This is a genomic window from Paenibacillus dokdonensis (assembly GCF_004916975.1).
GTDB classification, from domain to species: Bacteria; Bacillota; Bacilli; order Paenibacillales; family Paenibacillaceae; genus Paenibacillus_AQ; species Paenibacillus_AQ dokdonensis.
This window is the reverse complement of sequence record NZ_STGQ01000002.1, coordinates 288,356-346,026: the sequence shown is the minus strand read 5'-3', so window position 1 is coordinate 346,026 and position 57,671 is coordinate 288,356. Positions and strand designations below refer to the sequence as shown.

The window sequence follows — 57,671 nt, the reverse complement described above, 5'->3', positions numbered from 1 at the left end:
GACCCTCCTTTTTTTGATTCAGGGCTTTATTGTCGAAGTTGTCAAAATACACGCTGCGGATCAGGTACTTGCCGTCCTTTTTGGCATGCGGGTCAAGCGTCATCACATGCTGCAGGTTATGTCTCAGCAAATGGCAGTCCATCTGTGTAATCACATGCTTCAATTCGCGTCTTCCTTTAACGGCAGGTTGTCCCGTTGCCATGTTGGGTAGGTTCAATGGGGCGTTTCCTCCTGTTCGGTCATAGATTTGTTAAATCTGTTCGTTGTTTATATTATGGCTGTGTAAACTTAACGAAACCTTAAGCTTGTTTTAAGCTTGAGAAGAACAGCAAAAAAGCCGTCTTCTCACGCCCGTTTGGTTAAGAAAGACGGCCTAAGCTGCCGGGGGGTTCAATTATTTGGGAAGCCGGATACGGAAAATCATGCCCTTCGGCTGGTTATGCAGCGCCTGGATGCTGCCGTGATGGCTGTCTACGATCCATTGTGCGATGGACAAGCCAAGCCCTGAGCCGCCGCTTTCGCGCGATCGTGCCCGGTCTTCGCGATAAAACCGGTCAAAGATGCGGGACAGTCCTTCCTCGCTGATGCCGATACCGGTATCGCTGACCTCGATATAGACTTTATTTTCTTTTATGGAAGTGCTGATGCCGATGCTGTCATGCTCCCGGGTATATTTCAGGGCGTTGTCCAGAAGGATAACCAGCAGCTGATGCAGGCGTGCAGGATCGGCCTCCAGCCGTGTTTGGCTGTGCAGCTTCAGCCACATATGCTTCTCCGACAGCTCTGCAATCTCCGCATACGGACTGCATACCTTGTGAACGAATTCGTCCAGGTCGATCATCTGTTTCTCCAGCTGCGTCTCGGTGGAGTCGGCCCGTGCCAGCGTCAGGAGATCCGTAGTCAGCCGCGACAGCCGCCGCGTTTCGGAAAGGGAGAGGGCAATATTTTCGAACGTATCGATGATCCTCTTCTCCGGCGTCGTCTGCATCAGCTCCAGCTTGTTCTGGATAATGGTCAGCGGCGTCCGCAGCTCATGCGAAGCATTTTCCACGAACTCCACCTGCTTGTCCCAGGAGCGGATGATCGGCTTCATCATTTTCCGGGATAGAATAAAGCTGGCCGTGATGGACAGCAGGATGAATATAATCGAGCATATAATAATAATCCGTTTGAAATTTCCAATCAGATTTTGCTCGGAGTCCACATTGACCATCAGCTGGATATAGGAGCCTGTCTCCGAGGGGAGCGGGACGGAAATCGTCCGGAAATGATAGGTGCTGTTAATGCTCATATTTGAAATAACACCTACGGTAGCAGGGTCAAACTTCAAGCTGCTGAAATAATTTTCATAGTTGATAAAGCCGATTTGCTGGATGTTGGCGATTTTCCCTTCTTTATTCCACTGAATGGGAATGACGCGCGGGTTAAATCCTAGCCGGCCGCCTATGTCGGGAGGGGGAGGGAAGCCGTTTTTGTCAGAGAAAGAGTTCTTGTCCGGATTCGCGCCATTTGCGGTTCCTCGGCCGCCGGTTTCAATCATCATTTTATAGCCATTCAGATCCGTATCCGTTTTGGCATACAGCGTGGTCTTAATCTGGCTGAAAATGATCGTACCGAAGATGCCGAAGAGGATGGTGAATGCGATCAGGGTATAGACCATGAACCGCAGCTGCTGGCTGCGGATGACCTTGTTCTTATTCATGGTCATCCTCATTCTCGGACAGCATGTAGCCCATGCCCCGGATCGTCTTGATGTATTTGTCATAACCGAAGGCTTTGAATTTTTTGCGCAGATTGCTGATGTATACCTCGATAACCGTATTGGTCGTGCTGGAGTCCATGCCCCAGACGCGGTCAAAGATCTGTTCTTTGGTCAAAATCATGTTTTTGTTGTTGATCAGATATTCCAGCAGGTCAATTTGCTTACCGTTCAGAAGCACCGTTTCCTCGCCAATATGAACGCCCCGGCTTTTCAGGTTGAGCTTAAGATCCTTGAATAACAGCGTATTTTCCTTGAATCCGCCAACTGACCGCCGCAGAATCGCCTCGAGCCGGAGCAGCAGCTCTTCACGGTGGAAGGGCTTGACGAGGTAATCATCGGCCCCTTTTTTGAAGCCGCGAATTTTATCATCGATTCCGTCCTTGGCCGTCAGAATGAGCACTGGCGTGGAGATGCCCTTTTGCCGGAGCTGTCCAAGCACCTCGTAGCCGTCCATGTAAGGCATCATAATATCTAGAATAATGACATCGTAGATGTTCTGTTCTGCCATATATAAGCCTTCTTCTCCGTCAAAAGCCTGCTCGGCCTCAAATAGATCCCGCGTCGTTTCGCATACCGTATCGGACAGATGTTTATCATCCTCAATGACAAGGAGCCGCATACCGTTTCACCTCGGTTGATATTTGTTTCGGATGTAAATACATCCTTGATATCTAAAAATAAACGTTTCACGGGGAATGTCAAATCCTGCCCATGAAAAAGCCCGGCATCAGCCGGGCATTTCTGCGTTCATTTCCGTCTTCGTTTCGTATTGATGCTTGCGGCTCAGCGAAGGAAGCACGAGCAGGTAATATACGCTGACGATGAAGATGCTTACCGCGAGGATCCAGTACAGCGCCGTCACGGATACCAGGGTCGGGAAGGCAATAGCGACAAATCCAAGCGCGATGGCCTGACCGGCGGTAGAGAGCGGCTCAATCCAGGCGCTGACCCGGCCCATGCTCTGCGGTTCTACCAGCTCCGGCATCCATCCGCCCAGCACAACGTTAATCGGTCCAAGAATGATGCCGAGCAGTACCATCATACCCAGATACAGCTGGATGTTTCCGAAGCTGCCTAGAAAGATTGTGCACACACCGATCAGGAAGAGGCCGGTAATCAGTACGCTCACCTTGCCGGTTTTTTTTATCAGTGGGGTGCTGATCACGCTGCCCACCAGGTATCCAATGCCGAGAAACACCATGACAAGCGGGGTGTAGATTTGATATTGATCAGGACTGAGCTTGTATTTCATCGTAAAGAGAGGGAGGATCGAGAACACGCCGTTCACGATGCCAAAGAAGAAAAAACCGAGAACAATGGCAAGCAGCAGCCGGTTTCGGACGATGTACTTGAAGCCCATGCCGAAGTCGGCGGCGATGCTTTTCAAGTTCAAGTCCTTCAGCTTCATTTTGCCATTCGGCTGCCGCACATGAAGCGGGAAGTGGCAAAACGCGAGCAGAATACCTGAAATGATGAAGCTGGCCGTATCAATAATAATGGCTCCTTCGATGCCCAAGTAATAATAAGCTGCCGACCCCATGCTCATGCCGAACAGCATGAAAACGCCCATGATCGACATGTTCAGACTGGAAGCCTGAACATACTGTTCCGGTTTCATGATGCCCTGCAGCAGGCTCATTTCGGCAGGCGCAAAAAATTTCGAAATGCCACTCCGCAGGAAAAGAAGGGCAAATGCAGCGATGATCCAGTCTTCGTGTATGGCTAGAAGCAGCACGAGGGATAAGCCAGCCCGGATCCAGTCGCTATACACGGCAATACGTTTGCGGTCCAATCTGTCGGCAAGCACGCCGATGAACAGGAATACCACGAGAGTCGGCAGAGAGTACATCATCTCAGCGACGGTAGCATAAACGGGTTGATTGCTGAAGCGGTCGATCAAATAAAAGGCGAAAGCCATCGTGCCGACCATGGTGCCGAGCTGCGAAGCAAAGGTGGCCAAAAACATTCTGACGAATATGGAGTTGCGGAAGAGTTCCATGCGGGGTCTGCCTCATTTCCTTTTTAATTGTTAGGGCTATGAAAATTGATGTGGAGTTCATGATGGGAGGATGCTGCATAAAAGCTTATGCGAGATAACTTTTAATACCCGGTTCAGGTTTCAGCATATGTACAGTTTGATTTTCCCTGATATCAGTTTACAACGATCATTTTTGTTTGGATAACGGCGCGGGTATGATGTTGTACTCGGTCTCGGGACCGAGGGCGCACAAAAAAACCGCAGCATATGACGCAGCGGTTTTTCGATACATATTAAAAATATTTACTGCTCTGTGCCACGTCCGCGGGAGCACCACAGCACCCACCAGATCAGCAGCGGCTGGAAAATCAGCCGGATCCAGAGTGCGGAAGGAGGCGTGTTATTGAAACCTGGCGCGGGGATCTCCTTGATGGCCGCATAGATGTTGGCGGGAAAAACTAGCACCAGATAGATGGCAATCAAAGTTCCGGTCAGCCTCATGGTTCTGGGGATCAGCAGGAGTACGCCCAGAACCAACTCCAAAACACCGGTGGCATAGATCATAGGCAGCCTAAGCGGCACGAAGTCCGGCAGCATTTGCGCGAAGCCGTCGGCCTCCAGAAAGTGGAATACACAAGCTGCGGCAAAAAAAAGCGCAAAAATCATACGTGCTATCCGTTTAATCAGGCGAGTCTTTGAATTGGAGTGTTGCTGTGAGTAGGTAATAGCGTTCACTTTCCTTTCCGTGCAGGCTTCCAGGCATCCATCAAGGGACCGCTGAATCCATACAGCGGGTCGGTGCCGGGTAAGGGTACCTTCTCAATCTCTTGGAGCACGCGGGGGCGCTCGTCTGGTTCACCGGTGCATACGTTATAGTCCATCCCGTCTGGATAGGCACCCACGACGCTGAAGTCCGCGCTAGAGGAGATTTTCTTATGGCCGGTTCCTGCGGGAAGCACCACCACATCTCCCGCGGATACGTCAATCTTCCGGCCTCTCTCGCCGCCAAGCTGCAGAACCGCCAATCCGCTCACGACACCCAGGACCTCATGCGAAATGCTGTGATAATGGTGATAGCTGAATACGCCATTCTTCCAGCTGTTCAGCCAGCCGTTTTGATTGAAAATGCTCTCCGCTTCCAGGGGCTCGTCCCGCAGGACACCTTTGTAAACCATCACGGGTAAATCAGGGTTGTTGGGTATGATTCCATCATCCTTAAAATAGTACGAATTCATGTCCGCTCCGTTCAAAATAATCCCTCCATATAAACCATATTAGGTATAGAATGGTGTTTATTTCGGATGCTTATCTACTCCATTTAAACGGTTTATGCTCCGCTTGAACTCTTTGGGAAAACGGCCTCTTTTTTTTCAGGCAGAACTTGTGATATAATGCATTTGGAATATTAATAACTTGATAACTTGTGGGTAAATGAATGAATATATCCTTGGATAAAAGTCACTTTCATGGCCTAACTTCTCTTCATATGTTAAGGGAATGTTAGGCCTTTTATTGTTTAAGGCCCGACGTTTCCGGCCAAAAAGTCCGGCACACAGGGTGATGGCCCGCCCGCTACTTCGTAATCAGGAGGGAAATAAGGATTCGTTCCAGATACCATGGCAGCCCTTTAGGTTCTGCCTTCAGAAGTGCAATCAGCCCGTGGAACGGGTCAAATTCAATGGATCAATTACATAATCAATCATTTCAGCAAATTATCGCCAGTTATACTGGCAAGCTGCTAAGAGACCACTTTGGAAAAGGACCGGAATCGGTTGTGGTTTCTATAGGCTCCACATTCATAACCATTCATTTGCGTAATTTCTTGACACCGGCTGAGAAAATATTGCTGGACCAGCAACAGGAGGAACTCGTTTTTGAGACGAGGGATAAACTGATGATATCGGTCATTCCGGGAATATTGCAGTATCTGCAGGATGTAAACGGTGTAATAACGGACGAGTGCTATTGCGATTGGGATTTGGCCCAAAAGACGGGGATGATCACGATCATAAGCCGCGGACCAATTCATCATGCACCATTCGTTTCATCGGATTACTGCGGTAGGAGTGATATCGAAGCCGAGCTAAACCGGATTTGTTCGCAAGTGCAGAAAGCGCCTAGCAGCACCCTATCCTACGAGATGAATCCGCGCACGCTGCTGGTTATTAGAAGCGGTGTTCTGCTGCCTATGGAGCGGGAGATCATCCGTTTGGGACAAGGGGATGTATTAAAACGTGTAAAACGCAAGCTGGAGAAGGAATATATTATAGGGAGCGACGTTCTCCAAAGCCTGCTTCAGAACCGGATCAGCGACTGCTTCATCGATTGGAATTATTCATTAGATAAAAGTATTGTTGTCATCACATTGAGCCCGCACCGCTAATCAGCCGTGCGGGTTTTTATGATTCACCGCGGGGCATAACGCTGCCTGAGCTGTTCAGCCATTTCCGTGATTTCATGGGTCCCGGGGAGTACAAGACGGGCTGCCGAAGCGGTTGTCCCCTCCATGGTTTGCCGGCCGCGGATGATGTCCTTGACCGCCTCGGCAAACCGCTCCGATGCATTCGGTCCCAATCCTGTCAGCTCCTCCAAGGAAGCGGTGCTGCTGCTCTCCACTTGCGGATAGTCGGCTGCATCTGCCCCCTTGCCCGCCTGGTCGTAGAAATCTCTTACGAGCTGTGCGCGCTCCTGGCCTGATCCCTCGGCGATGACAAATGCCTGCACGACATAAGCATGTGCCTGCCGGCGCTGTGCAATGCCGCAAAATTTCCGGCCGCCAATGCTGAGGTCAAAATCACCGGGACAATAGGCTCCGGCAATTTCGCCCTTGTCTACGGCAAAGCCGGTATGCGCAAGAGCTTCCCGGATCAGGCTGTACATTCGTTCGAAGTCGGCACGGAAACGCTCGTCGCCGGAACCCTGTTTCGGCAGAATAAGCGACAGGTTCACAACGCCCAGATCGAGTGGTACGGCTGCTCCGCCGGAATTGCGGATCGCGGTGCGGTATCCCATGGACTCGAGCCAGGCTCTAGCCTGGGCTGCTCCCGGAAGACGGCTGTCGCGCAGCCCGATGATAAAGGAGCGGGGATGCCGCCAAATATGGCATAGGGGCGGACCGCCCCGTCCGGTTTCCTTGCACAGCAGCTCATCCAGTGCGAATGGATGCAGGGCATCCTGCTGCATATCATGGTTCATGCGGTCCAATATGAGCATGGAGCTGAATTCAGCGTTGCTTACTTCGGGCATAGAGATCGCTTCCTTTGCTATGTCATCATGACACGTCAGACGCATTCATGCGTTTTTCTCTTCTGATTATGCCATATGTGTTTTACTGGTGGCTAGTTCGGCAGGAACAGCTTCGCATCCGTTACGGAATGCGAATCCAGGCCGATGTGCCTTACAGCCGGATCGTTTCTATAGATACCGCACTGGAATTTCATCCGGATAAGAATGAAAGCAGGCATGCTGCGTTGCCGGTCGTTACGCCCAATGTACGCATTGAACTGGCGGAGCCGATGATGGTGCAGACACTGTTGTTCATGCCGCGGAAGGTAAAAACGATTTATTTAGCTTTGGATGAACCATCTGCATTCGCGCAAATGATGAAGGGAAAGTGCAATTTTTTAGCATAGACTGAAATATACATAAGACAGACCCTCCAATGATGGAGAAGTTACTTTGAACGCGGACATACAACTTAGTTCAGTCTTGATAACATATTTTGGCGTTTCCAGGTCATACTAAGGAAACAGCTGGGACGCTGCGAAAATATAGGATGAGGACGGGATTGCGATGTACTTCGGAAAAAAAGTGGTTGAGGAAATTCCTGAGGCGGACACGACGATCTGGTCTTGTTCCAACGAGAATTGCAACGGCTGGATGAGGGATAACTTTGCTTTTGAGCATGAGCCTTTATGCGCCCACTGCAGCTCTCCTATGAGCAGCAGTACGAAGATGCTGCCCCTGGTCGTTAATGACCATCCTATTAAAATGCTGAAAAAGGGCACCTTGATATAGATGTCCGCCATCATATGAAATAAGAAACAGGGTCTCCGTCAAGGGGACCCTGTTTCCATTTTAAATGGTGACTTTGCTGAAGGCTTTCTCAGCCGGGATATAATCATAACCGAGATCACGCGCAACCGCCTCATGGGTTACAAACCCGCCTAGAACGTTAGCTCCGCTGCGAATGGCAGGATTGGCATTCAGGAGCTGCTGAAGCGGTGTATCCGCAAGCTTGAGCGCAAATGGCATCGTCGCATTGGTGAGTGCCAGTGTCGAAGTCCGTGGTACCGCGCCCGGCATATTCGCTACTGCATAATGGACAACGCCGTGCTTCACGTAGGTCGGATGATCATGGGTGGTAATATGGTCAATGGTTTCGACTACGCCGCCCTGGTCAATGGCAACATCGACGATGACCGAGCCCGGCTTCATGGTCTTCACCATGCTTTCTGTCACCAAGAGAGGTGCTTTCGCTCCCGGAATCAGTACGGCGCAGATGAGAAGATCGGTTTCAGCGACCGCTTTAGCAATATTGGCAGGACTGGATACCAGGGTGCTGATCTGATTTCCAAAAATTTCATCAAGCTGGCGCAGACGTGGTATGCTCAAATCAAGCAGGGTGACGTCGGCACCAAGACCTGCGGCGATTTTGGCTGCATTCATACCCACGATGCCGCCGCCGATAATGGTGACCTTGCCGCGGGACACGCCGGGAACGCCGGAGAGCAGAATACCTTTGCCGCCATGCGGACGTTCCAGAAGCTGCGCCCCGATCTGGGCGGCCATACGTCCAGCTACTTCACTCATCGGTGTGAGAAGCGGCAGCGTACCATTCACATTCACGGTCTCATATGCAATGGCATGTACACCGGATGCAACCAGCGCCTTGGCCAGCTCCGGTTCAGCGGCAAGATGCAGGTAAGTGAAGAGGATCAGCCCTTTACGGAAATATCCGTATTCATTTGGCAGCGGCTCCTTGACCTTCATGATCATATCCGCCTGCTCCCATACCTCTTTGGCTTCCGTCAGGATAACGGCTCCGGCATCTGCATACTCTTCATCCGTGAATCCGCTTCCAAGTCCGGCGCTGCGTTCCACAAGTGCACGGTGTCCATGCTGGATAAATTCCAGAGTGCCTGCCGGGGTCACGGCGACGCGGTTCTCATTATTTTTAATTTCCTTTGGTATTCCGATGTTCATGACAGATCACCTCTTCAATAAAATGTATAACAAAAAGTCGGCTTTAACTTTGAGCGAGGGACCGCTGCGGTAACGGATCATTCTTCCGATCGCTGTTGTCTCCAAATTTCCTGAATTTTGCCCTTTATAGGGTAGAAATTCGGAGACAAAGGCGAACGCTAGCGCTTCTTCAGAATGATTCCGTCCCCTCCGCCACTAGCTATAATGATTATGAGCAAATCGACATTCTGTATTTTTTTTCATCATATATTAAAAGTTTACAATCGATTGTTACGCGTTGCATCGTACGTCTTGTCAAGGAAATAGATCACACGACAGGACATAATGTTTATCCCGGCGGGTCAGTACCTGTATTGTAAATGATCCGCCAACCTTCTATAATGTCTCCATTAAACCTGAGGGATGTGACGGCTATGGGCGGGTTCACGCTTTATATCAGGGACGTGCTGGAACGTCCCGTATTTCAAAGAGCCCGGCTGATCGCAGGCGCAGGCGGCACCGGCCGCAAGGTCGGTTGGGTTCACATACTTGAAATCGCTAATGTGGCCCCATTTGTAACGAAGAATGACCTCATTCTGACGACCGGTCTCTGGCTCCGCCATTACGAACAGGAACGCCTGTCCTACATGCAGCAGCTCATACGCCAGGAAGCGGCAGGTCTGTGCGTCGAGCTTGGGACGAGTATCGAGAACATTCCAAGCGAAATTATCGAGCTCGCGGATGCATCGGATTTTCCTCTGATTGTATTTGAGCAGCCTGTCCGCTTTGTGGAAATTACCCAGGACATTCATGGCCTGCTGATCAATCAGCAGCACCAGATGCTGAAGGATCTGGAGGCATATTCCCGCAGATTGCAGCAGATTACCCTTCAAAGCACGGATGTTTATGCCATTCTCCATGTATTATATGAATACACCGGACAACAAGTTGTGTACCATTCTACCGTGGATACGAATAAATTTATTCCCCGCGGGATATCCCCGGCTCTAGCAGAAGAACTCACCGCCTTGTACAGGCAGCAGGTAGAGGCAAGTGAAGCGGCACAACAGGAAGCGGGCATATTCGCACTGCCGCAGGATCGTTTACTGCTGACCCAGCCGGTCATTTGTCTCGGACAGACATTGGCGCATGTCGGGCTGGTTATCCCGAGTCAGCAGACACAGGACCGGATCACGCTGCTGCTCGATTATACGGCCAAGTCGCTGGCATCTCTCCTGCTTAGGATGCTTTTTCTGGAGGAAAAAATGCTCCGCGACCAGAATCAGCTCATTCAGGACATTTTGAATCATCAGATGGAGGATGAAGAGGAAGCACGGGGCCGTATGGGACTGCGGCCTCAAAAGCAAGGCGATGTATGTTTTGCAGCGGGAATGATCGAAATGGAGTATATCACGGAGGAAGGAGAGCTGGATCGGGACAAGGTGGAATCGGTTCAGCAGGACCTGCTGGTCAGACTGCGCGCGCTCTTAAAAAAGCATGCCCTTCACAATCTGCTGATGCAAAAGGGTCGCCGGATTTATATCCTGTGCGCACGTGAGAAGGCTGCAAGAGATGATACGCCTGCACTCCTGCAGCAGACCATCCGCAAAATCGTGGAGCGCTTGCAGCTTCCGACCCCAGAAACTCCTGTGCTGCGTCTGCATGCGGGCTTTGGACTCCTCCGTAACCGGATGACGGATATGCATAAAAGCTTCAAAGAAGCGGAGCAGGTGCTTGAGGTGTCGCGTTCGTCAGCAGCGTTGCAGGACGGACTTTTTTATGACCGGATTGGAGTCTACCGCCTACTGAAGGCCATTCCGGAAGAGGCGCTTGAATCCTTCATTCAGGATCAGCTTGGGCCGCTGATGAGCTATGACCGTGAGCATCATCTTCACCTGCTCCAAACGCTGGATATATACCTGAAATGCATGGGATCCAAAAACGATACGGCCAAGGCGCTGTTCATTCACCGGCAGACGCTGTACAATCGGCTGGATAAGATTACGGAAATTTTGGGCGAGGACTATTTGGAGCCGGACCGGCGCATATGTCTGGAAATGGCCCTCTTAGCACTGCCGCTTTTGTCTTAAAAATACAGCATTGAAAGCATAGAGGATGAATAACGAATGAAAAAAGTCGGATTGGTCATGAGAAAAATTCAGTTTAGTGAAAATCAGGGGCCGCGCGTATTTGCGGACCGTCTGAAGGCAATCGGCGCAGAGCTGGGTGTGGACATCGTTTTTATCTCCCCGGAGCGCCACGTGAGCGGGTATGACTGGGTGCCCGGATATGAGCATGAGAAGGGCGATTTGGTCAATTACGATATCATCCTGGATCAAATTTATCAGAATGGCATCGAGCATGTTATTTACACCGTATCCGGCTTTACCTATCTGAAGATGTTCCTCGAGAAAAGCGTGCTTTTTCCCCACAGCTTTCCCGACCCCGCACTGACGGGATATGAGATGATGAAGCCTTTTTACCAGATGGTAGACAAGGCAATCGTACAGACGGAGTTTTTGAAAGAGGAATTCTCCCGGAACTTTGGCGTGAATGATGTGGATGTCATCCCGATCGGATTCAGTGAAAATCTGGCGCAGAAGCATTTTGACCCGGCACAAATTGTAGAGAACCGCATCCTCTGGATTGGACGCGATGAGGAAAACCGCCGACCGGATCTGGTGCTGAAGTATGCGCAGCAAAATCCGGACAAGGAAGTGTTCATGGTATTCGGAGGGGAGCGCTACCGAGAAAGCCTGAAGAAGTATCATATTCCGGATAATGTGAGGCTGCAGTTCGCGCTGAGCCAGGATGAGGTATTTGCGCTCATGAATTCAGCGAAGGTCTATTGGAACTGCTCCCGGTTCGATACATTTGCCATGCCGCTGACCGAAGCGCTCGCCATGGGTAAAATCGTCGTGAAACCGGAGCATCCCTGCTACCGTCATATCAATGCGAGGCACTCCTTTTCAGGCAATGAAGAGAATTGGTTCGAGCTTGTGAACATGGCGGCCGCGTCGCCGCAGTCCTATTCGATGGATAACCGGCATTATGCGTTCGACCAGTTTTCAAGCCGGATGATGAAGGAAGGATACAAGAATTTTTTTGATGAGTGGCTTAAAGATTGACGGAATTCATCTGATATCGGAGAATATGTATATACATACATAAAAACTCATAGGTTCTGAATCATAGATCCTAATCTGATGCGCAAAGGTGTGTTCATGCATGTCCTTTCTTCAAAAATATATTCGGAAATACGGCAAGCTGTTTAGCTTATCCGTGCTCTTTTTGACGCTGGAAGCTTTCTGCGACCTGCTGCAGCCGACGATCATGTCCAAGGTCATTGATGACGGTGTCGCAACAGGCAGCATGAACAAGGTATTTTACCTGGGCGGGATGATGCTGCTTATCACCGGAGTTGGCGCTTTGTCGGCATCGATTCGTAATGTGGTTTCTAGCCATGTCTCGCAGCGGTTTGGTGCAGAGCTCAGGTCCGATCTATTCCGCAAAATTCAGTCACTGTCCTTTGAACATATGGATCGTTTCGACCGCGCTTCCCTGGTAACCCGCCTGACGAATGATGTCACGCAGGTCCAGAACTTTATGAACGGATTGATGCGCTTTTTCGTTAAGGCTCCTCTGCTGGGCATCGGAAGTTTGATCATGGCGCTGCGCTTGGATATTCATCTATCTGTCATTCTCGTGGTCGTAGTGCCTATCGTGGCTGTCCTCATCGTAATGAATATGAAGATCGGATTTCCGTTCTTCATCCGTGTACAGCGAGCGCTTGACCGCGTGAACGGGGTCATGAGGGAATATTTGTCCGGCGTGCGCGTCGTGAAGGCCTTCAACCGGTTTGACTATGAAGTGGGCAAGTTCAAGTCGGCAAATGATGAGCTGGCGGAGCGTTCCATGACTTCGATGCGGGTGATGTCTGTTTTTGGTCCGGGAATCTCGCTCGTAGTCAACTTTGGCATCATTGCCGTGCTGTGGCTCGGCGGACTGCGGGTTGACAATAACCAGATGCAGGTCGGCAGCATTATCGCTTTCATCAACTACATGACGCAAATTTTATTCTCGCTGATGATGATTTCGAACGTGTTCAATATGTTTGTGCGCGCCAAGGCTTCAGCAGGACGGATCGGGGAAGTGATGGTCGTAGAGAGCGGCATGCCGGCGGAAGGTGCAGAGGTTTCACCATGCGAGGGCGAGCGCGGACGCATCGATTTCGAACATATCAGTTTTGCATATGCAGGGTCATCGGGTGACCCGGTCATCCGAGACTTTACACTCACCTGTCTGCCTGGACAAACGATTGGTATCATCGGCTCGACGGGCTCGGGTAAAACCTCGCTGGTTCATTTAATTCCAAGGTTCTATGATGCCACCTCCGGTACAGTCAAGGTGAATGGCGAGGATGTCCGGCGGATGGACCCTCAGAAGCTTAGGGAGTCAATCGCGATCGTTCCACAGAAGATGATGTTGTTCACCGGAACGGTGGAGGACAATCTGAGATGGGGCAAAGAGGATGCGGCGGACGAAGAGCTGGTGCAGGCGGCCCGGATAGCGGAGGCGCATGAATTTATTTCGGCTTCACCTGAAGGCTACAACAGCCGGATTGGCCAGGGCGGCGTCAACTTCTCGGGTGGTCAGAAGCAGCGCCTTTCCATCGCCCGGGCGCTTGTCAGACAGCCTGAAATTCTGATTCTGGACGACTGTACCAGTGCGGTGGACGTGGCCACGGAAAGCAGGATCAAGCAGGCGCTGCGGACGTATGCCAAGGGACTGACCTGTATTCTGATCGCCCAGCGGATCACTTCGGTCATGGATGCGGACCGGATTGTTGTCATGGACCGGGGGGAAGTGGCCGGCAGCGGCACACATGAAGAGCTGATGCAGCACTGCCGTGTCTATCAGGAAATCTACAAGTCTCAGATGGGGAAGGAGATGCAGCCGAATGCCGCAGAATAATACCGCGCATGAACAGCAGCAGACTCCTATATCCCAGGGGGCAGGTGCCCCCGGTGGAAGACCTGGCAGTCCCATGAGGGGATTGATGGGCGGGGGCTCCGGTGGTAAGCCCAAAAATTTCGGAGGGACGATCCGGCGTTTATGGGGCTATTTCGGCAGAGAGCGGAAGCTGTTGTCGCTCATCATGCTGTTTATTGTGATCGATGCAGCCGTGACGCTGCTTGGCCCATATCTGATCGGCAGATCGATCGACGCCATGTCCCTGGGGGCTCTGGGAGTGGATTTTGATCTGCTGAAAATTCTGATTATCGTTCTTGCCGCCGCTTATGTAACGGATGCGCTGCTGACGTTTCTGCAGGGCTGGCTGATGGCGGGCATTTCACAGCGGATTGTGGCCTCACTGCGCCGGGCGTTGTTTGGCAAGCTGCAAAAGCTGCCTGTGTCTTACTTCGATGCCCGCTCTCACGGCGAGGTCATGAGCCGTCTTACAAATGATATCGACAATGTGAGCTCGACGATTTCACAATCGACCGTCCAGCTGATGTCTGGCGCGATTACGATCGTCGGCTCCCTCGTGATGATGATTATCCTCAGTCCGATTCTGACGCTGGCAAGTCTGATTACCGTGCCGATTCTGTATTTTCTGACGCGCGCCGTGACAAGGAAAACGAAGGTCCTGTTCAAGGAGCAGCAGGTGCAGCTCGGGAGGATCAACGGTCATATTGAGGAAAGCATTTCGGGCATGGAAGTGGTCAAAGCCTTTAATCATGAGGACAAGGCGATTTCCGAATTTGAAAAGGTGAACCAGAAGCTGTTTGAGGTAGGGCTGAAAGCGCAAATCCGTTCAGGATTTCTCATGCCAATGATGAATGTGATCAACAATATCGGGTTTGCTGCTGTCGCTCTGGTTGGCGGGGTTCTGGCTGTTAAAAGCTTGATTACCATTGGCGTTATTGCCAGCTTTATCAGCTATTCACGTCAATTCGTAAGACCCTTGAATGATCTGGCGAATATTTATAACCTTCTTCAATCCGGGGTCGCCGGAGCGGAGCGTGTCTTCGAAGTGCTGGATGAGAATGAGGAGACGGCAGATTCTGAAAAAGCGGAAGTATTGGATCAGATCGAGGGAGAGGTCGTATTCGATCAGGTTAGTTTTGGATACAGACCCGAGGTTCCTATTCTGAAAAATATAAGCTTTACCGCAAGGCCGGGCAGCAGCACGGCCTTGGTCGGCCCGACAGGAGCCGGCAAGACGACCATCGTGAACTTGCTGACACGCTTTTACGATGTGACGGCAGGATCTGTTTGCATCGACGGAACAGACATCCGTGATTATACGAGGGACAGTCTTCGCAGAAGCTTCGGTTTCGTTCTGCAGGACACTTATCTGTTCTCGGGAACGATCAAGGAGAATATTAAATACGGCAAGCCGGAAGCGACGGATGCGGAAGTTCATGAAGCAGCGGCGATGGCCAATGCAGATGTGTTCATCCGGCGCCTTCCGGACGGGTACGACACCGTTCTGTCGGAGAACGGCGGCAATCTCAGCCAGGGACAACGCCAGCTGCTGGCGATTGCCCGCGTACTGTTAGCTAAGCCGTCTATTCTGATTCTGGACGAGGCGACGAGCAGCATCGATACCCGCACGGAGCTTCATATCCAGGATGCGCTGATGCACATGATGCAGGGCCGGACGACATTTATCATTGCACACCGGTTGAACACGATCCGGGATGCTGATACGATCATGGTCATCGACCATGGGGAGATCATTGAGCAGGGAAATCATGAGCAGCTTATGGAGCAGCAGGGTTTTTATGCTCGCATGTTTGAAAGCCAATTTAAAAATCTGGATGGTACGGAGGAATCGGCTGCAGCTGCTCCGGTTCAGGAATAATGTAAAAGGACGCCTACATGTAGGCGTCCTTTTTTTTGCTTGTTGAGTCCGGCCTTATTTCAAATAAACAATATTCAACCGGTCTTAAGCTGCTTCCCAGGTTGGCCTTTCATCTGACGTTTAACCCTTCCTTAAATAAGAAATAATTACCGGTATAGCTTAGTTATTGGCACTCATTGGTTAGTTTAAAACGTTTTCGTAAAGGGTATTTCTTTGAAGGGAAGCCATTTAGCATGAATAATATTTTAGGGGGGTCCAGCATGAAAAAGGGAAGACTGCTTTTGGCCTGCGTCCTGCTTGTCTCCATGCTTTCGGGCTGCGGCGGCAGCAAAGAGGCGGACGGGAAGGTCAAGCTTGAGTTTTTTCAAAACAAACCGGAAGCGAAAGGCTCCTTCGACAAGCTGATCGCTAAATTCAATCAGGCGCATCCGGGTATCCAGGTCAGCCAGATCAATCCGCCTGATGCGGAAACGGTACTCAAGACACGCGTTGTCAAAAACGATATCCCTGATGTGATTGCCCTCGGCGCGACCGATACGTATTCAATTCTCGCACAGAGTGACATTTTCACCGATCTGACGCAAAGCAAGCTCCTGGAGAATATCGAGCCCAATTATATAAAAATGCTGAAGGATATTACGGGTATGGACAAGGTGACGGCGGTACCCTATGCAACGAATGCCAATGGCATTATGTATAACAAGACCCTATTCAAGGAAATGGGACTCACCGTCCCGAAAACCTGGGACGAGCTGATTGCAACAGCGCAGAAGGTCAAGGATAACGGAAAAATCCCATTCTATTTTACATATAAGGATGATTGGCAGACAAACCTTCCGTTTAATGCGCTGGCCCCGAATTTGGTGGGCATTGATTTCTTCAAGCAGCTGCGGGAAGGGAAAGTCACGTTTAAGGAAAAATTCCGCGAGGTCGCTGAAAAACAGCTGAAGCTGCTGGATTATGGCCATGGAGATAATTTCGGTAAGAACTATGCGGATGGCAACCGTGCCTTCGCCAAAGGTGAGGCCGCGATGTACATCCAGGGCAGCTGGGCCATTCCGGAGATCCGCAAAGCGAATCCGAAAGCCGACATTGGCTTCTTTCCATTTCCGGCGGGCAATGATCCGGAGCAGAACAAGCTGATTTCCGGCGTGGACACGCTGCTTACCATATCTGAGGATACTAAGCACAAGAAGGAAGCCGAAGAGTTCCTTTCCTTTCTCCTCGAACCGGAGAATATCGGGCAGTACATCAAGGAGCAGACGGCCTTTGCCGCTGTCAAAGGCGTGAACCAGGAGGATCCGGCGGTTGCCGAGCTGCTGCCTTACCTGAAAGAAGGCAAGGTACTGGATTTTGCCGACCACTATTTGCCTGCCGCTATGCAGCTGAACTCGATCGTACAGGCCTTTTTGCAAAATAGAAACATCGACGGCTATTTACAAACCCTGGACCGCGAATGGGATAAGGTGCAAAGCCGTAAATAATTGCACCGATCAAAGGAGGAAGGAAGATGACGAAGCGACTCACGGCTTTTTACTGGATGACCGTGCCCGCCGTTATATTATTTTTTATATTCATGACGCTGCCGGCCCTACAGGGCATTTATTACTCATTCACCAACTGGAACGGATTCGGCAAGCATTACGACTTTGTCGGCTTCAAAAATTACATCAATATCTTTACGGATAATAATGTGGGCAACGCCTACTTGTTCACTTTTAAGTTTGCGATCGTCACCACGATCCTGACGAATGTCTTAAGTCTGCTGATCGCGCTTGGGCTGAACGCCAAAATTAAATTCAGAAACTTTTTCCGCGGCATTTACTTCCTGCCGAACATTCTGAGCGTACTGATCGTAGGCTATATCTTCAACTATCTGTTCTCGAACGTCTTTACGATTTGGGGCAAAAATTTAGGGGTTAGCGCCTTTTCGACCAACATTCTAGGTAATGAGCATATGGCCTGGATCGGGATCGTTATCGTGGCGGTATGGCAGGGCATCGCGTTCAATACGATTTTGTATCTAGCCGGCCTGCAGACGATACCGACATCTTTATATGAGGCATCCAATCTGGACGGAGCCAGCCGCTGGCAGGAATTCTGGAAAATCACGTTTCCGCTGATCGCGCCGTTCTTCACCATTAACATGGTGCTTGCGATGAAAAACTCACTGATGGTCTTCGACCAGATCATTGCCTTGACCAATGGCGGCCCGGGCCGGGCGACGCAGTCGATTTCGCATCTGATATACACAGGCGGATTTCAGGGCGGGGAATTTGCCTACCAATCTGCCAACTCAGTCATTTATTTTATCGTGATTGCCCTCATCTCGGTGCTGCAGCTTAAATTCCTTCAGGGAAGGGAGACGGATATGTAATGAGAACGAAAACAAACTGGCTGGTCCTGATCCTGGTTGCGATAGGCACGATTCTGATTCTGTTTCCGCTGTATATGACCTTGACGATCGCATTGAAAAATCCCGAGGAAATGACGCGCTCGGTTTTTGCCATTCCGACGACCTTCCACTGGGAGAATTTCCGGAATGCGGTGAAAATGACGAACTTCTTTCAGGCATTCCGCAACAGTGCGCTGGTAACGCTCTGCACGGTTGTGCTGACGCTGCTCACGAACTCGCTTGTAGCTTATGCGATTGCACGGAATATGAACCGGAAGTTTTTCAAAGGATTGTATTTTTATTTTATCAGCGCGATGTTTATCCCGTTTCCGATTATCATGCTTCCGATCGTCAAGCTGACTTCCGCGATGCATATGACGAACCTGGTTGGGCTGACGATCCTGCATACGGTATACGCGCTGGCATTTAACGTATTCGTCTATGTCGGCTATATCCGTTCGATTCCGATTGCTCTTGAAGAAGCGGCGACGGTAGATGGGGCGGGCACCTGGAGTACATTCTGGCGGATTATTTTCCCGCTGATGGGACCGATCAATGCCACGGTTGGCATTCTAATCTGTCTGTCGACGTACAATGACTTCCTGCTCCCGCTGATTATTATCAGCGACCAGAGCATGTACACGTTGCCGCTTGTGCAGTACATTTTCCAGGGGCAGTTCAACACGGATTTCAACCTGGCCTTCGCTTCGTATCTCATGGCCATGCTGCCAATGATCATCATCTACCTGTTTGCGCAGAAGTGGATCATCAACGGTGTGACACAGGGTGCGGTGAAGTAGAAGTAGACGTAGGGTATCTCAAAGGTCCATGGGCCACTGGGATACCCTTTTTTACGTTGTGAGGCGCCCCGAGTACGAATCATTCCTCCGATCGCTGTTGCTTTTCTTCGGAGTGAATTCCCGACGCTGCTTCATGCGGATTATTCCCGTTCTTCGTTTTGTTTGCTGCCAGAAGATGAGGATCTGCCCCGCAGACGGCTGAAAATTCTCTCCTTGTTTTTCTTCAGGAGCACTACGAGAGTGATTAAAATCGCGAGGATGACCATGGATGCAGCAAAGTAACGGGAAGCCACATGGAGCAGATGCTCGATATCCGGTCCGAATATTTTGCCGATGGATACATACACCAGAACCCATACCAAGCCGCCGATATAGTTCAAAGCGAAAAAGGTGCGCTGCGGCACTTTCAGTACTCCCGAAACGTAGCCCGTAAAGTGACGTAATCCCGGAATAAAATAACTCACCAAAATCAGCTTGTTGCCGTATTTGCCAAACCATTCCGTTACTTTGGCGAGTCTCGCCTGATTTAGAAGAACGTATTTTCCGTACTGCGCAAGAAACGGCGTCCCCAGCCTGTAGCCTATGAAATAGGTGATGGTCGTGCCTATAATGGCACCGATATAGGAGTAGAAGATGATGAAGGGGATATGAAAGTTGCCCAGCGTGGACATATGGCCGGAAATCGCCATCGCGAGTTCTCCCGGGAAGGGAAGGGCCAGAGATTCTGAGAATAGTCCAAGAAATAACACTAAATATCCATATTGTTCAAAGAGATTGTTCATCCATTCCATGGTTTTGCTCCTTTTATGGCGAAAAACCCATTGCCAGCTGCATTTCGCACTCATTCGTATGACCTGCATAATCCCTGTGGGGGGAATCAAATCCTGTCTTTTGTACCATTCTAAAGAAATCATCAAATATCCGAAACTGACTGGGGTCCAGTTGTATCCTAGACCTTGGTCTTAAAGGTTGATATTTAATTAGACGAAAGGGGATCATTTTTCCCTGCAATCGAAAAAAGAAAACGGGAGTATATCTTAAGCGTTGACAAGAGAATCGGGACAAATACCCCTTGGAAAAATGCTGATAGGTATCTCTCACTTGCTGGATATTAGGTCAGACATGCTGCAGTGTCTGTCGTCACCTCGTTGCTTGGGTTTATGGAACGAAAAAAGGACTCTCGTCTGAGAGTCCATGATGTCATTATCCTTTTGCACAATAATTCGGCTAAGCTACTTATTCGTACTATGCTGCTTGTTTGGCAGCTGTTTACTTTGTACATTTTGGCCATGATGTTCCTTGTTCTTACGCTGTTTTTCCTGATTGTCATGAACCTTGTCCACAAATTCACGTGTGCTGTCCGTCATCTTATCGTTCACGCTCCCTTCGACATTGGAAATGGCATTTCCTTGTTACGATGTCCGAAGAGGGCGGATGAAATTCATGGCGGCTTTCACGGGCTGACGAATACATTGGCGGTGCTGCTGACGGCCTTTGCATAAAATGTATACACTTTTTTGTATAGAAACATCAAGTATAAGGGCTGTAACCCCTGAGGTTACGGCCTTTTCACTGTTTTTTCATTTTGTATGGATCCCCAAAAAGCTTGATTTAATCATATTTAAGCGGTTGACAAAACCCAACCAACTGGTAGAATGATAACTAAATCGATCTAAATGAGAATGAGTATCATTCTTAATATATGTAGTTTTATGCATATAAACCGTATAAGGAAGAGTCGAATTTGTTATGAAAATCTGGTACTTGTGGGTAGCGCTCGTTGTTTTTTCAATCATATCCCTGTTCGTGGGAGTTAAGGACATTTCTCCGCTGGATCTTTTTCATCTAACCCCGGAGCAGCAGCAGGTACTATGGGTCAGCCGGCTGCCGAGGCTGGTAAGCATAATCATCGCAGGCGTCAGCATGAGCATCATTGGTCTGATTATGCAGCAGCTGACTCGCAATAAATTTGTTTCGCCAACAACGGCGGGCACGATGGATTCAGCTAGATTCGGCATTTTGGTGGCAATGATGCTGTTCTCGAATGCTACCACGCTGGAAAAGATATTGGTTGCCTTCCTCTTCGCCTTGCTGGGCACGTTCATTTTCATGCGGATTCTCGATAAGGTGAAGTTTAAGGATACGATATTCATTCCGCTGGTGGGACTGATGTTCGGTAATATCGTCAGCTCGATCACAACTTTTTTTGCCTATAAAAATGATCTGATCCAGAACATGTCCGCCTGGCTGCAGGGTGATTTCTCAACGGTCCTCAAAGGACGATATGAAATGCTGTATGTCAGCATTCCGCTCCTCATTATCGCTTATCTGTTCGCGAACCGCTTCACGATTGCGGGTATGGGTGAGGAGTTTGCAGTCAATCTTGGCCTCAATTACAAGGCTGTGGTGAATATTGGTCTGGTGCTGGTCGCCGCGGTATCAGCGGTGGTTATTTTGACGGTAGGTACGATTCCATTTCTTGGTCTGGTCGTTCCGAACATCGTGACGATGTACCAAGGTGATTATTTGAAAAAAAATCTTGCGCATACCGCCTTGCTTGGAGCCGTGTTCGTTCTGTTCTGCGACATCTTGGGCCGGATCATCATTTATCCGTATGAGATTTCCATCGGCCTCACGGTTGGCGTCATAGGCAGCGCGATCTTCATTTTCCTACTCCTGAGAAGAAAGGCTTATGCGTCATGAAAAAAAAGCTGATTTTCCTATCGATTATCGCACTTGCGCTGATACTCGTGTTCATGTTCATCCAAGCCGGTGGCAATTGGGACTATGTCCTGCCGCGAAGGGGCAAGAAAGTGCTGGCGATGATCATTACAGGCGGGGCGATCGCTTTTTCCACCGTCGTCTTTCAGACCATCACCAATAACCGGATTCTGACGCCGAGCATCATGGGACTCGATTCCCTGTATATGCTGTTTCAGACCTTTATGGTTTACATATTCGGTTCAGCCGGGCTGACCATGATGGGCAAGAACGTTAATTTTATCTTGTCAGTCGGCCTGATGGCACTCTTCTCGGTGGTCTTTTACAAACTGCTGTTCAAGCGGGAAGGGCAGAACATTTACTTTTTGCTCCTGCTCGGGCTGATTTTCGGCACATTGTTCCAGAGTTTGTCGACATTCATGGAGGTGCTGATCGACCCGAACGAATTCCAGATTGTGCAGGATAAAATGTTCGCAAGCTTCAACAATGTGAGCACGGAGCTGCTGTGGATATCGATTCTATTGATGGCGGCAGTCACGGTTTATTTTGCACGATATGCCAAGTATCTCGATGTCATTGCTCTCGGTAAGGATCAGGCAGTCAATCTGGGTGTGGATTATGACCGGGTTGTGAAAAGAATGCTGGTTGTGGTTGCGATTCTGATCTCCATTGCGACAGCGCTGGTTGGTCCGATTACCTTCCTCGGACTTCTCGTTGCCAACGTCAGTTATCAGTTCATGAGAACCTTCAAGCATCATCTTCTCATTCTCGGAGCCATACTGCTCAGCATTATCGCCTTGGTGGGCGGGCAACTGCTGGTTGAACGGGTATTCACCTTCTCCACCACGCTGAGCGTTATCATCAATCTGGCCGGAGGGGTGTACTTCATCTACCTGCTGCTAAAGGAGAGTAAATCGTCGTGATTGAGGTCAACAATGTAACCAAACTATACAATGGCAAAACGGTCCTGGATGACGTGTCTGTCCGCATCGGCAAAGGGAAAATCACTTCCTTCATTGGTGCGAACGGGGCAGGCAAAAGCACGCTCCTGTCCCTGATCAGCCGCCTCATCAAAAAGGACGGAGGCGACATTCTGATCGAAGGCGAGTCCGTCGACAAATGCAAGAGCAGTGATCTCGCCAAGAAAATATCGATTCTCAAGCAGTCCAACCATATCAATGTCCGTCTTACGATCCGCGAGCTGGTCAGCTTTGGACGGTTCCCATACTCCCAAGGCAAGCTGAAACCGGAGGATTGGGAATATGTCGATGAGGCGATCCGGTACATGGAGCTTGAGGAGATGCAGCATCAGTATCTGGATCAGCTGAGCGGGGGTCAACAGCAGCGTGCATTTATCGCGATGGTCATCGCGCAGGATACGGAATATGTGCTGCTCGATGAACCGCTGAACAACCTGGATATGAAGCATTCCGTGCAAATTATGAAGGTACTGCGGCGGATGGTGGATGAGCTTGGCAAAACCGTCATTATCGTCATTCATGATATTAACTTTGCATCTGTATATTCGGATGATATCGTAGCTCTCAAAAACGGGAGAGTCGTCAAGGAAGGACCCGCCGCGGAAATTATAGATTCCCCTGTGCTCAAGCAGGTATACGGCATGGATATCCAGATCGAAACGATCAACGATCATCGCATCTGCATTTATTTCGCTTAGAGATGTCTCTTGGAATTCTAACTTTCGGTAATGATATGGGGTGCGCCGCCAGCATGCCAGGGCCCGGCAGCACGGCTTGCATCGCATAATTTTATAAAATGGCTCTGACTATATTCTTTGCACGGTGGGCCGCTACGGTGACGGATCGTTCTTCCGATCGCTGTTGCATCCAAATTTCTTGATTATATTTTTTATAAATGTAGAAATTCGGATGCAAAGGCGAACGCTAACGCTTCTTCAAAACGATTCCGCCCCCTCCGCTACTTCCGAACTATACCTAGCCACCTTGGCAGAAGATGCGGCCATACTAATTTATAAAAATTATAATTATGAGGTGACCACTTTGAAAACAAGAAACATGTTCATGCTGATCATATCTGCAATGCTGGTATTCGTACTGGCTGCTTGCGGTAACAATAATAATGCCGAATCGCCGGTCAAGGAAACCGAAGCCAATGCGGCTGCTGCTACAGAGGGTTCCGAGGAAATCACCATTAAACATAAGCTTGGCGAAGCCAAAGTGAAGAAGAACCCGCAAAAGGTCGTTGTATTCGACTTCGGGATTCTGGATACGCTCGATAAGCTGGGAGTTGCCGTAACGGGCGTGCCGCAAGCTAACATTCCGCCATATTTGTCCAAATACGAAGATAAAGATGCATATAAGAACGTGGGCAGTTTGAAAGAGCCTGATTTTGAAAAAATCAATGCACTGAAAACTGACCTGATTATCATTTCCGGCAGACAATCCGATGCATATGAGGAACTGAACAAGATTGCCCCAACGGTATATCTTGGACTGGATACAACTAAATTCATGGATTCCTTCAAGGAAAATATGAATACGGTCGGCCAAATCTTCGGTAAGGAAGCAGAAATTAAAACCGAGCTTGAAAGCATCGATAAGTCTATCGCGGAAGTGCATGATAAAGCAGCAGCTTCCGGCAAAAAGGCCCTGATCGTGCTTTCCAATGAAGGCAAGCTGAGCGCGTACGGCCCGAACTCCCGTTTCGGCATCATCCATGATGTGCTTGGATTTGCCCCAGCGGACGACAAGATCGAAGTATCGACGCATGGCCAAAGCGTAACCTCCGAGTACGTAGCCGAGAAAAACCCAGACTACCTGTTTGTCGTTGACCGCGATGCTGCGGTAGCAACGGATAAGGATGGAGCAGCTGCCAAGAAAACCGTTGAAAACGAGCTGGTGAAAAACACGAATGCATCGAAAGACGGACATATCGTCTACCTCGATCCGAACTACTGGTACCTCTCCGGCGGCGGCCTGCTGTCCGTTCAGGAAATGGTGAAGGAAGTCGGAGCGAGCATCAACTAAGCTTTACAAGGACATGAGTAACCCGCCGGCAATGGCGGTAAGGCTGTCTGCATCCCGAAAGGGATGGGGCAGCCTTTTTGTATGTGTGAATAGATGCCAGCTAAATAATGAAACACCTTACGCTAAACCATCTTGTAACCCAAATCCTGCATATGCTTTAATAAGCTTACAGAAAAGAACGGACATCCGTTGAAAGGGGAAGCAGCATGGCCTATCTGGACTTTCACCCAAATGATTATTCCGTGACCTATAAGTCGGACACCATCTCGCTTCTGGCCAAGGAATATGCGCTCCTTCAGTTTCTCTACCGGCATGCCGGACAGACCTTCACGAGGGAGCAGCTGCTGGACCGGGTCTGGCCGATGGAATATCCGGGCGAGCGCACGGTGGACGACCACGTGTACAGGCTCCGGAAAAGGCTGAAGCGCTGGAGCGGACAGATCCGGCTTGCTACCGTGCGAGGCCTTGGATACAGCTTAACGATGAAAGAAGCCCCAGAGCTTGCCGTTCCATCGCTGAGGGATAGCGGATTGCAGAAGCAGATTTGGCAGCTGATGGACACCTACCAACTGCTTGGCCAAAGCAAGTCGATGCTGGCTCTCGCGAATCAGCAGGAGCTGCTTGGTGTAAACATCGATTCACCGCATCTGATATTCCTGCGGTTTGTGCAGGCAGACTTGGATTGGTTTCTGCACAGTCCTGAAGCTGAAGATCGTGACAAATTATATTGGCTGCTTGCATCCTACAGTACCTATTACAAGGAGCCGCAGAAATGTCTGAGGTACTTTGAGCAGGCAATTCAATCCAAAATCCTTCCGGATCAGGAGCACCGTGAACTGGAAGTATTGAATATACTGGGCCTCTATGCCGACAATGGCCGTATTGAAGAGGATCTCCGGCGGGTGCAGAAGGCATATCGGTTTATCGAGAGGTTAGAAGGCGAGCTGGATAGCTTCAACGTTCATATCGCATTGGCGGAAATGTACATTCATCTCGTTGCAGGCGATATTCCAGAGGCAGAGCGCTGCTCAAAGTGGATAGAGGATAGGTTGGCTGCAGCTCCCTATTTGAGAGAAATCTGTACCTATCATGGTTTAAAGGGAAGACTGCTCATGCTTCAGGGGCGCCGTCCAGAGGCTGTGGCAGCGTTTGAACATGGTCTTACGGTCGGCGAAGAGGCGCATAATATGCCGCTGCTCGTAAAGTCCGTCGTTGGCACGCTGGATTTTCTTGAAAAGGCATATCCAGACGCCCCGCTGCAGCGGAGATTCCAAGCACGGTATGATGAATTTGACCGGATTTACAGACTTTCAGCATATAAGCAGTCCATGGAACAGATGATTGAGCGGATTTTGAGCTCCGTCTGATATTCCTCTGATATTTCTCCGTTAAGGTGAGAGTATTCTGATTAGCGGAGGAATTCTCATGTCGACTGCATCATTGATATCAAGTAAGCGCCCGGCATCCGTCTGGAGCAACCGGACATTCTCCAAAATGTTCTCGGCTTACGCATTTTCATCTTTCGGCGAATGGTTTGATGCTTTTGCCATTCAAATTTTGGTAGCGTACCGCTGGCACGCGGATCCGTTCATGATTGCATTAATTCCTGTCATGATGGCTCTCCCCGGCATATTGCTCGGTTCCTTTGCCGGCGTTATTGCCGATCGGTGGAAGAAGGTCAACCTCATGATGCTGGCTGATGCGGCCGAGACGGTTCTTACCGTCCTGCTGCTCTTTGTTCCGAATATGTACTGTTTGCTACCGCTCCTCTTATTGCGTTCTGCCATGGGGATATTCCGTGTTCCGGCGCATCAGGCGCTGACACGCCAGGTCGTTCGAGAGGATCAGCTGTTGAAGGCAACCTCCTATAACGGACTGGTCAACCAGTTTTCCAAGATTGCCGGCCCACTCCTTGGCGCGGTGGCTTTAACGGTGGTATCCCCTCAAATGTGTATTCTGGTGAATGCTTTTACCCGTCTGCTTTCCTGCATTTTATTGTTTACCCTGAGAAATATCGACCAAAATGCAGCCGTAGAGAAGACTGAGGAATCGAATGGGCCAGGGAGCGGGGAAGATCATAAGCAAAGCTTTATCCAGTTGTGGAAGCAGGGATGGGCAGTGCTGCTGCAGCGCCGGATTTTGTTCACCAGCTTTATCGTGAATATGATCGTTATGCTGGTCATTATGATGATTGATTTCCAGTTTCCAACCTTGTTTCGTGAAATCGCACCGCATAATGAATCTCTGCTGGGATGGACGATATCGGCCACCGGTGTTGGAGCGGTCATCACCATTTTGCTGCTGAACCGGCTGGGCAAAGTGCGTTACGGACTAGGGATCGGGGGCGGTGTGGCGCTGATAGGAGCAGCATTTGGGTGCATGGGACTGCTTGGCCCAAACTCGCCTGAAGTATGGAGCATTGTTCTTGGGCTTGTCATTGGCATCGGGAATGGTTTGGCCATCGTGACCTATAATTATGTATTGCAAAAAGAAACACCGGAAGGGATGACGGGGCGGATCTTCGGCATTCAGAATACGTCTGCCAGCACAATCATGGTCGCTGCGCCTTTAATGGGTGGCGTACTGATTCATGGACTGGGTGTGGGCAAGGTTTTTCTCATTCTGGGAGTTGCGATTCTATTCCTTGGCGCGGTATGTCTGGTTTTTCAGCGCATACTGTGGCCATCCAAGCAGGTAACAATGGTTCCTCAAGATCTTAGGGAGGTATCCGGCTAGCCTGGAGATGTTGCGAATTTAAGAAATTTAGAAGCCGAAAGTGCTGCCTGGTACTGACGAAAATAGATTGACAGCCTTTTCACTTCTCCTTTTAATAGAGGTTGAGGTGATGATAAATGACAACCGCTTTACTCATCATTGATATGCAGATTGCTTTATTTTCCTATGAGGATGAACCCTTATACAGGGGCGAACAGGTACTGGACAACATCCGAGGTTTGACGGATAAAGCCCGTCGTGCCGGAGCGCCGGTCATCTATGTGCAGCACTGCAGCCTGGAGGACGACGAGTTCCGGGAAGGCTGCGCTACATGGCCGATTCATCCGCAGATTGCTCCGCTGGAGACCGATATGATTGTAAAGAAGTACTCATGGGACTCCTTTCATGGAACTCCGCTTCAGGAGCATCTTCAGAAACTGGGGGTCCAGAAACTAGTGATTGCCGGCGGACAAACGGAGTTCTGCCTGGATACGACCTGCCGCAGAGCGTACAGCCTGGGGTACAAAAATATCCTGGTACGGGACGCACACTCGACTTTAGACAGCAAGCAGATGACAGCCCCGCAAATCATTGCTCACCATGAGCATGTACTTGGAGGAAGATTTGTGGAGCTGCAGCCAGCGGCGGAAGTGGTTTTCGCATAAAGTCTAACTTTCCAACGATAAGTTTTGTTTAATAAGCCGATAGTGAGTGATGTACCCATCTATCAATATTATTTTTTAAATACAGGATGAAATAGAGGGATTCACAATGATCCGATATCCATTGATGAGCGAGGGAGCCGTCATCGGCACCACTGCGCCATCGTCAGGTGTGGAAGAAAGCATGCATAACTTGATCCGGGAGGCCAGCAAGCGTTTGGAAAGCGCGGGATTTCAGGTGGTCGCCGGCGATAGCGTATGGACGCAGGAAAAAGCAAAATCGGCTCCAGCCAAGGTTCGTGCCGCCGAGTTTAACCGGATGCTGCGTGACGATGCTATTGATTTGATCGTGCCTCCTTGGGGAGGAGAACTGTTGATTGAAATTCTGGAGTTTCTTGATTTCGAACAACTGCCGGAGAAATGGATTCTCGGCTACTCCGATATCAGCCTCCTGCTGCTTGCGATTACGCTTAAAACGGGTCTGGCGACGGCTCACGGAACCAATCTCATAGATTTGAGAGGCGAGTATTCCGATGAAACGTCCGCCATGTGGCGCACGGTCCTGTCCACGAAAACAGACTCGTCCGTTCTTCAGCACTCTTCGGCGAAATTTCAGAAGGAGTGGAAGCACGATGCGCCATCGCCATGCGTGTACCATCTGACGGAACCAACCGAGTGGAAAACGGTGTCCGGCGGCAAGGTCAGCATGAAAGGCCGCCTGCTGGGCGGCTGCATCGACGTGATCCGGCATGTGATCGGTACGCCGTATGGCGATGTCCGCAGCTTCCAGCAGGAGCAGATCGGCGGGGAGCCCATCCTCTGGTATCTGGAAAACTGTGAGTTGAATATGGCCGACCAGCGCCGATCGCTGATGCAGATGAAGCTGGCGGGCTGGTTTGACCACTGCTCCGGCCTGATGTTCGGAAGAAGCCCGGCGAATCGTCCTGTTGAAGGTTACACTGCCGAGGATATGTACCGGGAGCTGGCAGAAGAGCTGCAGGTACCGGTCGTTTACGATATCGACTGCGGGCATGTGCCTCCCCAGATTACCTTGATCAACGGTGCGTACGCCGAGGTTGAGGTGGAGAGCGGTCAGGGATCAATCACGCAGTATTTTAGGCCGTAAGATGCGCAGCCACCCTAAAACTAAACGCCAAAGGACAGCCATGTCCCGAGGCGTTTTTTCTATTCCATTACATAAGGATCATGGAGGCTATACCTTAAAAAATCACCAGACCACAACACAGGAGACCATGCAGCCTTCGCCCTCCGGGCAGTAGTATAGAGGCAAGCACGAAACGTGCATAAGAGGTGAAGGAGGCTCGTCATGTCAAGCAGAACGGAAACGGATGCGCGCTTGCCTGCCAGCATGAAGCGGAAGACGAACAAGGACAATGGCATTTGGCGATTGATATGGAAATACAAGGCGCTTTATTTAATCTCCATCCCCAGCATCCTCTATTTTCTGATCTTCAAATACATTCCGCTGGGCGGCTCGATTATTGCATTCCAGGACTACAATATCTTCAAGGGCTTTAGCGGCAGCGATTGGGTCGGTTTTGCCCATTTTGCCGAAATGTTCAAGCATTATGACTTTTTGCGGATTTTGAACAATACGGTGCTGATTGGTCTCTATGATCTGATTTTTTCTTTTCCGGCGCCGATCATCCTGGCGATTCTGCTCAATGAGCTGCGGCTGGTCATGTTCAAGCGTGTCATTCAGACCGTGGTGTACATGCCGCATTTTCTCTCCTGGGTCGTTATCGCCGGGATGTCCGTGGCCATTTTGTCGCCGACTACAGGGGTTTTGAATCAACTGCTCGTATTATTCGGGATCGATCCGCTATATTTCCTTGGTGATAATTCCTATATCCGCGGAGTGCTTGTCGGTTCAGGCATCTGGAGGGATACAGGCTACGGAACGATTCTTTATTTGGCGGCTCTCGCCGGCATTAATCCCGAGCTGTATGAAGCGGCGCAAATCGACGGGGCCAACCGCTGGAAGCAGACGCTGCGAATCACCCTGCCGGCACTGCTGCCGACGATCATGATTTTGTTCCTGCTGCATATCGGCAAGTTTCTGGATTTTGGCTTTGAGCGGGTATGGGTATTCCTGAACGCGCTGAATACCGAGAATGGCGAGATTCTGGATACGTACATTTACCGCGCGGGCCTCTTGTCCCAGCAGTATGGCTATACGACAGCAGTCGGGTTGTTCAAGTCGGTCGTCGGGCTTGTGCTTGTGATGATGGGGAATTTATTCAGCCGAAAAACAACGGGCGAAAGCTTGTACTAAAAGGGGAGGGGAAAACAGAATGTACGGTGCTGCATCCAAAAGCTACAAGACGTTTAATGTGTTCAATATCCTGTTCCTGACCCTGCTCGGGCTGATGATGTTCCTTCCGTTCCTGAATGTCATCGCACAGTCGTTCAGTTCTTCCAGTGCCATTACCGCAGGCAAAGTCACCTTTTGGCCGGTGGATTTCACTCTGATAAACTATGAGTATGTGTTTAGCGATGCATCGATCTGGCGGGCCTTTGGGGTGTCGGTGTTCGTAACGATTGCCGGAACGATGATCAACCTGATTGCAACCGCGACGCTGGCATATCCGGTATCGAGACCGGAATACGTGGGCAGACGGATTATCGTATTGCTGGTGCTGGTGACGATGATTTTCAGCGCACCGCTTATCCCGAATTTCCTGCTCATCAAAAATCTCCACATGATGAATACGCCTTGGGCGTTAATCATCCCGGGCGCGGTCAGCGCATTCAATTTTTTCGTGATGCATTCCTTTTTCAAGCAGCTGCCTCCGGAGATCATTGATTCCGCACGGATTGATGGCTGCGGCGAGCTGGGGATTATGGTCAAAATGGTCGCGCCTCTTTCCAAGCCGGTGATGGCTTCACTCGGGATCTTTTATGCGGTGGGGCACTGGAATGCCTATATGAGCGCACTTTACTATATTGACCAGCCGAAATGGTGGCCGCTTCAGGTCAAGCTGAAGCGAATGTTCGAAACGGATGATATCAGCATCGATCCCGGTGCTTCACAGTTCAGTGATCTGGCGCATACCTCCCCCGAAGGGATCAAAATGGCGACCATCATCATTGCCACGCTGCCGATTATTATGATTTATCCATTCTTGCAGAGGCATTTCGTGAAAGGGCTTACACTTGGAGCCGTCAAATCATAAGAAAAACATATAAATGCAGTCAATCTTAAAAAATGACAGGTGAATATGAAGTTGCGACCTCACGGTCTTATAAATTTTAGGGATACAATCTTCTTGCAAAATAGAGCTACCCGCAGCAGTACATTATTCAGAAAAGAGGGGATATGTTTGAAGAAGTGGGCAAGCTTGGCGTTAACCTGTATGCTCGTGATGAGCTTTTTGGCAGGATGTTCGGGTAAGAATGAACCGGCGAAAGAGGAAGCTGCAAGCGGCGGGGAGAAGAAGACTGAAGCTGCGGATGAGGTGACGAAGTTCTCTATTTCACTGCGGACGTTAAACTTCGGATATGTGGAGAAATCACCGGATATCAATGCAGACAAATGGGTGAAAAGAGTAGAGGACCTTACGAAAACGGATATGGACATCCGCCTCGTACCGCATAAGGAATATGAGCAGAAAATGGTGCAGATGTTCGCAACCAACGATATCCCCGATGTCGTGCAGGGTCAAGGCGGCACAACCGGCAAGGAAATGGCGGGATCGGTAGAGGCAGGCGTGTTCATGCCGCTGGATGATCTGCTCAAAGAGTATGGCCCGAACCTATTGAAAAAAATACCAAAGGAAGCATGGAATCGGATGTCCTATCAGGGTAAAATTTATGGTATCCCGGAGTGGCTGGGGAATCCTTCCCGCCGGGCCACGTGGATTCGCAAGGATCTTCTGGATCAAACGGGACTGCCTGTACCTAAAACTGTAGATGAGTATCTGGATGTTCTGCGGGCCTTCAAGAAGCTGGGCGTAGAGAATCCTTATATGGGGCGCCAGGATTTCAAATACGCCGACACGTTCTTCGGCTCCTATGATGTGTTTCCTTATCTGAGCCAGTTTGAAGAAGCAGACGGTCAGGTACAGCCGAAATTCATGGATTCAGAGAATATGGTGAAAGCGCTATCTACGTACAAGACGATGTTTGACGAAGGACTTATTAATAAGGAATTTGCAACAATCAACCCAACCACGTTCAAAAATACGATCCTGGCCGGCAAAGCAGGCATCTGGACGATGAATGCCAACGAGCTGATCCAGTGGCAGACCCAGCTGCAGGATACCGTGAAGGATGCCAAGCTTGAAATCATTCCTTCTCCGGTCGGACCGGACGGCAAAGGCGGCTATTATCTGTACGGCGATGTGGCCCGCTCTTACTTCATCAACGCCAAATACAAGCATCCGGAAAAAATCATTCAATTTTTCGACTGGATGGTATCAGATGAAGCTGAACAATTTTTTACCTACGGTGTTGAAGGTGAGAATTTTACCAAGGAAGGCGACAAAATCAACTATAAGCAGCCAACCGATGCCCAGGCTGTGGATGAAGAACGCTACCGTCAGGCATTTCTGTGGATGGTTCAAGATACAACCTATAACAAAGGATCGCTCAATTTGACCGAAGAAGGCAAGAGCCTGATGAGCGTCTTTGACAACACGCTGGCGAATGAAGGCCGGGATGGGATTGAATTCGATCCGCGTCTGGAAGCGTTGAAGAAAAATCCGGATATCGCGCCGCTGTCCGATACGCCTCCGCCGCTCCTGATCACCCATATGGTGAAAATGGTGTACGGACAGGAGCCGATCGACAATTGGCCAAAGGTCATCGAAGAGTGGAAATCCAAGGGAGGCAGCGATGTCCTCAAGGAAGCCAATGAAAGATATCAGTCCAAGGAAGGCGTATTCCTGCCGAGAAAATAGGGCTTAGGCTGCATCGGTGATTCGGATACCCCTTCCGCATATGGAATCGAAAGGAGCTGCTTGCTTCATGTACCGAGTTCTTATTGTTGACGACGAGCCCATGATTCTGAAAGGATTGACGGTATTTTTGCAGCAGTCCGGGGTCAGCATCGCCTCCATCCGCTCAGCTTCGAACGGTGAAGGGGCGCTTGCGGCGATCAGGGAAGAGCTCCCCGATTTTGTGTTTACGGATATCCGGATGCCGGTCATGGATGGGCTGGCTTTATGTGCACAAATTGCGGAGATGGATCAAAAGATTCAGACGGTGGTCATCTCCGGGTACGACGATTTCACGTATGCGCAGACCTGCATCAGCTATGGAGTGAAGGAGTATCTCCTTAAGCCGATCAGCAAGCGCGATTTACAGGATACGCTCCGTAAGCTCATTCAGCGCGCAGAGGCTGCGAAACCTGCGTCCGCCTACTTGTCTGTAGCCAAGATGGATGAATGGATGGCGGAGATTGAACAGGCGGTCTATTACATGAACCAGGAGCAGGTCACGCAGCTATTGCAGGCCTGGGAGCAGGAAATCGCCACCTATCATATGCAGGATGAACAAAGAATCGAAATGCTGCAAGAGTTCCATGTGCTGCTGATGAAGAAGCTGAAGGCCAGGGACGTGAACATCGAGCTGCGTCCACTGCTGGAATTGAAGCAGGGCATGCCTTTTCATACGGTATATAAGCAGTTTACAGGGAGCATTCAGGACACGTTGGATAGCTTGTACAGACGGAGAAAGGGCAAGCTGAAGGACCCCATTGAGGAAGTGAAAATGTACATCGAGCAGAATCTCGGGAGTGAAGTATCTCTGGAGGAAGCGGCTGATCTGTTGGGACTGCATCCGAACTACTTCAGCGTCATGTTCAAACAGATGACCGGAGAGACCTTTGTTCAGTACCGTACCAAGCGCCGTATGGAGTATGCCAAGCGGATGCTGGGCGAAGAGCGGTACAGAATTACGGATATCTCGTATGCGGTTGGATATGCCGATCACTCCAACTTCACCAAGACGTTCAAGAAATACGAGGGTATTTCGCCTTCCGAATATCGGCAGAAGATGGGAATCTGATGTTCCGTATTTTCCGCAAAAGCATTTCGCACCGGATTTTCGGTTATTTCATGATACTGATCATTATTTCACTATCGGTGGTCGGCACCATCACGTATTTCCAATCCTCCAAGCTGCTGGACCGGCAGCTGGAGCGTTATCTGTCGCAAATGATTACGCATGCGGCCTATCATACGGACCTGTATCTGCAAACCTTTGATAATGCGAGCAAAACCATCCTGTCCAACGGAGATGTACTGAAATTCGTGGAGATGGACCCGGACAACGGTTACCAGTATTATGAGCTCTCCAAGAAAATACAGAGTCAGGTATTCGATTCGGCATTCATTATCTATCCGCAGATCGAGCTGATTTATATCATTAACCAGGACGGCAAGGCCATTACGACCAAGGATATCATTCAGGATGAAGTGAAGGATTACAAATCCTATTACCAGCTAATCGAGAAGAATCTGCCGGAAAATGGTCTGGGTGCACTCATCAATTCAGCTTCGGTAGCCCCCGAGGACGACCAGTATATTACGTTTGTCCGCCGGGTACGCGGTATTGTGTCGCATCAGCCGAGAGGGATTCTCGGGATGAAGCTCAATACGCGGGAAATTTCCAAGCTGTGGGGTCAAATGGATCTGGGGGAAAAAGGATATTCCTTCATTATTGACAGCAAGGGAAATTTCGTTAATAAGCCTGAGAATGTGGCGGCGGATATGTACATGGACGAGGAAATCAAGCAGAAGCTGCTTGCCGGAGGCGAGGATACCTTCACAGCACGTGTTGGCGGGGAGAAACGGATGTATGTCTCCAAATCGCTGCACGCTGCCGATTGGCGTATGGTCATCTCGGTTCCGGTCAGCGAGCTGCGCGAGCCGATTATGAATATTCGTTACACCACGGTCATAGCGGGTGCAGTAACACTGCTGATTGCCTTATGGATTGCCGGCCGTTTCGGAAAATCGCTTGTCCAGCCGCTGAAAAAGCTGGTGCGGAACATGCGGCTCATGGAAAAGGGAGAATGGCAGATTATCGATGCGGAAGACCGGCAGGATGAATTCGGATATCTCATTTTGAATTACAACAAGATGCTGACCCGGCTGTCGGAGATGATCGAGAGGGTCTATGAGGCGGAGCTGAAGTCGCAAAAGACGGAGCTGAACCTGCAGAGGATTGCGTTGGAGCAGCATAAAGCCGAGTTTCAGGCGCTTCAATTGCAGATCAACCCCCACTTTCTGTACAACACGCTGGAAACGATCAAGTGTTATGCCGTCGTACAGGATTCCGAGGAAATTATGGATATGGTCGAGGCGATGGCATCGATGCTGCGCTATGCCATCCAGACCAGTTTAACGGAGATTACGGTCGTCAATGAGCTGAAGCATGTCTTGAATTATATGACGATCCTCCAATACCGGACCCAAAGGCAGTTCGAGCTGGATGTGAATATTCCGCCGGATTTGCTCCTGCATAAAATGGTCCGGCTTACCCTGCAGCCGTTGATCGAGAATATGTTTCAGCATGCCTTTCCAAACGGGATTCAGGATCATCACCGGATCGGCATTCATGCATTTGTAGTAGGGGACTGCTTTCATCTGGCCGTTGAGGATAACGGAGTGGGGATGACGGAAGAAAAGCTGCATGCGGTACGTGAGAAGCTGCGCCTGAATCAGTTAGCCGAATCGGATTCCCATTCTTTGTATCACAAAGGCGGACTGGGGCTGATGAATGTGCATCGCCGCATTCAAATGGTGTATGGCGACACGTACGGTTTGTCTATCGACAGCATCTTTCAGGAGGGAACGAGGATTACGATATCACTGCCGCTTGACGGCAGTATCACTTGCATATATGAGGAGAGAGTAGGATGACAATTCAGCTGCAAGGAAAGATCGCGTTGGTTACTGGTTCAAGCTCAGGCATTGGGCGCCACATTGCGGAGACACTTGCTGCGGCAGGCGCTGCCGTTGCCGTTCATTACCGCAAGGGAAAAGAAGAAGCGGAGGCTGCCGCCGCAGAAATGATCCGTGCCGGCGGCAAAGCAGCCGCATTCTACGCGGATGTGACGAAGATTGAAGAAATGGCGGCGATGGTGGAGGAGGTTCAGGCCCAGCTTGGCGGGACGATTGATATTTTGGTCAACAATGCCGGCGATTTGATTCAGCGGGTGACGAATGCCGAAATGACCGAGGAGCATTACATGCGCGTCATGGACGTGAATCTGAAGTCCTGCGTATTTTTGAGCAAGCTGGTTATTCCGGGCATGACCGCCAAGGGGGCAGGAAAGATCATTAATCTGACCTCCGTAGCGGCACATGACGGTGGCGGGCCTGGCGCATCCATCTACGCGGCGAGCAAGGCCGCCGTCATCACCTATTCCAAGGGGCTGGCCAAGGAGCTCGCTCCTCAGGGAATTAACGTAAACTGCATGTCACCGGGATTTATCGGACATACATCCTTTCATGCCACGCATACCACGGATGCGGGACGGAAGGCGACAATAGCGAAAATTCCGCTCGGCCGCGAAGGCACTCCGCAGGATGTGGCGGACACGGCACTGTTTCTGGCCTCCTCCTTGTCGGACTACCTGACGGGAGAGACGATCGAGATTAATGGCGGATTATTCATGCGCTAATCAAAACAGAGGATGGAGGCATGTCTTTCATGAGCATCACGAATGCGTTGTACCAGCCTTTAAGCGGGGATTTAACAGTCCAGTACCAGCCCAGTGAGGAAATCAGGCTCAGTGAAAATCCGCCGCGGTTCACCTGGATACCCGCCAAGCTGGAGGATGACCGTTACACGCTTGAGATCTCACCTTCTCCCGATTTTGATCAAGGGGAAACAAAGGTCTACGGACCGCTCCCCTATAACTTTTTCACACCGGATGAGGCTTTGCCGCCGGGCATCTATTACTGGCGCTACGCACTGGTTGAAGGATCCGGAGCAGATGCGTCGCAGTCGGAGTGGAGCCGGGTAAGGAGGTTTGAAGTTCCTGATGACTTGCCAAAAACGCCGCTAGCCTCCCGTTCCAACCGTTACGGAGAAGTCATGAGCGGACATCCGCGGCTGTGGCTTCAGCCGGATGAGCTTGAAGCTTTCAGTGGTAGGGTGGAGCAGGACGCGTCTGATATGGGCTGGCAGAACTTTTACGAGCTGTCGGTTAAGCCGTGGTTAAGCCGGGAGCTGATTCCGGAACCGGCCCCCTATCCGGATAACAAGCGGACTGCTGCACTCTGGAGGCAGAGCTATCTGGACTGCCAGGAGATGTTGTATGCTATCCGGCATTTGAGCATCGCGGCTATCGTTCTAAAGGATAAGGAGCTGATCAACCAGGCCAAACGCTGGCTGCTTCATGCCGCTTCATGGGATGCGAACGGCACGACAAGCCGGGATTATAACGATGAATCCGCCTTTCGGATCGCGGGGGCGCTCGCCTGGGGTTATGATTGGCTGTACGATGAACTAACGGCAGATGAGCGCGAGCTAATACGTGAGAAGCTGCTGCATCGTACCCGTCAGGTTGCCTTTCACGTCATCGAACGCTCCAAAATTCATCAGGTGCCTTACGACAGTCACGCGGTCCGTTCCCTGTCCTCTGTGCTGGTACCCTGCTGCATCGCTCTGTTTGACGAGGAACCGGAAGCCAGGGATTGGCTCGATTATACCGTGGAGTATTATTACACTCTTTTTTCTCCTTGGGGCGGTGAGGATGGAGGCTGGGCAGAAGGTCCGCATTATTGGACCACGGGCATGGCATATCTTACCGAGGCGCTGGATTTACTGAAAAATTTTGCGCATCTGAATGTATTCCAGCGTCCATTTTTCCAGCATACGGGCAATTTTCCGCTGTATTGTTATAGTCCTACCACCTCTACCCGCACCACGTTTGGCGATAACTCTACTCTTGGAGACGATATCATCAAAAAGGTGGGCTACAATATCCGGCAGTATGCCGGTATTACGGGCAATGGCTGGTATCAGTGGTATTTTGAGCAGCTGAAAGACAGAAATCCGGAAGCGGATTTGATGTTTTACAACTACGGCTGGTGGGACTTCCACTTTGACGAGCTGCTGTACCGCCACAATTATCCTGTTATTTCGGCGGTAGAGCCGTCCGGCATTGAACCGGTCAAATGGTTTCGCGACGTTGGCTGGGTAGCCATGCATCACAAGATGCATGAACCAAATGAGCAAATCTCGCTTGTAACCAAATGCAGCCGATACGGCTCCGTCAGCCACAGTCACGGTGACCAAGGCGCATTCATGCTGCATGCCTTTGGTGAACCGCTCGCGATCGAAAGCGGCTATTATATTGCCTTCAACAGCTCCATGCACCTGAATTGGCGCAGACAGACCTGCTCGAAAAATACGATTCTGATCGATGGTCAGGGTCAGTTTGCGGATATGAATAAGGCGCTCAACATTGCGGCCAAGGGTGAAGTGGAGGATGCCTTTCAGGGTAAGGATTATGCCTATGTGCGCATGAACCCGACGCAGGCTTATCTCGAGCATGTCCCTTACTTGAAGCAGTATAAGCGGGAGATCTATTTTGTGCAGAATGCTTATTTCGTCATTGTGGATTCAATCGATCTGGAGCAGCCGGGGCGGATTCAGTGGCTGTTTCATACGCTCTATGAGATGGAACTGAAAGGGCAGTCGTTCCATGTTCATGGCCGGCAAGCAGATATGGAGGGCAGGTTTATTTTCAGCTCGGCAGGGGACTTGGTTCTGACCCAGTCGGATGAGTTTACCGGCGTAGACCCGGCAGAGATCGAGGGGCTGGCAAAGCACTGGCATCTCAGCGCTGAAACTCAGGCCGCGGCATCACACCGGATCGCCACGCTGCTTGTACCCAAGCACCATAGTGAGCGCGGCAAATATGTATCCTATTTTATGGACGATCAGGGCTTCAGCTTTAATCTATACTTAACGGATAACGGGCGAACGCAGAAAATTGAGATTGCCAAGGCTTTTTAAGAGGGCAAATCATCCTGGCAACTGAGAATAAGGAGGAACTCATATGAGCAACATTGGAAAATGGGAAGATGCCGAACCGGGCGTGATCCGTAAAATCATGCAGCCGGGGGCATCGCTAATGATGATGGAGGTTCATTTTGAGGAGGGTGCGGAAGGCTATGAGCATGCACACTCCCATGAGCAGATGTCTTACTGCCTGAAGGGAAAGATCGAATTCACTATTGATGGTGAGAAGACCATTATTTCCGCAGGTGAAACCATTGTCATTCCGGGCGGTGCGAGGCATGGGGCTAAGGCGCTTGAGCCGAGCGCGCTGCTGGACTGCTTCACGCCGCTGCGCGAGGACCTGATTCGCAGATAGTATACTTAATAGAAGGAAGTCCGATCCGGGGCTTCTTTTTTTCTTTTCTATGAAAATTCAGGATCATACCAGCTCAGCTAGAAATTATGTTAGTATTTGGAAGTGGTAGATTTTTAAAATACATAAGGCAATACCCAAGGGAGAGATGCGAATTGATAGAAACGGCGGAAACTTCAAAAGAACGCGTAATATCCATCCGCAATTTGGAAATGAGTTATGGAAGCAAGCCGATTTTGCAGGGAATTGATCTGGACGTGTACGAGGGGCAAATTATCGGCTATATCGGTCCAAATGGCGCGGGCAAAAGCACAACGGTCAAAATCATGCTCGGTCTGGTAGAGGGTTACCAGGGAGAGGTGCGGATCTTTGGCAGGGACATCGCGGACGGGGACATCGAATACAAGCGGCGTATAGGCTATGTGCCTGAGGTAGCGGAGCTGTATGACAGTCTCACCGCGCAGGAGTATCTGGGGTTTGTGGGTGAGCTGTATGGACTTACGCAGCGGAAGGCTGACCATAAGGCGAGACGTTTGATGACTAAATTCGGGCTGGAAGAGGTTTATTTTGACCGGATATCTTCATTTAGTAAAGGGATGCGGCAGAAGGTGCTCCTCATATCGAGTCTGCTGCATAATCCGGATATCCTGTTCCTGGATGAGCCGCTGAGCGGTCTGGATGCCAACAGCGTCATGATCGTGAAGGAAATTCTGGCCGCGCTGGCGGCGGAAGGCAAGACGATTTTTTATTCATCGCATATTATGGACGTTGTGGAGAAGATCAGCAGCCGTATTCTGCTGTTAAACGGGGGACAGATTGTCGCAGACGGCAGCTTTGAGGAGCTGCGGGAGCAGTCGCATGAGCGCTCGCTGGAGCAGATTTTCAACGATTTAACGGGATTTCATGAATATAAGGATGTGGCGGCGTCATTTGTATCGATCGTCCAAGAGGTGTAGCCTATGGGAACGATAAAATGGCTTCGTATGCTGGACCCGCTGCGGAATGTGTTTGAGAAATTCGGCGTGGATTACCCGGTGATGCGTAAGATTTTGGAGATCAAACTGCTGATGGATGGACGCAGGGCGCCAACGCTGCTTCAGAAATCCTCCAAAAACGCTGATCCCGCCACGATGTCCAATCAGTTTATTAAGTCGCTGTGGATATACATTGTGCTCAGTCTGGTGCTGGTGCCGCTCGTGGCCATGAAGATGAACTTCATGTTTCAGATGAGCCTGGTATTCGGCATACTCATGTTTATGATCACGACTTCCATGATTTCCGACTTTTCTTCGGTGCTGCTGGATGTCCGTGACCGCAATATTTTATTTTCCAAACCGGTTCAGCGCAAGGCGATCAATATGGCAAAGCTGCTGCATGTGGCGATCTACCTGCTGCTGCTGACCGGATCACTGACCGTGCTGCCTCTCTTGGTGGGACTGTACAGGCATGGCATTCTCTTTTTCCTGCTGTTTATCGTGGAAATCATCCTGATGGACGTGTTTATCGTCGTACTGACGGCGGCGCTGTATTGGCTCGTGCTGCGCTTTTTTGACGGGGAGAAGCTGAAGGATATTATCAACTATGTTCAGATCGGACTGACCATTGCCATGACCGTCGGATACCAGTTCATCTCCAGATTATTTAATCTGATGGATGTTAAGGTGGCCTTTACGGCGAAATGGTGGGAACTATTTATCTTCCCTACCTGGTTCGCATCTTCCTTCGAATGGCTGCTAGGCGAAGGCGGGAATATGTATGTTATTATTTTCTCGGTGCTGTCCGTGGTTGGCCCGCTGGCCGCGTTATGGATTTATTCCTTGCTGATGCCTTCCTTCGAACGGAATTTGCAAAAACTCGCCACCCATCAGGCACGGGGGAAAATGAACCGGCTCCGGCTTGCGGATCGGCTCAGCGTCTTATTTTGCCGGGGGAATATCGAAAGGCTGTTCTTCCGCTTCTCCTGGGACATGATGGGGCGGGAGCGGGATTTCAAGCTGAAGGTATATCCGCAGCTGGGATTCTCTCTGATCTTTCCGTTTATTTTCATGTTTAATATTTTGCGTTCAAACAGCGGCTTCGCGGCGATGAGAGAGGGCAGGGGTTATCTGTTTGTGTATTTCTGTGCGATGATGATTCCGACCATCGTCCTGATGCTCAGGTTCTCCGGCAGCTCTAAAGGAGCATGGATCTACCAGACCATCCCGCTGAGGGATAGCGCCCCGATCTATAAAGGGGCTGTGAAGGCGATGATCGCCAGGCTGTTCGGACCGGTGTTTGTGTTTCAGGCCGTTGTTTTCCTGTTTATTTTCGGGGCGAGGATTATTCCCGATCTTGTCGTCATTCTGCTTAGCGTCCTGCTGTATACCGTAATTAGCTTTATGGTGCTTGACAAGGAACTGCCTTTTTCGAGGCCTTTTCAGAACACGCAATCAGGAAGCACTTTTGTTTTCTTGGGGCTGATGATATTGCTTGGCGTATTCGCAGGCGCCCACCTGGGCTTTACATTTTTAGCGTATGGGAAGTACCTGTGGATGCTGCTGCTATTGGTCTTCAATTTCATCGCCTGGAAGCTGGCTTTCCGCAAGGGATCTTTAAACCATTTAACATATGATTAAAAATGCCGGATCCCCCTAGCAGGGGGATTCTTTGCGTTGTTCTTCTGTTTCTGGAACCTTCCTCCTGTCCGTTACAAGCGATAGATGTTCATCTCTTTACTTGTATGCAAGTCGGTTAGAGAGAGTATAGTCTTTCATCCGTACAGGCGGCCTATCATTGCGATAAGGGTGACAATGGCCTGTTCATCACCGGAATTCGTGCATAAACTATACAGTCTTCGCTACGCTACCTAAACGCCCCGGAATGGAGAGATCATGAGATGACTGAAAAAAGGAAACTGCGTTCAACCTTGATGAGTAAGTGGACTAAAACGAAACTGCTTGTGGTTCATGATGATGTGAAGTCGGTTATACCGGATACACGAAAGTTAAGTAAGCCGACTTTGAAGTCTATGCTGAGTACCTATAAAATGGTATATGTTAAGCCTGATGTAGGGACCTTTGGCAACGGTGTGATCCGGGTGGAGAAGCTGGAGTCAGGAGGTTATTCGCATCAGCTGGGAACCAAGGTCAATATAAAAAAAGATTTCGATTCATTTTATGAATCTCTTATAAAATTAACCGGAAGCAGAAGCTACCTTATTCAGAAAGGGATTCATCTGGTGAAATACAATCACCGCCGTTTTGATATCCGCGTGATGGTTCAGCTGAGCCCGAAGGGAATATGGGAAACAACGGGGCTGATCGGAAGGGTAGCGCATCCGGGGAAAATTGTGACGAATTACCATAGCGGCGGAAAGCCGATGGATGTCAATCGTCTGCTGGGCGCGCATTTATCCCAGAATCAAATGACCAAAACGATAGGGACGCTGGAACGACTGGGCGTTAAAGTAGCCCGTCATATGCATGCCAAGTATCCTGGATTCAGACAACTTGGGCTTGATATTGGATTTGACCGCACCTGGACGCCGTGGATATTGGAAGTAAACACGAATCCTGATCCGTATATTTTCAACCAGCTTTCTGATAAAAGAATGTATCGAAAAGTAATGAAATATAGACGCGCCTCTTTATAGCTTTTTGCCACTCAACATTCGGTCTGACCCTCGTAAGAATACGTCGTGAGTTATTTTCCTGTTTGCACTTTACTGCCTATATTTCACACTTTGATTATGACCCGAAGAAGTAGTACATTAATAGATGAAATCATAAGGAGGTTTCTGAATTAATGTTCTATGAAGACAATGAGAATCTGACCATCATGACCTACACCTTGAATAGTGGCATTAAAGGAACTGTACCTTTATCGAATAAGCAAATTCAGGAATGGATCGAATGCTATCGTACCGATGCGAAATTCATCACAGCTATTGGCAAAGAGTTTTTTGGCCTCAATCCAGAGCTGGTTGCGGATTTTAAAGTGCATAATCGGTTCTCTAATTACGCTGAAGTCATCAAGCCCGTAGGCAACCCGCCGGCCGAACCGGATAATGCCGACCAGCTGTCGAAAGCGTATGAAGAGAACCGTGTATACTTTAAAGTCGACTGCAAATGCGGTACCACATACACGACCTTTTCCCAATACTACACGACGAAATGGTATTGTTCCAAATGTAAGGAGATCGTGTTTTTGGACAAGAAAAAGGGCAGAGTGTCTACAGACAAGGGCGATGCCTGGTACATGACCAACAAGTATTATGTATCAAGGGACTAGCATGAATGAGCAAAAAACGCCCGTCACAGGGTGAAGACATAGAGGATGAATTGAACATGTTTAAGGGACTGCCTCAAGGCCGCTACGGCTTGGACAGTCCCTTTTGTTTTGTTCATTTATAGCATTCTAAAGCTTGAACCTTTCGATCAGCGGGAGATAGGGACGCAGGAAAGATGTTTTGATACACGCAGGGATATTTTGGTAATATTTGCGATGGCTTTGGGTAATAAATCATGGGCTGCGCCGGTAACTGGAGTGGATATGTATGTACAATCATAAGCCGGCGAGAGGCAATGCCTAAAATTTTTAATATTTTGTGACATAATTCACATTATCTCATTTTTGGACCGGAGAATGTGACATTTATCACATTGGAAGCGTCGTTCGTCTGCCAGAATACATGAAGGAAAGGATATTGCAAAAGTCAAAAAAGGCGTGGAAACGAATTTTGCATAATCCGAAGGATAACTAATACTTGTGTGTTCACGAATCCGGGAAGTACAGGGTTCTGAGAATAACTTTTAGAAAGAGGGAAGAAAAATGGATGTAGTGATGCTGTCTCGGATCCAGTATGCAGCAACGACGATTTTTCACTTCTTCTTCGTGCCCGTGTCGATCGGTTTGGCTCTTCTGATCGCAATCATGGAAACGATGTATGTCGTCAAAGGCAAAGAAGAATATAAAGAAATGGCCAAGTTCTGGGGCAAGCTGTTCCTGATCAATTTCGCGATTGGGGTGGTCACAGGCATTCTGCAGGAGTTCCAGTTCGGGATGAACTGGTCAGCTTACTCCCGATTCGTCGGGGACGTATTCGGGGCGCCGCTAGCGGTTGAAGCGCTGCTCGCCTTCTTCCTGGAATCAACGTTTATCGGGCTTTGGATTTTCGGATGGGATCGGCTCTCCAAAAAAGTCCATGCACTCTGTATCTGGCTGGTAGCCATTGGCACAGTGATGTCGGCGTTCTGGATTCTGGCTGCGAATTCCTTCATGCAAAGACCTGTCGGCTTCACCATGAATAATGGACGCGCGGAAATGAACGATTTCCTTGCACTGATCACGAACGGCCAGCTGCTGCTGGAATTCCCGCATACCATTCTGGGTGCCTTTCTGACGGGAGCGTTCTTAATCGGAGGCGTGAGCGCGTATAAGCTGCTGAAGAAGCAGGATGTCGCATTTTTCAAGAAATCGTTTACGATTGCGGTTATCGTTGGGCTCGTAACTTCCATTGGCGTGGCTTTGGTCGGTCACCAGCAAGCACAGTACCTGGTCAAAACACAGCCGATGAAAATGGCTGCTACCGAAGCGCTCTGGGAAAACAGCGGCGATCCGGCTGCATGGACGGTAACGGCAATGATCAATACAAAAGAACAGAAGAATACAGGCGAGTTCCAAATTCCCTATCTGCTCAGCTTTCTGTCGTACAGTAAGTTCTCCGGCGAAGTCAAAGGCATGAAGGAGCTGCAGGCGGAGTATGAGCAAAAATACGGTCCCGGCGATTACATTCCACCGGTACGCACCACGTTCTGGAGCTTCCGCTTCATGGTGGCTGCAGGCTCGCTGATGATCGTGTTCAGCTTGTACGGCGTATACCTGGCAGCACGTAAAAAACTCGAAAACAGAAACAAATGGTTTTACCGGATTATGCTGTTCAGCATTTCACTTCCCGTCATTGCTAACACATCCGGCTGGCTTATGACCGAGATGGGACGCCAGCCATGGACCGTATTCGGACTCATGACGACAGCGGACAGCGTTTCGCCTAGCGTGACATCCGGCCAGGTGCTGTTCTCCCTCATCGTCTTCGTTGGTGCTTATGCCATTCTGGGAGCTGTCATGGTCTACCTGTTTGTTCGCACGATTAAAAAGGGGCCTTACGAAGTGAAGCCTCAACATGAAGAATCCCATGATCCATTCGATAAGGAGGGATACCGTCATGCTATCTCTTAATGAACTCTGGTTTGTGCTTGTCGCGGTATTATTCACCGGCTTTTTCTTTCTGGAAGGCTTCGACTTTGGCGTAGGAATGTCTACAGGCATCTTGGCAAAGACAGATGGGGAGCGCCGGCTGCTCATCAACTCGATCGGACCCTTCTGGGATGGCAACGAGGTATGGCTCCTGACTGCGGGGGGCGCGATGTTCGCCGCATTTCCGAACTGGTACGCCACGCTGTTCAGCGGATTCTATACTCCGCTAGTGCTGCTGCTGCTGGCACTGATCGGGCGCGGAGTTGCATTCGAATACCGGGGCAAGGTGGAGAAGCAATCCTGGAAAAAAACATGGGACGTCATCATCTTTACCGGCAGTCTGCTGCCGCCGCTTTTGCTGGGCGTGGTGTTCACAGACTTGATCCAAGGGCTTCCCATTGATCAGGCCATGGAGATGAGAGCTTCGTTCTTCGGCGATATCGTGAATGTGTATTCCGTGGTTGGCGGCCTGACAATGGTGCTGCTCTGCCTCGTGCATGGACTTCTGTTTGCGACGCTGCGTGTGAACGGTGAACTTCAGGACCGCGCACGTAAAATGGCACGTAATCTGATGGTCCCACTTGCCGTGATGGTGGTTGCTTTCTTGACCCTGACGTATTTTAATACCGGAATTTTTGAGGTTCGTGGCGGCATTTTGATGGCTGTCATTGCGGTAATAATCATAGCATTTGCGCTGGCTGCTCTGTTTTCCGGCAAGAAAAAAGACGGCTGGGCATTTGGTATGACCGGCGCGGTCATAGCGCTGACGATTGCTTTCTTCTTCATCGGGCTCTTCCCAAATGTCATGGTCAGCTCGATTGATGCGGCCTTCAACCTGACTTTAACCAACGCGGCTTCCGGACATTACTCGCTTAAGGTGATGACCATTGTGGCTTTATCCCTGCTGCCTTTCGTGCTTGGTTATCAGATCTGGAGCTACTTCGTCTTTCATAAACGGGTTCACGAGAAGCATCTGGAGTATTAATGGATCGTAATTTACTGGGCTTCAAAGGGATAAAGCCAACACTTGCCGCTGTTCTGCTGCTCACGCTGGTACAAAGCGTATCCATCATACTACTGGCAAGATGGCTGGCGGAGGTCCTCTCCGCCCTCTTTGCCGGTGAACCTCTTCACACGCAATACAATAAAATGATGATGTTTCTCGGTGCATTTCTGGTCCGGCACATCATCGGTTTTTTTCAGCAAAAAATCAGCTATGCGTTCGCTGAGCGGACAGGTGCCAGTCTGCGGAAGCAGGTTATGGAGAAGCTGTTCCAGCTCGGACCCCGGTTCGCGAAGCAGGAAGGCACAGGTAACCTGGTTACTCTTGTGCTGGAGGGTGCTGCGAAGTTCCGGAACTACCTGGAGCTGATCGTGCCGCGGATGGCCGGGATGTCGATCATTCCCTGGATCATCCTGGTGTATATTTTCATGCAGGACATCACATCCGGGATCATTTTGATTCTGTCGATGCCCATTCTGATTGTATTTATGATTCTGATCGGGCTTGCTGCCCGAAAACATACAGAAAAGCAGCTGGATACGTACCGCACGCTTTCGAACCATTTTGTGGATTCGCTGCGCGGTTTGGAAACCCTGAAGCTGCTGGGGCAAAGCCGCTCGCACAGCGATACCATCGCCCGGGTGAGCGACCGCTACAGATCGGCAACCATGCGCACATTGCGCGTGGCCTTTCTGTCCTCATTCGCACTGGACTTTTTCACTATGCTATCAGTGGCTGTTGTCGCCGTTGGCCTCGGCCTGCGGCTGGTTAACGGTGAACTGGCACTGGTGACCGGACTGACGGTACTGATTCTTGCGCCGGAATATTTCCTGCCGGTACGTATGGTCGGCGCGGACTTTCATGCAACACTCGATGGCAAGGAAGCCGGAGCAGCGATGCAGCTTATCATCGATGAGCCGCTAACACAAGAACCGGATGTTCAAAGTACGGGTCAGGAAGAGAGAGAACTGGACTGGACGATAAGCAGCCGTCTGATCCTGTCAGGTGTTGGTGTGCAGCATCAGCAGGAAGGCCCGCATTCGCTGCAGGAGGTTTCGCTGGATGTGCAAGGGCTGGGGAAGATCGGGATTATTGGTGCCAGCGGCGCCGGTAAATCCACACTGATTGATGTACTGGGCGGATTCCTGAAGCCGTCGGCAGGAAACATGGTTCTGAATGATCAGCGCCGGGGTTCGCTTACGACGGATGCCTGGAGAAAGCTGACGACGTATATCCCGCAGCATCCCTATATTTTCAGCAGCACGCTGGCGGACAATATCTGCTTCTATTCGCCGGATGCGAATGTCTCGGATGTGGAACAGGCGGTGGCAGCCGCGGGATTATCGGAGCTGGTACACAGCCTGCCGCATGGTGCGGAGGAACTCATCGGGAATGGCGGCCGCCAGCTGAGCGGCGGACAGGAGCAGCGTGTAGCATTGGCCCGGGCTTTTCTTAGCGACCGGCCCGTCATTTTGCTGGATGAGCCGACAGCACATTTGGATATAGAGACGGAATATGAACTGAAGCAGACGATGTTGTCTCTTTTCGAGAATAAGCTGGTATTCCTTGCGACACATCGTTTGCACTGGATGCCGGATATGGACCGGATTATCGTACTGGATCACGGAAGAGTAGCTGAAACCGGTACCCATGAAGAACTGATTGCCCGCAGGGGAGTCTACTATGAGCTGATACAATCGCAACTGGGGGGAGTAGAGTGAGAGAAGAGAGCTGGCTGCGGCCCTATGTACGAACGTACCGGGGGCGATTTCTGATCATTATTGTGCTGGGCTGCCTTACACTCCTGACTGCATCGATGCTCATGTTCACCTCGGGCTTCCTGATTTCCAAAGCGGCGCTCCGCCCGGAAAATATCCTGATGGTATATGTGCCGATCGTTCTGGTCCGCACCTTCGGGATTGGGCGTGCGGCGGTCCACTATGTGGAGCGGCTGGTCAGCCATGATGCGGTGCTGCGGATTGTGTCGCTGATGCGTACAAGACTATACCGGATTCTGGAGCCGCAGGCGTTGTTCATATCCTCCCGGTTTCGTACGGGGGATGTGCTCGGCGTCCTATCTGACGATATTCAATACCTGCAGGATGTTTACCTCAGAACCGTATTTCCGGGTGTCGTGGCGCTTGTGATGTACATTGCCTCCATTGCGGCTTTGGGATGGTTTGATATCAAGTTTGCGCTTTTCATGGCGCTGTATATCTTTATTCTCGTAGCGGTTCTGCCTTGGGTATCACTGCTTATTACCAAGGCGAAAAGCCGTCTTTCGAAGCAGCAGCGCAGCGGCTTGTACAGCAAGTTGACCGACGCCGTGCTTGGCATGAGCGACTGGGTCATCAGCGGCAGACAATCGCATTTTCTCGTTGCCTATGAAGCGGATGAGCGTGAGGCGGCACGGGTGAACAGCCAGCTCAAGAGCTGGGCACGCTGGCGGCAGCTGATCGGGCAGGTTGTGATTGGCCTCAGCGTCATTTCAATGGTGGTATGGGCAGCGCGCGAATATGCCGGCGGGCATATCCCGGCAACGCTGATTGCGGCTTTTGTGCTGGTGATGTTCCCGATTATGGATGCATTTATGCCGGTATCTGAAGCGATTGAAAAAATACCAAGCTACCAGAGCTCACTGCAGCGGCTCCGTGACATCGGCCGGACAGCCGGCGCGGATGGGACGGAAGAGAACGTTTCACGCATTTCCGCAGAGGAAGTTCGCCAGATGGCAGCATCCGATGTCCATCTAACGGTGCAAAACGTCAGCTTCCGCTATGATGAAGCTTCACCCTGGTCGCTGCAGGATGTATCGCTTGATCTGCCGCAAGGCAAGCGGATTGCCATTATCGGCCGCAGCGGGGCGGGCAAATCGACGCTGCTCAAGATGATCGAGGGCGCTCTGGCACCTTCATCAGGAACCGTCAGATTAAATGACATGGATGCGTTTGCGATTGGCGACCAAATGCCGCAGGTAGTCTCCGTATTGAATCAAAGCCCGCATCTGTTCGACACGACCGTGGCGAACAATATCCGCCTAGGCGACCGCGATGCCGAGGACGAGGATATCCGGCGCGCAGCCGGTCAGGTTAAGCTGGACCAGCTAATCGAATCCCTGCCTCTCGGCTACAAAACGCCGATGCATGAGACGGGGCAGCGCTTCTCAGGTGGTGAGCGCCAGCGGATCGCGCTGGCGAGGGTTCTTCTCCAGAACAATCCGGTTGTCATCCTTGACGAGCCGACCGTTGGACTGGACCCACGCACCGAAAATGATCTGCTCGCAACGATCCTGGATACGATGAAGGGCAAGTCATTGGTCTGGGTAACGCATCATTTGGTGGGTGCCGAGCATATGGATGAGATCATTTTCATGGAGAACGGACACATAGAGATGAGAGGTTCCCATGCGGAACTGATGGCAACATCCGAGCGGTACCGCAATCTGTACCGGCTGGATCGTCCGGAGGCGTTTATGGTGAAGTGAAAGGATATATTGGAGTCATGCCGCCAGGAAGCGGTATGGCTCTATTTATATTGGGGATGCGTGGAAGGATATCGTTCATCCCGTTGAGTGCATAAAAAGAGACTCGTCGCCGCATCCTACATATGGGCAAGTTGGTAACTTAAAGGAGGTGCGAGTAAGATGAGCAACAATTCCCAGGAGCCAAGCAAGTATGAGGTACAAACCACGAAGCTGAACAAAATGCCGGTACCTGACGAGCAAAGAGAAGAGTTTGCGAAAGAAATGGAAGAAGACGCGAAGGAAGCGTTTGGCCAGCAGCAATCAGAGAATAAAGAGTAATGTTTAATACATGATGATGAGGGGTGTCTTCAAAGGTCTGCAGACCGAGAGGCACCCCTGTTATGGTTGAGGTCAAGCTCTATGCAGGGATGAGCCCATTGTAATCGTTCAAGGTCGTCTAATACTTGACTTATCGTTCAAGAAAAATTATATTAATTACACGAAAGGGGGACTATCCATGGGGAGACATAAAGAGTTTGACCAGGAAAAGGCTGTTGATCAGGCACTGGACCTATTCTGGGAGAAGGGCTATGAAAGCACCTCGATTCAGGATCTGTGTGATCACCTGGGAATTCACCGGGGCAGTCTCTACGACACGTTTGGGGATAAACATGAGTTGTTCTTGGCCTGCCTGGACCGTTTCAGTGAACGGGCTGATGAAAATTATAATTATATTTTAAAAGAAAACAGCGATTCGCCCAAGGAACAGCTGGAACGCTATTTCTCCAAAGTGATCGATGTATCCATGAACAACGCCGCACGCGGGCGCGGCTGTTTAATGACGAATACGACGCTTGGACCCGTGGCTTATGTGCCGAATGTGGCCAGCCGGATTGAGGCGCATGCGACGAATACGGAGGCTTTATTTTTTAGCTTCTTAATGCGTGTACAGAAAAAAGGATGCCTGAAAAGCAAACACAGTCCCCGCGAGCTGGCGCGATTTCTGGCTGGAACCAAACAGGGGCTGCATGTGATGGCGCGGACCGCGGCGGATCGCAGCGTGCTTGAAGATTTCTGTAAAGTGGCAATTTCGGCCATACTATAATTTTTTTTTGATAATTCTTGAATGGATGTTCAAGTATTGCTTGAAGTTGATGAGAAGGTGAGATTCTATTTTTTTGCCTTATTCTTGAACGACCATTCTAGAAATGGAGATGATGTCAATGAAACGAATGTTATGGGTCATTCTGATGATGTCCGTCGGAGCCACCTTTACCTCACCGCTATTCCCGCTTTATCAGGAGCATTATCAATTAAGCAGCTTGCAGATCACGATCTTATTTGCGGTTTATGCCCTCTTTCTGCTGCCGTCACTGCTCATTGCGGGATCAAGAGGAGGCGGGTGGGGATTAAAAAGGGTTCTTCGCATCAGTATCTGGATTTCGATCGCGGCTACGATTCTCTTTATGGGGAGTCAGCAGGCGTGGTTGATCTATGCGGCGAGGATACTCGAAGGCATCGCATACGGCACCTTTACGGGAACGGCGGTAGCTTTCCTGCTGCAGCAGAGTTCCAAAGATCAAGCGAAAAAAGCAATCACCTTATCGGGAATCACGGTGTCCGTCGGTTTTGGCCTCGGGCCGGCACTGACCGGACTGGTCATTCAATATTTGCATATCATGCCGCTGCGTATGCCGTTCTGGTTCTTGACCCTACTGCTGGTTAGCGCCTGGGCTGCTCTTGAAACGTTAAAGGATCATGATTTCGAGGCACAGAAAAGAATGGGAAAAACTGCATCTGCACCTATATCTCTCGGTGTTCCCACAGATATCCGCCGTCATTTCTGGTCTTTCAGTGCTCTTCCGATCTTTACGTTGTTTACGCTGAACGGAATCATACTTTCACTGATCCCTTCCTTTGTAAAAAGTGTGATCCATACTACGAATCTTTCCGTGTCAGGGTTGCTGATTCTGCTGCTTCTGGGAGGCGGAGCCCTCATGCAGCTGCTGCCATGGGTTAAATACCCGGTCACTCGCCTGCGTATCGGTATTGTATTGCTGGCTATAGGTGCTTGGCTGGTCGTATTCTCGGGTTCAACGGGAAGCATCATCCTGCTCTGGATCGGAGTTCTTGTTCAGGCAATCGGCAGCGGCTGGACGTTTCAGATCAGTTTGCAGCTTGCCGGAGAGCTTCCCAATCCGGAGGAGCGTCCGAAAGTAATTACAAGCTTCTATTTGGCCGGATACTCCGGTTTCATCGTTCCCATTGTGGGCACTGGCATTCTGACGTATTTCTTCGACCTGCATGTGTCGCTGATCGTATTAAATATTCTGGCTTCCTTGCTGGTACTCTACATGCTGGCGTATTCAGTCCGATTTGCGAGATATTATAGCGCCCGTAAGTCACAGCTGCTGTCACAAGAGCAAAGAGTATCCGCAGCACCCAAGATGGGATGCGAAGGGGCGCTTCAAGAGCAGTTCTAAGCAACAAAAGCCCTCCCAACGAGCCGATACAAAAAAAGCAGCCCATCCGCGGATAGGCTGCTTTTTTTTATTTATGAAAGAGTTTAGTCTTCCTTCGGATGGATCATTTGCTCCGGACGCACCACAGCATCGAACTGCTCTTCGGTCAGCAGGTTGCTCTTCAGAGCTGCTTCCTTCAAGGTCAGTCCTTCCTTGTGAGCCATCTTGGCTACCGCTGCGGCATTTTCATAGCCGATATGCGGATTGAGCGCCGTTACCAGCATCAGCGATTGGTTCAGATTGCGTTCAATCACGGAACGGTTTGGCTCGATGCCTACGGCGCAGTGGTCATTGAAGGATACCATTGAATCCGCCAGCAGACGTGCGGATTGCAGGAAATTGAAAATGATCACCGGCTTGAACACGTTCAGCTCAAAGTTGCCTTGGCTGGCAGCAAAGCCGATGGCAGCATCATTACCCATAACCTGGCACACGACCATCGTGATCGCTTCACTTTGTGTAGGGTTCACTTTGCCCGGCATAATGGAGCTGCCCGGCTCGTTGGCAGGGATCACAAGCTCACCGATGCCGCAGCGCGGACCACTGGCCAGCCAGCGCACATCGTTGGCGATTTTCATGAGATCAGCGGCAAGCGCTTTCAGCGCGCCGTGAACATACACGAGCTCGTCATGGCTTGTGAGCGCATGGAATTTGTTCAAGGCGGAGGTGAAGGTTTTGCCGGTCAGCTTGCTGATGTTGGCAGCCGTCATGTCGCCGAACTTCGGATGAGCATTGATGCCTGTGCCGACAGCTGTTCCGCCGATCGCCAACTCACGCAGCGATTCGATGCTGGTGCGGATCATGCTTTCGCTTTTCTCCAGCATGCGGTGCCAGCCGCTGATTTCTTGGCCGAGCGTAAGTGGAGTAGCATCCTGCAGATGCGTTCTGCCGATTTTGATAATATCCATATACTCTTCGCTCTTCGAGCGGAACGTTTCCTTCAGCTTGGCGATGGCAGGGAGGACTTGATCCTCAACGGCAATGAGTGCCGCGATATGCATCGCTGTTGGGAACGTATCGTTCGAGCTTTGCGATTTGTTGACGTCATCGTTTGGATGAATGCGCTGCTCGCTGCCTTTTTCCTGAAGCATTTGGTTGGCGCGGTTCGCGATAACCTCATTCACATTCATATTCGACTGGGTGCCGCTTCCGGTTTGCCAAACAGCCAGCGGGAAGTGCTCGTTCAGCTTGCCTGCGATGACCTCATCGGCTGCTGCCACGATGGCATCGGCCTTCTCAGCGTTGAGCTTGCCCAGCTCTTTATTGGCAAGAGCCGCACTTTTTTTCAGGATCGCAAATTCGCGGATCAGTTCCAGCGGCATTTTTTCTGTGCCAATTTTGAAATTTTCAAAGCTCCGCTGCGTTTGGGCTGCCCATAGCTTGTCCGCAGGAACTTTAATTTCACCAATGGTGTCTTTTTCAATTCTGAATTCCACTTGTATTTCCTCCTTCACCACACGTGAGTTTCTATTCAATCCTGAGATCCATCTCCATAAAAAAGCCTATTGAAACGGACCCACCTGATATGAAATATATCATAATCTTCCTTCTATATAAAATGAAATAAAGCATGCCGTTTTCGTTATTTCAATTTAACTATATAAACTGAAATAAAGCTTGTCGTTTTCTTTATTTCAATTTTATATATATGAAAAGATATATTATACATACAATTAACATTTATTAGAAATTTATTTAACAGTTTCCTTCTATACTGACTCTAGTATCATTCAACCAAAGGAGGAAATGTGATGATAAGAAAGAAACGGAGCATCGTACAAGCCGCACTATGCCTGACAGCGGCAGCAAGTCTTGTGATTTCCGGAGGGATTGTTCAAGCCAAAGGGAACACAGCGTCCACGAAAGCAAAAAATGTAATCCTGTTCGTCGGTGACGGCATGGGAGCAGCGCAGCGGGATGCTATCCGCCTGAATACAGTCGGATTAAATGGCAAGCTTCAGATGGACGATATGCCTTATTCCGCATTTCTCCGTACGCACTCCACTGTAGCCGTGACCGATTCAGCAGCTGCAGGAACAGCGATTGCCAGCGGAGTCAAAACATATAACGGCGCCGTAGGCGTTGATGCGAATAAAAAACCTGTCAAAACCCTGCTGGAAGTTGCAAAAGGACTCGGCAAATCAACGGGTCTCGTGACGACAAGCCAGATTACCGATGCGACACCGGCGGTGTTTGGATCCCATGTCGAAGACCGTTCACAGCAAAGCAAGATCGCAAAGCAATATCTCGATAACAGCAAGGTAGACGTGCTGCTCGGAGGCGGAGAAGATTTCTGGTATCCTGCCGGCAACCCGGGTAAATTCGAGGATCATCCCGCCGAAGATCCAACGGAAGAAAGCAAAGGGACGGAAGGCAATCTGGTGGATCATGCCAAAAAACTCGGCTATCAATATGTGACGAGCAAGGAGGAGCTGCAAAAAGCGAAGAACGGAAAAATTCTCGGGCTGTTCGCTAATGAGGAGATGTTCCAGCAGAAGCCTGAGGGAGAAGGCGATGTGTACAACCCGGTTGTACCGCTGAAGGACATGACACAGAAGGCGCTGGATACCCTCTCCACGAACAAAAAAGGATTTTTCCTGATGGTTGAAGAGGAAGGAACCGATGAAATGGCGCATGAAAACAACGCGAAGCTGACGATCAAGGCTGGACAGGAGCTGGATAAAGCGGTGGGCGTTGCCAAGGAATTCGCGAAAAAGCATCCGGATACGCTCGTACTGGTGCTGGCTGATCATGAAACCGGCGGTTTTGCACTCGAAGGTGTGGATGATAAGGATGAGTCTGGTGACGGAATCTCGAAAGAGGATGGACCATTCAGTATCTACGGCTCCAAGGAGCAGTTCTACGTTGACTGGACGACTTCGGGACATACCGGGGTTGATATTCCACTGACTGCGATGGGAAGCGGCGCGGAGCTCTTCACCGGCGTCCATGAAAATACGTACGTGCATGATGCGATTCTTAAGGCTTGGGGGCTCATGAAGTAAGAAGCCTGTCATGCAGGCGGCTATTAAAAAGCAATCTTTAAGCAGCCTGAGTCCTGTATTCATAAGGACTCAGGCTGTTTGGGTTCACATGGAAACATTCATGTTATTACAAACTTATACCTCCCTCGGTATGATCCGCACGGACGACGGTCCTGTACTGGATCGGGGTCAGTCCTTCATTCTTCTTGAATTTGCGAATAAAATTCGTGGCGTCAATATAACCGACTTCATGGATAATATCTTTGAGCGGGGCATCGGAAGACCGAAGCAGTTCCTTCGCTTTGTTCATTCGCATGCCGTCGATGTACCGCATCAGCGATTGTCCTGACGTCTCTTTGAATAACCGGGTGACGTAGGAGGGAGACAGTCCGAACTGGCCGGAAATGTTGTCGAGGGATAGGGAATGGTCGCAGTAATGATCAGTAATATAGGCCAGAATTTTCTCGGTCAGGCCTGTTTGCTTACCTTCCGTAGCCTTGCCGATATAGGAACAAAGATGCCTGCAAAGTCCAATCAGCATACATTCCATCTCTTCCATTGTTTCGAATTCGGCGGCGAGCAGATCTTCAAGGCCTCCGTCACTCTGCTCGGCCGATTGAATCTCCAGCTCAATGAACGTTTTTAATATCGTATTTACAATGTCAAAACAGATCAGCTCTGCAGCCCTCAGCGGGATTTGCCGATGGACGATGTTGGCGATGATGTCGCGGATTATCGCCTCCGCTTCGTCGCTGCGGCCGCCCTTGATCGCCCGAGCGATTTCCGACTCCTGCTCAAGCGGGTGCCAGAAGATGCCTTTTTGGTCATGATGCTGGATGTCTTCATAAAGAATGACCCGGTCGCCGCCTTGAATAAAGCGATACCTCGCAGCCTGGCCTGCTTCCAGGAAAGATTGATAAGTTTTGCCGATATCGCCATATATACCGCCAATGCCTGCCGTGACGGATAGGCCCGCGTACTGCCGGAATAGCTCCTTGGCCTTGGCGGCTAATTCGGCTGGATGCCGTACATGATCGAAGCCTTCATTCAAGTTGAGCAGGAGCACAAAGCCGCGGTTATCGGGCAGCTCGATGCCGTAGCCCGCACCGGATTCGAGGGAAAGGTCCTCAATCATTTTGAGCAGGCTGTACCTCACAATCAGCTGCATGGATTCCGTCTGGGTCTGCTTGAGCTTTCCGCTGTCGTCGATGAGGAATATCAGCACTGTGAAAAAAGGCTTATCAAGAACGACATTGGAGTGGGCGAAGGTTTCCTCCACATTTTCGGGTTTCATCCGTCCGTACAGGAGAGACAGCAGATGTTTTTCCTTCAGGGCGGCTCCCTGGGCATTCAACCGGTGAAGCAGCCCTTCCTTTTCGCGGTTGATCTCTCCGACGGCATGAAATATTAACTCGTATTCATCCGTCTGCCTGGCGGAATCATGAATGGAATATTGGGTTTTCAATTTGGTGATCAGCCGCTGCAGGGGCCGGTAATTATTTAAGGAAAGGGCAAATGCCATGACCAGGCCAATCAGAAAGACCGCTGCGATGGTATACAGAAAGAGAAGGCGGCTCCGCTCCACTTTCCCCATAAACTGGTCCGTAGGCATTACGGTGATGTATGACCAATGATTATAACCGGATTGCAGCCGTATAATTGAATAGTTGCGCCCCTTCACCGGCAGGGTATCGACTGTTTTGTCAGTGGGTCCGTTCATGATCCGCTGGCTGATCGCCGTCTCCGCTTCATCGCGTTCCCCGTTGGCCAGGCGGAACACCTGTTCATTCCGTTCGTTCAGTATATACATAAATCCGTCATAATGCTGCAGAGCGGCCTGCGCGATCGAACGTACGCTGGACTCTTCAATCAGGAACAGCAGCATTCCGTAACGGTTCTCCCGGTTAATCGACAGGGGATGGATATAAACGGAGAGCTGCATCGGATTGACTCCGTTGACCATCACCGTTTCGAGCGGCCGCATCATGGGTGCCTTCATTCCGGAGAAAATGG

General features: G+C 50.2%; 50 protein-coding genes (2 of these 50 running past the window's edge). 38 read left to right on the top strand and 12 right to left on the bottom strand.

Annotated features, from left to right (window positions below):
• The 6 genes from E6W40_RS19615 to E6W40_RS19590 all read right to left on the bottom strand — a co-directional run.
• Window positions 1-217: the beginning of a polyphosphate polymerase domain-containing protein gene (locus E6W40_RS19615; RefSeq protein ID WP_342774718.1), read on the bottom strand. 497 nt of this gene lie to the left of the window's left edge; 217 of the gene's 714 nt are visible here — the first part of the coding sequence; it begins with the start codon at window positions 215-217; the stop codon falls past the left edge of the window.
• Between the two features lie 177 nt (window positions 218-394).
• A complete protein-coding gene (locus E6W40_RS19610) occupies window positions 395-1,702 on the bottom strand; it encodes a sensor histidine kinase (RefSeq protein WP_136607313.1) in 1,308 nt (435 codons plus the stop codon).
• A complete protein-coding gene (locus tag E6W40_RS19605; protein ID WP_136607312.1) occupies window positions 1,695-2,381 on the bottom strand; it encodes a response regulator transcription factor in 687 nt (228 codons plus the stop codon). Before E6W40_RS19605 ends, E6W40_RS19610 begins: the two co-directional genes overlap by 8 nt.
• Before the next feature lie 108 nt (window positions 2,382-2,489).
• On the bottom strand, window positions 2,490-3,761 hold the full coding sequence (locus tag E6W40_RS19600) for an MFS transporter (protein ID WP_136607311.1): 1,272 nt from the start codon (window positions 3,759-3,761) through the stop codon (window positions 2,490-2,492).
• A gap of 282 nt (window positions 3,762-4,043) precedes the next feature.
• A complete protein-coding gene (locus E6W40_RS19595; protein WP_136607310.1) occupies window positions 4,044-4,406 on the bottom strand; it encodes a DoxX family protein in 363 nt (120 codons plus the stop codon).
• A 65-nt stretch (window positions 4,407-4,471) separates the two neighbouring features.
• A complete protein-coding gene (locus E6W40_RS19590) occupies window positions 4,472-4,990 on the bottom strand; it encodes a cupin domain-containing protein (RefSeq protein WP_136607309.1) in 519 nt (172 codons plus the stop codon).
• Window positions 4,991-5,418: 428 nt separating this feature from the next.
• On the opposite strand from E6W40_RS19590, the gene E6W40_RS19585 reads away from it, so the two are divergent.
• Complete coding sequence (locus tag E6W40_RS19585) at window positions 5,419-6,123, top strand: Na-translocating system protein MpsC family protein (protein ID WP_136607308.1); 705 nt, start codon at window positions 5,419-5,421, stop codon at window positions 6,121-6,123.
• Window positions 6,124-6,146: 23 nt separating this feature from the next.
• Here the strand turns inward: E6W40_RS19585 and E6W40_RS19580 are convergent, their stop codons facing one another.
• A complete protein-coding gene (locus E6W40_RS19580; protein ID WP_136607307.1) occupies window positions 6,147-6,986 on the bottom strand; it encodes a lipoate--protein ligase family protein in 840 nt (279 codons plus the stop codon).
• Window positions 6,987-7,000: 14 nt separating this feature from the next.
• Here E6W40_RS19580 and E6W40_RS19575 point away from each other — a divergent pair, with 14 nt between their 5' ends.
• Both E6W40_RS19575 and E6W40_RS19570 read left to right on the top strand, forming a co-directional pair.
• The gene (locus E6W40_RS19575) at window positions 7,001-7,372 is read left to right on the top strand and encodes a hypothetical protein (RefSeq protein ID WP_168928988.1); all 372 of its coding nucleotides are present in this window, start codon (window positions 7,001-7,003) and stop codon (window positions 7,370-7,372) included.
• A 160-nt stretch (window positions 7,373-7,532) separates the two neighbouring features.
• Entirely contained in the window at window positions 7,533-7,757 is a 225-nt protein-coding gene (locus E6W40_RS19570; RefSeq protein ID WP_136607305.1) for a cold-shock protein, read from the top strand.
• Window positions 7,758-7,817: 60 nt separating this feature from the next.
• On the opposite strand, the gene ald is transcribed toward E6W40_RS19570, so the two are convergent.
• On the bottom strand, window positions 7,818-8,945 hold the full coding sequence (ald, locus tag E6W40_RS19565; RefSeq protein WP_136607304.1) for an alanine dehydrogenase: 1,128 nt from the start codon (window positions 8,943-8,945) through the stop codon (window positions 7,818-7,820).
• Window positions 8,946-9,358: 413 nt separating this feature from the next.
• Between ald and E6W40_RS19560 the strand changes: the two genes are divergently transcribed.
• The 7 genes from E6W40_RS19560 (at window position 9,359) to E6W40_RS19530 (ending at window position 18,990) form a co-directional block, all read left to right on the top strand.
• Window positions 9,359-11,014, top strand: coding sequence for a PucR family transcriptional regulator (locus tag E6W40_RS19560; RefSeq protein ID WP_136608159.1), 1,656 nt, complete (start codon window positions 9,359-9,361; stop codon window positions 11,012-11,014).
• Window positions 11,015-11,050: 36 nt separating this feature from the next.
• Window positions 11,051-12,052 carry a glycosyltransferase gene (locus tag E6W40_RS19555; RefSeq protein WP_136607303.1) on the top strand — a complete coding sequence of 334 codons (1,002 nt, stop codon included), beginning with the start codon at window positions 11,051-11,053 and terminating at the stop codon, window positions 12,050-12,052.
• A gap of 100 nt (window positions 12,053-12,152) precedes the next feature.
• Window positions 12,153-13,898: an ABC transporter ATP-binding protein gene (locus E6W40_RS19550; RefSeq protein ID WP_136607302.1), complete on the top strand. Its 1,746-nt coding sequence runs from the start codon at window positions 12,153-12,155 to the stop codon at window positions 13,896-13,898.
• A complete protein-coding gene (locus tag E6W40_RS19545; RefSeq protein ID WP_425464949.1) occupies window positions 13,885-15,795 on the top strand; it encodes an ABC transporter ATP-binding protein in 1,911 nt (636 codons plus the stop codon). Before E6W40_RS19550 ends, E6W40_RS19545 begins: the two co-directional genes overlap by 14 nt.
• Window positions 15,796-16,055: 260 nt before the next feature.
• The gene (locus E6W40_RS19540; RefSeq protein ID WP_136607301.1) at window positions 16,056-17,279 is read left to right on the top strand and encodes an ABC transporter substrate-binding protein; all 1,224 of its coding nucleotides are present in this window, start codon (window positions 16,056-16,058) and stop codon (window positions 17,277-17,279) included.
• Window positions 17,280-17,305: 26 nt separating this feature from the next.
• Window positions 17,306-18,172: a carbohydrate ABC transporter permease gene (locus E6W40_RS19535; RefSeq protein WP_136607300.1), complete on the top strand. Its 867-nt coding sequence runs from the start codon at window positions 17,306-17,308 to the stop codon at window positions 18,170-18,172.
• Window positions 18,172-18,990, top strand: coding sequence for a carbohydrate ABC transporter permease (locus E6W40_RS19530; protein ID WP_136607299.1), 819 nt, complete (start codon window positions 18,172-18,174; stop codon window positions 18,988-18,990). Before E6W40_RS19535 ends, E6W40_RS19530 begins: the two co-directional genes overlap by 1 nt.
• A gap of 140 nt (window positions 18,991-19,130) precedes the next feature.
• On the opposite strand, the gene E6W40_RS19525 is transcribed toward E6W40_RS19530, so the two are convergent.
• Both E6W40_RS19525 and E6W40_RS19520 read right to left on the bottom strand, forming a co-directional pair.
• On the bottom strand, window positions 19,131-19,781 hold the full coding sequence (locus E6W40_RS19525; RefSeq protein ID WP_136607298.1) for a DedA family protein: 651 nt from the start codon (window positions 19,779-19,781) through the stop codon (window positions 19,131-19,133).
• Between the two features lie 441 nt (window positions 19,782-20,222).
• Window positions 20,223-20,369: a DUF4023 domain-containing protein gene (locus E6W40_RS19520; RefSeq protein WP_342774717.1), complete on the bottom strand. Its 147-nt coding sequence runs from the start codon at window positions 20,367-20,369 to the stop codon at window positions 20,223-20,225.
• 370 nt (window positions 20,370-20,739) lie between these two features.
• On the opposite strand from E6W40_RS19520, the gene E6W40_RS19515 reads away from it, so the two are divergent.
• The 27 genes from E6W40_RS19515 (at window position 20,740) to E6W40_RS19390 (ending at window position 52,635) form a co-directional block, all read left to right on the top strand.
• Window positions 20,740-21,693 (top strand): ABC transporter permease, encoded by a 954-nt coding sequence (locus E6W40_RS19515; RefSeq protein ID WP_136607296.1) that lies wholly within the window; start codon window positions 20,740-20,742, stop codon window positions 21,691-21,693.
• A complete protein-coding gene (locus E6W40_RS19510; RefSeq protein WP_136607295.1) occupies window positions 21,690-22,634 on the top strand; it encodes an iron chelate uptake ABC transporter family permease subunit in 945 nt (314 codons plus the stop codon). The genes E6W40_RS19515 and E6W40_RS19510 overlap by 4 nt, the downstream gene beginning before the upstream one ends.
• Window positions 22,631-23,389 (top strand): iron ABC transporter ATP-binding protein, encoded by a 759-nt coding sequence (locus tag E6W40_RS19505; RefSeq protein WP_136607294.1) that lies wholly within the window; start codon window positions 22,631-22,633, stop codon window positions 23,387-23,389. The genes E6W40_RS19510 and E6W40_RS19505 overlap by 4 nt, the downstream gene beginning before the upstream one ends.
• 358 nt (window positions 23,390-23,747) lie before the next feature.
• Complete coding sequence (locus E6W40_RS19500) at window positions 23,748-24,719, top strand: siderophore ABC transporter substrate-binding protein (protein ID WP_136608157.1); 972 nt, start codon at window positions 23,748-23,750, stop codon at window positions 24,717-24,719.
• A gap of 206 nt (window positions 24,720-24,925) precedes the next feature.
• Window positions 24,926-26,086, top strand: coding sequence for a winged helix-turn-helix domain-containing protein (locus E6W40_RS19495; RefSeq protein ID WP_136607293.1), 1,161 nt, complete (start codon window positions 24,926-24,928; stop codon window positions 26,084-26,086).
• A gap of 58 nt (window positions 26,087-26,144) precedes the next feature.
• A complete protein-coding gene (locus tag E6W40_RS19490; protein WP_136607292.1) occupies window positions 26,145-27,455 on the top strand; it encodes an MFS transporter in 1,311 nt (436 codons plus the stop codon).
• 116 nt (window positions 27,456-27,571) lie between these two features.
• A complete protein-coding gene (locus E6W40_RS19485) occupies window positions 27,572-28,099 on the top strand; it encodes a cysteine hydrolase family protein (protein ID WP_136607291.1) in 528 nt (175 codons plus the stop codon).
• Between the two features lie 106 nt (window positions 28,100-28,205).
• Complete coding sequence (locus E6W40_RS19480) at window positions 28,206-29,222, top strand: S66 family peptidase (RefSeq protein ID WP_136607290.1); 1,017 nt, start codon at window positions 28,206-28,208, stop codon at window positions 29,220-29,222.
• A gap of 243 nt (window positions 29,223-29,465) precedes the next feature.
• Window positions 29,466-30,392 carry an ABC transporter permease gene (locus E6W40_RS19475; protein ID WP_136608156.1) on the top strand — a complete coding sequence of 309 codons (927 nt, stop codon included), beginning with the start codon at window positions 29,466-29,468 and terminating at the stop codon, window positions 30,390-30,392.
• Between the two features lie 19 nt (window positions 30,393-30,411).
• Complete coding sequence (locus E6W40_RS19470) at window positions 30,412-31,293, top strand: carbohydrate ABC transporter permease (protein WP_136607289.1); 882 nt, start codon at window positions 30,412-30,414, stop codon at window positions 31,291-31,293.
• Between the two features lie 147 nt (window positions 31,294-31,440).
• Window positions 31,441-33,018, top strand: coding sequence for an extracellular solute-binding protein (locus tag E6W40_RS19465; protein WP_246073109.1), 1,578 nt, complete (start codon window positions 31,441-31,443; stop codon window positions 33,016-33,018).
• 67 nt (window positions 33,019-33,085) lie between these two features.
• Window positions 33,086-34,126, top strand: a complete 1,041-nt coding sequence (locus tag E6W40_RS19460; RefSeq protein WP_136607288.1) for a response regulator transcription factor — start codon at window positions 33,086-33,088, stop codon at window positions 34,124-34,126.
• Window positions 34,126-35,985 (top strand): cache domain-containing sensor histidine kinase, encoded by a 1,860-nt coding sequence (locus tag E6W40_RS19455; RefSeq protein WP_136607287.1) that lies wholly within the window; start codon window positions 34,126-34,128, stop codon window positions 35,983-35,985. Before E6W40_RS19460 ends, E6W40_RS19455 begins: the two co-directional genes overlap by 1 nt.
• The gene (locus E6W40_RS19450; RefSeq protein WP_136607286.1) at window positions 35,982-36,749 is read left to right on the top strand and encodes an SDR family NAD(P)-dependent oxidoreductase; all 768 of its coding nucleotides are present in this window, start codon (window positions 35,982-35,984) and stop codon (window positions 36,747-36,749) included. The genes E6W40_RS19455 and E6W40_RS19450 overlap by 4 nt, the downstream gene beginning before the upstream one ends.
• A 29-nt stretch (window positions 36,750-36,778) precedes the next feature.
• Entirely contained in the window at window positions 36,779-39,094 is a 2,316-nt protein-coding gene (locus E6W40_RS19445; protein WP_168928987.1) for a DUF4962 domain-containing protein, read from the top strand.
• Window positions 39,095-39,137: 43 nt separating this feature from the next.
• Window positions 39,138-39,455 (top strand): cupin domain-containing protein, encoded by a 318-nt coding sequence (locus E6W40_RS19440; protein WP_136607285.1) that lies wholly within the window; start codon window positions 39,138-39,140, stop codon window positions 39,453-39,455.
• Window positions 39,456-39,664: 209 nt separating this feature from the next.
• Window positions 39,665-40,408 (top strand): ABC transporter ATP-binding protein, encoded by a 744-nt coding sequence (locus E6W40_RS19435; protein WP_246073163.1) that lies wholly within the window; start codon window positions 39,665-39,667, stop codon window positions 40,406-40,408.
• A gap of 3 nt (window positions 40,409-40,411) precedes the next feature.
• The gene (locus tag E6W40_RS19430; RefSeq protein WP_136607283.1) at window positions 40,412-42,067 is read left to right on the top strand and encodes a hypothetical protein; all 1,656 of its coding nucleotides are present in this window, start codon (window positions 40,412-40,414) and stop codon (window positions 42,065-42,067) included.
• Window positions 42,068-42,327: 260 nt separating this feature from the next.
• Window positions 42,328-43,083 (top strand): YheC/YheD family protein, encoded by a 756-nt coding sequence (locus E6W40_RS19425; protein ID WP_136607282.1) that lies wholly within the window; start codon window positions 42,328-42,330, stop codon window positions 43,081-43,083.
• A gap of 152 nt (window positions 43,084-43,235) precedes the next feature.
• On the top strand, window positions 43,236-43,721 hold the full coding sequence (locus tag E6W40_RS19420; protein WP_136607281.1) for a hypothetical protein: 486 nt from the start codon (window positions 43,236-43,238) through the stop codon (window positions 43,719-43,721).
• Between the two features lie 540 nt (window positions 43,722-44,261).
• Window positions 44,262-45,668, top strand: a complete 1,407-nt coding sequence (locus tag E6W40_RS19415; RefSeq protein WP_136607280.1) for a cytochrome ubiquinol oxidase subunit I — start codon at window positions 44,262-44,264, stop codon at window positions 45,666-45,668.
• On the top strand, window positions 45,655-46,671 hold the full coding sequence (gene cydB / locus E6W40_RS19410) for a cytochrome d ubiquinol oxidase subunit II (RefSeq protein WP_136607279.1): 1,017 nt from the start codon (window positions 45,655-45,657) through the stop codon (window positions 46,669-46,671). Before E6W40_RS19415 ends, cydB begins: the two co-directional genes overlap by 14 nt.
• On the top strand, window positions 46,671-48,410 hold the full coding sequence (cydD, locus tag E6W40_RS19405) for a thiol reductant ABC exporter subunit CydD (RefSeq protein ID WP_136607278.1): 1,740 nt from the start codon (window positions 46,671-46,673) through the stop codon (window positions 48,408-48,410). Before cydB ends, cydD begins: the two co-directional genes overlap by 1 nt.
• Window positions 48,407-50,173 (top strand): thiol reductant ABC exporter subunit CydC, encoded by a 1,767-nt coding sequence (gene cydC / locus E6W40_RS19400; protein WP_136607277.1) that lies wholly within the window; start codon window positions 48,407-48,409, stop codon window positions 50,171-50,173. The genes cydD and cydC overlap by 4 nt, the downstream gene beginning before the upstream one ends.
• 159 nt (window positions 50,174-50,332) lie before the next feature.
• On the top strand, window positions 50,333-50,491 hold the full coding sequence (locus E6W40_RS29565) for a hypothetical protein (protein WP_168928986.1): 159 nt from the start codon (window positions 50,333-50,335) through the stop codon (window positions 50,489-50,491).
• 178 nt (window positions 50,492-50,669) lie between these two features.
• On the top strand, window positions 50,670-51,257 hold the full coding sequence (locus E6W40_RS19395) for a TetR/AcrR family transcriptional regulator (protein WP_136607276.1): 588 nt from the start codon (window positions 50,670-50,672) through the stop codon (window positions 51,255-51,257).
• Window positions 51,258-51,375: 118 nt separating this feature from the next.
• The gene (locus E6W40_RS19390) at window positions 51,376-52,635 is read left to right on the top strand and encodes an MFS transporter (RefSeq protein ID WP_136607275.1); all 1,260 of its coding nucleotides are present in this window, start codon (window positions 51,376-51,378) and stop codon (window positions 52,633-52,635) included.
• Window positions 52,636-52,718: 83 nt separating this feature from the next.
• On the opposite strand, the gene fumC is transcribed toward E6W40_RS19390, so the two are convergent.
• Window positions 52,719-54,110 carry a class II fumarate hydratase gene (fumC, locus tag E6W40_RS19385; protein WP_136607274.1) on the bottom strand — a complete coding sequence of 464 codons (1,392 nt, stop codon included), beginning with the start codon at window positions 54,108-54,110 and terminating at the stop codon, window positions 52,719-52,721.
• A 315-nt stretch (window positions 54,111-54,425) separates the two neighbouring features.
• Here fumC and E6W40_RS19380 point away from each other — a divergent pair, with 315 nt between their 5' ends.
• Window positions 54,426-55,679 (top strand): alkaline phosphatase, encoded by a 1,254-nt coding sequence (locus E6W40_RS19380; RefSeq protein WP_136607273.1) that lies wholly within the window; start codon window positions 54,426-54,428, stop codon window positions 55,677-55,679.
• A gap of 106 nt (window positions 55,680-55,785) precedes the next feature.
• Here the strand turns inward: E6W40_RS19380 and E6W40_RS19375 are convergent, their stop codons facing one another.
• On the bottom strand, window positions 55,786-57,671 hold the 3' portion of the coding sequence (locus E6W40_RS19375) for a helix-turn-helix domain-containing protein (RefSeq protein ID WP_136607272.1). Its footprint extends 466 nt past the window's final position; only the last 1,886 of its 2,352 coding nucleotides appear in the window; its start codon lies beyond the right edge, outside the window; its stop codon occupies window positions 55,786-55,788.

Excerpts from the sequence above, each read along its gene's own strand:
- E6W40_RS19395 (WP_136607276.1), top strand. The coding sequence starts at position 50,670 with ATGGGGAGACATAAAGAGTTTGACCAGGAAAAGGCTGTTGATCAGGCA.
- E6W40_RS19485 (WP_136607291.1), top strand. The coding sequence starts at position 27,572 with ATGACAACCGCTTTACTCATCATTGATATGCAGATTGCTTTATTTTCC.
- E6W40_RS19460 (WP_136607288.1), top strand. The coding sequence starts at position 33,086 with ATGTACCGAGTTCTTATTGTTGACGACGAGCCCATGATTCTGAAAGGA.
- E6W40_RS19555 (WP_136607303.1), top strand. The coding sequence starts at position 11,051 with ATGAAAAAAGTCGGATTGGTCATGAGAAAAATTCAGTTTAGTGAAAAT.
- E6W40_RS19580 (WP_136607307.1), bottom strand. The coding sequence starts at position 6,986 with ATGCCCGAAGTAAGCAACGCTGAATTCAGCTCCATGCTCATATTGGAC.
- E6W40_RS29565 (WP_168928986.1), top strand. The coding sequence starts at position 50,333 with ATGAGCAACAATTCCCAGGAGCCAAGCAAGTATGAGGTACAAACCACG.
- E6W40_RS19415 (WP_136607280.1), top strand. The coding sequence starts at position 44,262 with ATGGATGTAGTGATGCTGTCTCGGATCCAGTATGCAGCAACGACGATT.
- E6W40_RS19610 (WP_136607313.1), bottom strand. The coding sequence starts at position 1,702 with ATGAATAAGAACAAGGTCATCCGCAGCCAGCAGCTGCGGTTCATGGTC.
- E6W40_RS19420 (WP_136607281.1), top strand. The coding sequence starts at position 43,236 with ATGTTCTATGAAGACAATGAGAATCTGACCATCATGACCTACACCTTG.
- E6W40_RS19540 (WP_136607301.1), top strand. The coding sequence starts at position 16,056 with ATGAAAAAGGGAAGACTGCTTTTGGCCTGCGTCCTGCTTGTCTCCATG.
- E6W40_RS19435 (WP_246073163.1), top strand. The coding sequence starts at position 39,665 with ATGAGTTATGGAAGCAAGCCGATTTTGCAGGGAATTGATCTGGACGTG.
- E6W40_RS19450 (WP_136607286.1), top strand. The coding sequence starts at position 35,982 with ATGACAATTCAGCTGCAAGGAAAGATCGCGTTGGTTACTGGTTCAAGC.
- E6W40_RS19535 (WP_136607300.1), top strand. The coding sequence starts at position 17,306 with ATGACGAAGCGACTCACGGCTTTTTACTGGATGACCGTGCCCGCCGTT.
- E6W40_RS19560 (WP_136608159.1), top strand. The coding sequence starts at position 9,359 with ATGGGCGGGTTCACGCTTTATATCAGGGACGTGCTGGAACGTCCCGTA.
- E6W40_RS19525 (WP_136607298.1), bottom strand. The coding sequence starts at position 19,781 with ATGGAATGGATGAACAATCTCTTTGAACAATATGGATATTTAGTGTTA.
- E6W40_RS19585 (WP_136607308.1), top strand. The coding sequence starts at position 5,419 with ATGGATCAATTACATAATCAATCATTTCAGCAAATTATCGCCAGTTAT.
- E6W40_RS19530 (WP_136607299.1), top strand. The coding sequence starts at position 18,172 with ATGAGAACGAAAACAAACTGGCTGGTCCTGATCCTGGTTGCGATAGGC.
- E6W40_RS19475 (WP_136608156.1), top strand. The coding sequence starts at position 29,466 with ATGAAGCGGAAGACGAACAAGGACAATGGCATTTGGCGATTGATATGG.
- E6W40_RS19490 (WP_136607292.1), top strand. The coding sequence starts at position 26,145 with ATGTCGACTGCATCATTGATATCAAGTAAGCGCCCGGCATCCGTCTGG.
- E6W40_RS19605 (WP_136607312.1), bottom strand. The coding sequence starts at position 2,381 with ATGCGGCTCCTTGTCATTGAGGATGATAAACATCTGTCCGATACGGTA.
- E6W40_RS19455 (WP_136607287.1), top strand. The coding sequence starts at position 34,126 with ATGTTCCGTATTTTCCGCAAAAGCATTTCGCACCGGATTTTCGGTTAT.
- E6W40_RS19510 (WP_136607295.1), top strand. The coding sequence starts at position 21,690 with ATGAAAAAAAAGCTGATTTTCCTATCGATTATCGCACTTGCGCTGATA.
- E6W40_RS19390 (WP_136607275.1), top strand. The coding sequence starts at position 51,376 with ATGAAACGAATGTTATGGGTCATTCTGATGATGTCCGTCGGAGCCACC.
- cydD (WP_136607278.1), top strand. The coding sequence starts at position 46,671 with ATGGATCGTAATTTACTGGGCTTCAAAGGGATAAAGCCAACACTTGCC.
- E6W40_RS19445 (WP_168928987.1), top strand. The coding sequence starts at position 36,779 with ATGAGCATCACGAATGCGTTGTACCAGCCTTTAAGCGGGGATTTAACA.
- E6W40_RS19595 (WP_136607310.1), bottom strand. The coding sequence starts at position 4,406 with ATGATTTTTGCGCTTTTTTTTGCCGCAGCTTGTGTATTCCACTTTCTG.
- cydB (WP_136607279.1), top strand. The coding sequence starts at position 45,655 with ATGCTATCTCTTAATGAACTCTGGTTTGTGCTTGTCGCGGTATTATTC.
- E6W40_RS19570 (WP_136607305.1), top strand. The coding sequence starts at position 7,533 with ATGTACTTCGGAAAAAAAGTGGTTGAGGAAATTCCTGAGGCGGACACG.
- E6W40_RS19380 (WP_136607273.1), top strand. The coding sequence starts at position 54,426 with ATGATAAGAAAGAAACGGAGCATCGTACAAGCCGCACTATGCCTGACA.
- E6W40_RS19600 (WP_136607311.1), bottom strand. The coding sequence starts at position 3,761 with ATGGAACTCTTCCGCAACTCCATATTCGTCAGAATGTTTTTGGCCACC.
- E6W40_RS19500 (WP_136608157.1), top strand. The coding sequence starts at position 23,748 with ATGTTCATGCTGATCATATCTGCAATGCTGGTATTCGTACTGGCTGCT.
- E6W40_RS19495 (WP_136607293.1), top strand. The coding sequence starts at position 24,926 with ATGGCCTATCTGGACTTTCACCCAAATGATTATTCCGTGACCTATAAG.
- ald (WP_136607304.1), bottom strand. The coding sequence starts at position 8,945 with ATGAACATCGGAATACCAAAGGAAATTAAAAATAATGAGAACCGCGTC.
- E6W40_RS19545 (WP_425464949.1), top strand. The coding sequence starts at position 13,885 with ATGCCGCAGAATAATACCGCGCATGAACAGCAGCAGACTCCTATATCC.
- E6W40_RS19515 (WP_136607296.1), top strand. The coding sequence starts at position 20,740 with ATGAAAATCTGGTACTTGTGGGTAGCGCTCGTTGTTTTTTCAATCATA.
- E6W40_RS19440 (WP_136607285.1), top strand. The coding sequence starts at position 39,138 with ATGAGCAACATTGGAAAATGGGAAGATGCCGAACCGGGCGTGATCCGT.
- E6W40_RS19550 (WP_136607302.1), top strand. The coding sequence starts at position 12,153 with ATGTCCTTTCTTCAAAAATATATTCGGAAATACGGCAAGCTGTTTAGC.
- E6W40_RS19470 (WP_136607289.1), top strand. The coding sequence starts at position 30,412 with ATGTACGGTGCTGCATCCAAAAGCTACAAGACGTTTAATGTGTTCAAT.
- E6W40_RS19430 (WP_136607283.1), top strand. The coding sequence starts at position 40,412 with ATGGGAACGATAAAATGGCTTCGTATGCTGGACCCGCTGCGGAATGTG.
- E6W40_RS19425 (WP_136607282.1), top strand. The coding sequence starts at position 42,328 with ATGACTGAAAAAAGGAAACTGCGTTCAACCTTGATGAGTAAGTGGACT.
- E6W40_RS19480 (WP_136607290.1), top strand. The coding sequence starts at position 28,206 with ATGATCCGATATCCATTGATGAGCGAGGGAGCCGTCATCGGCACCACT.